53 protein-coding genes and 1 pseudogene (1 of these 54 only partly in view) are annotated in these 55,482 nt (G+C 73.8%); 29 read left to right on the plus strand and 25 right to left on the minus strand.

The features are described 5' to 3' along the window. Window positions 1–13: 13 nt before the first annotated feature. Window positions 14–367 carry an ATP-binding protein gene (locus E1289_RS04810; RefSeq protein WP_131975680.1) on the minus strand — a complete coding sequence of 118 codons (354 nt, stop codon included), beginning with the start codon at window positions 365–367 and terminating at the stop codon, window positions 14–16. A 166-nt stretch (window positions 368–533) separates the two neighbouring features. Between E1289_RS04810 and E1289_RS04815 the strand changes: the two genes are divergently transcribed. Both E1289_RS04815 and E1289_RS04820 read left to right on the plus strand, forming a co-directional pair. Further along, on the plus strand, window positions 534–1,400 hold the full coding sequence (locus E1289_RS04815; protein WP_131975682.1) for a helix-turn-helix transcriptional regulator: 867 nt from the start codon (window positions 534–536) through the stop codon (window positions 1,398–1,400). Then, the gene (locus E1289_RS04820; protein WP_207928790.1) at window positions 1,334–1,516 is read left to right on the plus strand and encodes a DUF397 domain-containing protein; all 183 of its coding nucleotides are present in this window, start codon (window positions 1,334–1,336) and stop codon (window positions 1,514–1,516) included. Before E1289_RS04815 ends, E1289_RS04820 begins: the two co-directional genes overlap by 67 nt. A 76-nt stretch (window positions 1,517–1,592) precedes the next feature. On the opposite strand, the gene acnA is transcribed toward E1289_RS04820, so the two are convergent. Beyond that, window positions 1,593–4,358, minus strand: a complete 2,766-nt coding sequence (gene acnA, locus E1289_RS04825; protein ID WP_131975684.1) for an aconitate hydratase AcnA — start codon at window positions 4,356–4,358, stop codon at window positions 1,593–1,595. 420 nt (window positions 4,359–4,778) lie between these two features. On the opposite strand from acnA, the gene E1289_RS04830 reads away from it, so the two are divergent. The 3 genes from E1289_RS04830 (at window position 4,779) to E1289_RS04840 (ending at window position 7,016) form a co-directional block, all read left to right on the plus strand. Further along, entirely contained in the window at window positions 4,779–5,564 is a 786-nt protein-coding gene (locus tag E1289_RS04830) for a lytic polysaccharide monooxygenase (protein WP_131975686.1), read from the plus strand. Next, complete coding sequence (locus E1289_RS04835; RefSeq protein ID WP_207928791.1) at window positions 5,561–6,178, plus strand: DUF305 domain-containing protein; 618 nt, start codon at window positions 5,561–5,563, stop codon at window positions 6,176–6,178. Before E1289_RS04830 ends, E1289_RS04835 begins: the two co-directional genes overlap by 4 nt. 160 nt (window positions 6,179–6,338) lie before the next feature. Next, entirely contained in the window at window positions 6,339–7,016 is a 678-nt protein-coding gene (locus E1289_RS04840; protein WP_131975688.1) for a response regulator transcription factor, read from the plus strand. Window positions 7,017–7,036: 20 nt separating this feature from the next. Here E1289_RS04840 and E1289_RS04845 read toward each other — a convergent pair whose 3' ends face one another. Then, window positions 7,037–7,567, minus strand: coding sequence for a hypothetical protein (locus E1289_RS04845; protein WP_131975690.1), 531 nt, complete (start codon window positions 7,565–7,567; stop codon window positions 7,037–7,039). 83 nt (window positions 7,568–7,650) lie between these two features. Between E1289_RS04845 and E1289_RS04850 the strand changes: the two genes are divergently transcribed. Beyond that, entirely contained in the window at window positions 7,651–9,015 is a 1,365-nt protein-coding gene (locus tag E1289_RS04850; protein ID WP_131975692.1) for a HAMP domain-containing sensor histidine kinase, read from the plus strand. A gap of 77 nt (window positions 9,016–9,092) precedes the next feature. On the opposite strand, the gene E1289_RS04855 is transcribed toward E1289_RS04850, so the two are convergent. Genes E1289_RS04855 through E1289_RS04865 form a run of 3 tightly spaced genes read right to left on the minus strand, consistent with a single transcriptional unit; the run spans window position 9,093 to window position 12,082 of the window. Then, window positions 9,093–10,079 (minus strand): DUF2804 domain-containing protein, encoded by a 987-nt coding sequence (locus E1289_RS04855; protein WP_131975694.1) that lies wholly within the window; start codon window positions 10,077–10,079, stop codon window positions 9,093–9,095. Between the two features lie 31 nt (window positions 10,080–10,110). Next, window positions 10,111–11,448: a carotenoid oxygenase family protein gene (locus E1289_RS04860; RefSeq protein ID WP_131975696.1), complete on the minus strand. Its 1,338-nt coding sequence runs from the start codon at window positions 11,446–11,448 to the stop codon at window positions 10,111–10,113. Window positions 11,449–11,455: 7 nt separating this feature from the next. Next, window positions 11,456–12,082 (minus strand): TetR/AcrR family transcriptional regulator, encoded by a 627-nt coding sequence (locus E1289_RS04865; RefSeq protein ID WP_131975698.1) that lies wholly within the window; start codon window positions 12,080–12,082, stop codon window positions 11,456–11,458. Between the two features lie 181 nt (window positions 12,083–12,263). On the opposite strand from E1289_RS04865, the gene hpnC reads away from it, so the two are divergent. From hpnC to hpnH, 6 genes are read left to right on the plus strand one after another with little or no spacing between them, the layout of a single operon-like run. After that, window positions 12,264–13,130, plus strand: a complete 867-nt coding sequence (gene hpnC / locus E1289_RS04870) for a squalene synthase HpnC (protein ID WP_131975700.1) — start codon at window positions 12,264–12,266, stop codon at window positions 13,128–13,130. Continuing rightward, a complete protein-coding gene (locus tag E1289_RS04875; RefSeq protein WP_131975702.1) occupies window positions 13,127–14,047 on the plus strand; it encodes a squalene/phytoene synthase family protein in 921 nt (306 codons plus the stop codon). The genes hpnC and E1289_RS04875 overlap by 4 nt, the downstream gene beginning before the upstream one ends. Beyond that, a complete protein-coding gene (gene hpnE / locus E1289_RS04880; RefSeq protein ID WP_243712614.1) occupies window positions 14,044–15,363 on the plus strand; it encodes a hydroxysqualene dehydroxylase HpnE in 1,320 nt (439 codons plus the stop codon). Before E1289_RS04875 ends, hpnE begins: the two co-directional genes overlap by 4 nt. 17 nt (window positions 15,364–15,380) lie before the next feature. Next, window positions 15,381–16,388: a polyprenyl synthetase family protein gene (locus tag E1289_RS04885; protein WP_207928792.1), complete on the plus strand. Its 1,008-nt coding sequence runs from the start codon at window positions 15,381–15,383 to the stop codon at window positions 16,386–16,388. Beyond that, window positions 16,388–18,262 carry a squalene--hopene cyclase gene (gene shc / locus E1289_RS04890; RefSeq protein WP_131975706.1) on the plus strand — a complete coding sequence of 625 codons (1,875 nt, stop codon included), beginning with the start codon at window positions 16,388–16,390 and terminating at the stop codon, window positions 18,260–18,262. Before E1289_RS04885 ends, shc begins: the two co-directional genes overlap by 1 nt. Window positions 18,263–18,265: 3 nt before the next feature. Then, complete coding sequence (gene hpnH, locus E1289_RS04895; protein WP_131975708.1) at window positions 18,266–19,270, plus strand: adenosyl-hopene transferase HpnH; 1,005 nt, start codon at window positions 18,266–18,268, stop codon at window positions 19,268–19,270. A gap of 19 nt (window positions 19,271–19,289) precedes the next feature. On the opposite strand, the gene E1289_RS04900 is transcribed toward hpnH, so the two are convergent. After that, window positions 19,290–21,272, minus strand: a complete 1,983-nt coding sequence (locus E1289_RS04900; protein WP_165970343.1) for a phosphatase PAP2 family protein — start codon at window positions 21,270–21,272, stop codon at window positions 19,290–19,292. Between the two features lie 193 nt (window positions 21,273–21,465). Here E1289_RS04900 and E1289_RS04905 point away from each other — a divergent pair, with 193 nt between their 5' ends. Together E1289_RS04905 and E1289_RS04910 are read left to right on the plus strand one after the other, a co-directional pair. Continuing rightward, window positions 21,466–22,161: a PadR family transcriptional regulator gene (locus tag E1289_RS04905; protein WP_131975712.1), complete on the plus strand. Its 696-nt coding sequence runs from the start codon at window positions 21,466–21,468 to the stop codon at window positions 22,159–22,161. Window positions 22,162–22,163: 2 nt separating this feature from the next. Beyond that, window positions 22,164–22,670: a DUF1707 domain-containing protein gene (locus E1289_RS04910; protein ID WP_131975714.1), complete on the plus strand. Its 507-nt coding sequence runs from the start codon at window positions 22,164–22,166 to the stop codon at window positions 22,668–22,670. Between the two features lie 50 nt (window positions 22,671–22,720). On the opposite strand, the gene E1289_RS04915 is transcribed toward E1289_RS04910, so the two are convergent. After that, window positions 22,721–23,647 carry a LysR family transcriptional regulator gene (locus E1289_RS04915; RefSeq protein WP_131975716.1) on the minus strand — a complete coding sequence of 309 codons (927 nt, stop codon included), beginning with the start codon at window positions 23,645–23,647 and terminating at the stop codon, window positions 22,721–22,723. A 72-nt stretch (window positions 23,648–23,719) separates the two neighbouring features. On the opposite strand from E1289_RS04915, the gene E1289_RS04920 reads away from it, so the two are divergent. Next, complete coding sequence (locus tag E1289_RS04920) at window positions 23,720–23,905, plus strand: hypothetical protein (RefSeq protein WP_131975718.1); 186 nt, start codon at window positions 23,720–23,722, stop codon at window positions 23,903–23,905. Here E1289_RS04920 and E1289_RS04925 read toward each other — a convergent pair. From E1289_RS04925 to edd, 4 genes are read right to left on the minus strand one after another with little or no spacing between them, the layout of a single operon-like run. Then, window positions 23,886–24,275, minus strand: coding sequence for a PPOX class F420-dependent oxidoreductase (locus E1289_RS04925; protein WP_131975720.1), 390 nt, complete (start codon window positions 24,273–24,275; stop codon window positions 23,886–23,888). The two genes, E1289_RS04920 and E1289_RS04925, sit on opposite strands and share 20 nt — an antisense overlap. Before the next feature lie 36 nt (window positions 24,276–24,311). Further along, complete coding sequence (gene eda, locus E1289_RS04930) at window positions 24,312–24,938, minus strand: bifunctional 4-hydroxy-2-oxoglutarate aldolase/2-dehydro-3-deoxy-phosphogluconate aldolase (protein WP_131975722.1); 627 nt, start codon at window positions 24,936–24,938, stop codon at window positions 24,312–24,314. Next, a complete protein-coding gene (locus E1289_RS04935; RefSeq protein WP_131975724.1) occupies window positions 24,935–26,023 on the minus strand; it encodes a glucokinase in 1,089 nt (362 codons plus the stop codon). Before E1289_RS04935 ends, eda begins: the two co-directional genes overlap by 4 nt. Next, window positions 26,020–27,831, minus strand: coding sequence for a phosphogluconate dehydratase (edd, locus tag E1289_RS04940; protein ID WP_131975726.1), 1,812 nt, complete (start codon window positions 27,829–27,831; stop codon window positions 26,020–26,022). Before edd ends, E1289_RS04935 begins: the two co-directional genes overlap by 4 nt. Window positions 27,832–27,977: 146 nt before the next feature. Between edd and E1289_RS04945 the strand changes: the two genes are divergently transcribed. The 6 genes from E1289_RS04945 to E1289_RS04965 all read left to right on the plus strand — a co-directional run bounded on the left by E1289_RS04945 (window position 27,978) and on the right by E1289_RS04965 (window position 38,310). Next, complete coding sequence (locus E1289_RS04945; RefSeq protein ID WP_131975728.1) at window positions 27,978–29,096, plus strand: ROK family transcriptional regulator; 1,119 nt, start codon at window positions 27,978–27,980, stop codon at window positions 29,094–29,096. 594 nt (window positions 29,097–29,690) lie between these two features. Further along, entirely contained in the window at window positions 29,691–32,510 is a 2,820-nt protein-coding gene (lanL, locus tag E1289_RS04950) for a class IV lanthionine synthetase LanL (RefSeq protein WP_131975730.1), read from the plus strand. Next, entirely contained in the window at window positions 32,507–34,426 is a 1,920-nt protein-coding gene (locus E1289_RS04955; protein ID WP_131975732.1) for an alpha/beta fold hydrolase, read from the plus strand. The genes lanL and E1289_RS04955 overlap by 4 nt, the downstream gene beginning before the upstream one ends. 6 nt (window positions 34,427–34,432) lie before the next feature. Continuing rightward, the gene (locus E1289_RS37990) at window positions 34,433–34,588 is read left to right on the plus strand and encodes a VenA family class IV lanthipeptide (protein WP_165970344.1); all 156 of its coding nucleotides are present in this window, start codon (window positions 34,433–34,435) and stop codon (window positions 34,586–34,588) included. Between the two features lie 147 nt (window positions 34,589–34,735). Next, the gene (locus E1289_RS04960; RefSeq protein WP_131975734.1) at window positions 34,736–36,583 is read left to right on the plus strand and encodes an ABC transporter ATP-binding protein; all 1,848 of its coding nucleotides are present in this window, start codon (window positions 34,736–34,738) and stop codon (window positions 36,581–36,583) included. Further along, window positions 36,580–38,310 carry an ABC transporter ATP-binding protein gene (locus tag E1289_RS04965; RefSeq protein WP_131975736.1) on the plus strand — a complete coding sequence of 577 codons (1,731 nt, stop codon included), beginning with the start codon at window positions 36,580–36,582 and terminating at the stop codon, window positions 38,308–38,310. The genes E1289_RS04960 and E1289_RS04965 overlap by 4 nt, the downstream gene beginning before the upstream one ends. Window positions 38,311–38,358: 48 nt before the next feature. On the opposite strand, the gene E1289_RS04970 is transcribed toward E1289_RS04965, so the two are convergent. Together E1289_RS04970 and E1289_RS04975 are read right to left on the minus strand one after the other, a co-directional pair. Then, window positions 38,359–39,279: a pyridoxamine 5'-phosphate oxidase family protein gene (locus E1289_RS04970; protein ID WP_131975738.1), complete on the minus strand. Its 921-nt coding sequence runs from the start codon at window positions 39,277–39,279 to the stop codon at window positions 38,359–38,361. A gap of 31 nt (window positions 39,280–39,310) precedes the next feature. Beyond that, the gene (locus E1289_RS04975) at window positions 39,311–39,772 is read right to left on the minus strand and encodes a VOC family protein (RefSeq protein ID WP_131975740.1); all 462 of its coding nucleotides are present in this window, start codon (window positions 39,770–39,772) and stop codon (window positions 39,311–39,313) included. 120 nt (window positions 39,773–39,892) lie between these two features. On the opposite strand from E1289_RS04975, the gene E1289_RS04980 reads away from it, so the two are divergent. After that, the gene (locus E1289_RS04980; protein WP_131975742.1) at window positions 39,893–40,465 is read left to right on the plus strand and encodes a CGNR zinc finger domain-containing protein; all 573 of its coding nucleotides are present in this window, start codon (window positions 39,893–39,895) and stop codon (window positions 40,463–40,465) included. 66 nt (window positions 40,466–40,531) lie between these two features. On the opposite strand, the gene E1289_RS04985 is transcribed toward E1289_RS04980, so the two are convergent. Further along, window positions 40,532–41,173, minus strand: coding sequence for a hypothetical protein (locus E1289_RS04985; protein WP_131975744.1), 642 nt, complete (start codon window positions 41,171–41,173; stop codon window positions 40,532–40,534). Between the two features lie 69 nt (window positions 41,174–41,242). Here E1289_RS04985 and E1289_RS04990 point away from each other — a divergent pair, with 69 nt between their 5' ends. Continuing rightward, entirely contained in the window at window positions 41,243–41,830 is a 588-nt protein-coding gene (locus E1289_RS04990) for a TetR family transcriptional regulator C-terminal domain-containing protein (protein ID WP_131975746.1), read from the plus strand. Between the two features lie 242 nt (window positions 41,831–42,072). Next, window positions 42,073–42,426 carry a peptidase inhibitor family I36 protein gene (locus tag E1289_RS04995; RefSeq protein ID WP_207928793.1) on the plus strand — a complete coding sequence of 118 codons (354 nt, stop codon included), beginning with the start codon at window positions 42,073–42,075 and terminating at the stop codon, window positions 42,424–42,426. Window positions 42,427–42,522: 96 nt separating this feature from the next. Here E1289_RS04995 and E1289_RS05000 read toward each other — a convergent pair whose 3' ends face one another. Both E1289_RS05000 and E1289_RS05005 read right to left on the minus strand, forming a co-directional pair. After that, a complete protein-coding gene (locus tag E1289_RS05000; RefSeq protein WP_131975750.1) occupies window positions 42,523–42,903 on the minus strand; it encodes a VOC family protein in 381 nt (126 codons plus the stop codon). A 31-nt stretch (window positions 42,904–42,934) separates the two neighbouring features. Further along, on the minus strand, window positions 42,935–43,927 hold the full coding sequence (locus tag E1289_RS05005) for an oxygenase MpaB family protein (RefSeq protein ID WP_131975752.1): 993 nt from the start codon (window positions 43,925–43,927) through the stop codon (window positions 42,935–42,937). Between the two features lie 92 nt (window positions 43,928–44,019). Here E1289_RS05005 and E1289_RS05010 point away from each other — a divergent pair, with 92 nt between their 5' ends. Next, window positions 44,020–44,637: a TetR family transcriptional regulator gene (locus E1289_RS05010; RefSeq protein ID WP_131975754.1), complete on the plus strand. Its 618-nt coding sequence runs from the start codon at window positions 44,020–44,022 to the stop codon at window positions 44,635–44,637. Here the strand turns inward: E1289_RS05010 and E1289_RS05015 are convergent. Both E1289_RS05015 and E1289_RS05020 read right to left on the minus strand, forming a co-directional pair. Beyond that, the gene (locus tag E1289_RS05015; RefSeq protein ID WP_131975756.1) at window positions 44,634–45,605 is read right to left on the minus strand and encodes an alpha/beta hydrolase; all 972 of its coding nucleotides are present in this window, start codon (window positions 45,603–45,605) and stop codon (window positions 44,634–44,636) included. The genes E1289_RS05010 and E1289_RS05015 overlap by 4 nt on opposite strands. A gap of 69 nt (window positions 45,606–45,674) precedes the next feature. Next, on the minus strand, window positions 45,675–46,238 hold the full coding sequence (locus E1289_RS05020; RefSeq protein ID WP_131975758.1) for a DUF1349 domain-containing protein: 564 nt from the start codon (window positions 46,236–46,238) through the stop codon (window positions 45,675–45,677). A gap of 152 nt (window positions 46,239–46,390) precedes the next feature. Here E1289_RS05020 and E1289_RS05025 point away from each other — a divergent pair, with 152 nt between their 5' ends. The 4 genes from E1289_RS05025 to E1289_RS05040 all read left to right on the plus strand — a co-directional run bounded on the left by E1289_RS05025 (window position 46,391) and on the right by E1289_RS05040 (window position 50,907). Next, the gene (locus E1289_RS05025; RefSeq protein ID WP_131975760.1) at window positions 46,391–47,287 is read left to right on the plus strand and encodes a phosphatase PAP2 family protein; all 897 of its coding nucleotides are present in this window, start codon (window positions 46,391–46,393) and stop codon (window positions 47,285–47,287) included. Window positions 47,288–47,618: 331 nt separating this feature from the next. Beyond that, window positions 47,619–48,947, plus strand: coding sequence for a bifunctional o-acetylhomoserine/o-acetylserine sulfhydrylase (locus E1289_RS05030; protein ID WP_131975762.1), 1,329 nt, complete (start codon window positions 47,619–47,621; stop codon window positions 48,945–48,947). Continuing rightward, complete coding sequence (locus E1289_RS05035; RefSeq protein ID WP_131975811.1) at window positions 48,944–50,098, plus strand: homoserine O-acetyltransferase; 1,155 nt, start codon at window positions 48,944–48,946, stop codon at window positions 50,096–50,098. The genes E1289_RS05030 and E1289_RS05035 overlap by 4 nt, the downstream gene beginning before the upstream one ends. A gap of 47 nt (window positions 50,099–50,145) precedes the next feature. Next, entirely contained in the window at window positions 50,146–50,907 is a 762-nt protein-coding gene (locus tag E1289_RS05040) for a creatininase family protein (protein WP_131975764.1), read from the plus strand. Window positions 50,908–50,910: 3 nt separating this feature from the next. Here the strand turns inward: E1289_RS05040 and E1289_RS05045 are convergent. The 6 genes and pseudogenes from E1289_RS05045 to E1289_RS05070 form a co-directional block, all read right to left on the minus strand. Then, window positions 50,911–51,771 (minus strand): annotated as a pseudogene (locus E1289_RS05045) (lysylphosphatidylglycerol synthase domain-containing protein); the annotation flags it as partial. Next, window positions 51,699–52,493 (minus strand): class I SAM-dependent methyltransferase, encoded by a 795-nt coding sequence (locus E1289_RS05050; protein ID WP_131975766.1) that lies wholly within the window; start codon window positions 52,491–52,493, stop codon window positions 51,699–51,701. The pseudogene E1289_RS05045 and the gene E1289_RS05050, both read right to left, overlap by 73 nt. Then, complete coding sequence (locus E1289_RS05055; protein ID WP_243712616.1) at window positions 52,490–53,578, minus strand: glycosyltransferase family 4 protein; 1,089 nt, start codon at window positions 53,576–53,578, stop codon at window positions 52,490–52,492. Before E1289_RS05055 ends, E1289_RS05050 begins: the two co-directional genes overlap by 4 nt. 20 nt (window positions 53,579–53,598) lie before the next feature. Next, window positions 53,599–53,997, minus strand: coding sequence for a 6-carboxytetrahydropterin synthase (locus tag E1289_RS05060; RefSeq protein ID WP_131975815.1), 399 nt, complete (start codon window positions 53,995–53,997; stop codon window positions 53,599–53,601). Between the two features lie 48 nt (window positions 53,998–54,045). Continuing rightward, window positions 54,046–55,017: a zinc-binding alcohol dehydrogenase gene (locus E1289_RS05065; protein WP_131975768.1), complete on the minus strand. Its 972-nt coding sequence runs from the start codon at window positions 55,015–55,017 to the stop codon at window positions 54,046–54,048. Continuing rightward, window positions 54,974–55,482 carry the 3' portion of a CDP-alcohol phosphatidyltransferase family protein gene (locus E1289_RS05070; protein ID WP_131975771.1) on the minus strand. 319 nt of this gene lie beyond the right edge of the window, so only the last 509 of its 828 coding nucleotides appear in the window; its start codon lies beyond the right edge, outside the window; it ends in the stop codon at window positions 54,974–54,976. The genes E1289_RS05065 and E1289_RS05070 overlap by 44 nt, the downstream gene beginning before the upstream one ends.

A 55,482-nucleotide genomic window follows, 5' to 3' on the forward strand; every position in this document is an offset into this window, starting at 1 on the left:
GTTTGCTGGCATGCTACTGTCCCCCTTTTCCTTTCGGATCCGGGTAAGCCATTAGGCCCAGAGAAAACCTCCAATCCTCTCCCGGCTGAGCCGGGAATACGACCAAGCGCCTCGTGGCGCACTCCCACACCTCCACCACGGGGCGGCCGTCGCACTCGTCGCGGAACACCCGCACGACGATCGGCCCCTCCCCGTGTCGCCACGCATTGGTGACGAGCTCGCAGACGACGAGGCGACCGACGTAGTCGTCCTCGATCCCCCACTCGGCGAACCGCTCGGCGAGGAACCGCCGCGCAAGCCGAGGAGCCTGCTCGGTGGCGTCGAGGACGAGCGGCGGCGGAACCTCCGGGGCAAGAGCTGTTGACATCGGTACGACCTTCGAAGCGTTGACTGATGGGCACACACATTCAGCCACCGGTGCTGTACGGTGCGTAACAAATCAGGCGAGTCCCGGCCACAAGTCATGCGGTTGAGCCCAGTCACGGTTGTGTCCGGTTGAGTCGCCAAGGTGTGCCCACCCCGGGGAGAGACACATGTCCACGCGCCGCAGAAGGAGCACCACCAGCCCGACCTTGGTCGCGTTCGGGAGACGCTTCCGACGCTTCCGGGACGCGAAGGGTTGGACTCAGGAGAGCCTCGCCTCACGGGCGCACTGCGGGGCGGGGGTGAAGCCGCAGTACATCGGGGCCATCGAGAACGGCCGCGCCAGGTGCACGGAAACGTTCGCAGCCGAGATGGACGTGCTGCTGGAGGCTGACGGCGAGTTGCTCGCCCTGTGGCATGACCTGGCGATGGATTCGACGTTCCCCGCATGGTTCGACTGGGTGGCCGTCGAAAGCGACGCGATCATCCTCACGTCTTACAGCCTGTCCGTGGTGCACGGACTTCTTCAGGTGCCCGCCTACGCCGAAGCGATCCTCCACGGGGACAAGGACGCGGTGACCGCCCGCTTGTCCCGCCAAGCGATCTTCACTCGTTCCGACCCACCTCCACCGGACGTCTCATTCCTACTGGACGCGCAGACGCTTGAGCGCCCCGTCGGAAGTCCGGACGTCATGGTCGAGCAGCTCGAATACCTCGCCGCGAAGATCGAGGACGGGATGCAGATCCAGATCGTTTCCTCGGATGGGACGCATCTGGGGAACACGCACCCATTCACGATCGCCACGCTGGAGGACATGCAGCAGGTGGCGTACGTCGAGACGCTGGCGCGCGGGTTCACGATGGCAGAGCCAGCCGACCTAGTAGCCTTCGGCAAGGCGCTGCGGCAGGCGCAAGGGCTTGCTCTATCCGTGGCGCAGTCGTTGGACGAGATCCGCAGGAAGGCAACGACGTGGAAGCAAGCAAGACCGTCTGGCGAAAGGCCACCCACTCGACCTCGACCGGAGGCGAATGTGTAGAGCTGGCGGCACTTCCGGAAGGAGTGGGTATCCGGGACTCCAAGAACCCGGACGGCCCGAAGCTGCTTCTGGGACGCGACGAGTTCGCCACCCTGGTACACGTCCTCAAGCACTGACTCTCCGCAAAGAGAGTGCCCCGCCCCCTCATGGGAGCGGGGCACTTCTGCGAAGCGGCCCGTTTGGGCGGTGCGGTTACTTGCTGATCAGGTTGCGGAGGACGTACTGGAGGATGCCGCCGTTGCGGTAGTAGTCCGCCTCGCCCGGGGTGTCGATGCGGACGACGGCGGTGAACTCCTTGTCGTCCGCCTTGACCGTGACCTCCTCGGGGACGCCGCCCTCGTTCATCGCGGTGACGCCGGTGATGTCGAAGGTCTCGGTGCCCTTGAGGCCGAGGGACTCGGCGGACTCGCCGTCCTTGAACTGGAGCGGCAGCACGCCGAGGCCGATGAGGTTCGAGCGGTGGATGCGCTCGTAGGACTCGGCGATGACGGCGCGGACGCCGAGCAGCGCGGTGCCCTTCGCCGCCCAGTCGCGGGACGACCCGGAGCCGTACTCCTTGCCGGCGATGACCACGAGCGGGGTGCCCTGCGCCGCATAGTTCTGCGCGGCGTCGTAGATGAACGACTGCGGCGCGTCCTCCTGGGTGAAGTCTCGGGTGTAGCCGCCCTCGACGTCGTCCAGGAGCTGGTTGCGGAGCCGGATGTTGGCGAACGTCCCGCGGATCATGACCTCGTGGTTGCCGCGGCGCGAGCCGTAGGAGTTGAAGTCCTTCACCGCGACGCCGTTGTCCTGGAGGTACTGCGCGGCGGGCGTGCCGACCTTGATGGCGCCGGCCGGGGAGATGTGGTCGGTGGTGACCGAGTCGCCCAGCTTCGCCAGGACGCGGGCGCCGTGGATGTCGGTGACCGGCTCCGGCTCGGCGGCCATGCCGTCGAAGTACGGTGCCTTGCGCACGTAGGTGGACGACGGGTCCCACTCGAACAGGTCGCCGGTCGGGATGTCGAGGCCGGTCCAGCGCTCGTCGCCCTTGAAGACGTCGGCGTAGCTCTCGGTGAACATCTCCTGCCCGATGGACGACTCGACGATGGAGGCGACCTCCTCGGGCTCGGGCCAGATGTCGCGCAGGTAGACGGGGCCGTCGGTGCCTTCGGCGATCGGGTCGTTGAGGATGTCGATGTCCATCGTCCCGGCGAGCGCGTAGGCGATGACCAGCGGCGGCGACGCCAGGTAGTTCATCTTCACGTCGGGGCTGATGCGGCCCTCGAAGTTGCGGTTGCCGGACAGCACCGCGGTGACGGCGAGGTCGTTGTCGTTGACGGCCTTGGAGATCTCCGGCTGCAGCGGCCCGGTGTTGCCGATGCAGGTGGTGCAGCCGTACCCGACGAGGTTGAAGCCGATCTTGTCGAGGTAGGGGGTGAGGCCGGCGCGCTCGTAGTAGTCGGTGACGACCTGGGAGCCGGGCGCGAGCGAGGTCTTCACCCACGGCTTGCGGGTCAGGCCCTTCTCGACGGCGTTCCGCGCCAGCAGCGCCGCGCCGATCATGACGTACGGGTTGGACGTGTTGGTGCAGGACGTGATGGCGGCGACGGCGACGTGGCCGTGGTCGAGTTCGAAGCTCGTCCCGTCGTCGAGGGTGACCGGGACGCGGTTGTGCGGCCGGCTGGAGCCGTTGGCTTCGACCTTGCGCGGCTGGTCGTCCTTGGTGGCGTGGCCGATCGCCGGCGAGTCGGAGGCGGGGAAGCTCTCGTTCGACGCCTCGTCCGCCGCGCCCATGACGCTGGAGACGAAGTTCTGCACGTCCCGCCGCCAGGTCTGCTTGGCGTCGGACACGGCGATGCGGTCCTGCGGGCGCTTCGGGCCCGCCAGCGACGGGACGACCGTGGACAGGTCGAGCTCCAGGTACTCGGAGAACTCGGGCTCGACGGACGGGTCGAGCCACATGCCCTGCGCCTTGGCGTACGCCTCGACGAGGGTGATCTGCTCCTCGCTGCGTCCGGTCAGCCGCAGGTACTTCAGCGTCTCGTCGTCGATCGGGAAGATCGCGCAGGTGGAGCCGAACTCGGGGCTCATGTTGCCGATCGTGGCGCGGTTGGCCAGCGGCAGCGCGGCGACGCCCTCGCCGTAGAACTCGACGAACTTGCCGACGACGCCGTGCCGCCGCAGCATCTCGGTGATGGTGAGCACCAGGTCGGTCGCCGTGGTGCCGGCGGGCAGCTGACCGGTCAGCTTGAAGCCGACCACGCGCGGGATGAGCATCGAGATCGGCTGGCCGAGCATCGCGGCCTCCGCCTCGATGCCGCCGACGCCCCACCCGAGGACGCCGATGCCGTTCTCCATCGTGGTGTGCGAGTCGGTGCCGACGCACGTGTCGGGGTACGCGACGCCGTCGCGGTCGAACACCACGCGGGCGAGGTGCTCGATGTTGACCTGGTGGACGATGCCGGTGCCGGGCGGGACGACCTTGAACTCGTCGAACGCCGTCTGCCCCCAGCGCAGGAACTGGTAGCGCTCCCTGTTGCGCTCGTACTCCCGCTCCACGTTGCGGTCGAACGCCTGCGCGGTGCCGAAGTAGTCGACGATGACGGAGTGGTCGATGACCATCTCGGCGGGCGCGAGCGGGTTGATGCTGCTCGCGTCGCCGCCCAGGTCACGGACGGCCTCGCGCATCGTGGCCAGGTCCACCACGCACGGCACGCCGGTGAAGTCCTGCATGATCACGCGGGCCGGGGTGAACTGGATCTCCTTGCTCGGCTCGGCCTGGGAGTCCCACTCCGCGAGCGCGCGGATGTGGTCGGCCGTGACGTTCGCGCCGTCCTCGGTGCGCAGGAGGTTCTCCAGGAGCACCTTCAGGCTGTACGGAAGACGGGCGGAGCCCTCGACCGCGTCCAGCCGATGGATGTCGTACGACTTGTCGCCTACCTGCAGCTTGTCAAGGCTGCCGAAGCTGTTCGAGGACACGGACTCCTCCTCCGTCACCACCGCGCGACCGGTCCGAAACACGAACGCGCGGCGTTTGGTCTTGGTCTTCGTACGCCCGCCCTCGGCCGGTGCCCCGGGCGCGGCCCGAGCACGGCAGGCGGGTGCTCACCTACTTGATCCTGCCTTAGTCGGTGACCTGACCGGGAATCAGGTGCGCCTAACTTCGGCGGCTTTTTTCTTGATGTCAAGATACATCCAATTTATCTCGACATCAAGCTACTTGCACCTCCCCCGGTGTCCGGCCCGGTGCCCGCCCGGGCGGACGCTCCCAGGATTGACGAGTGCTTCCCTGGTCGTTAAGGCGGTCTTAGGAGAGCCGTCGCTAACGTCCTGACGCAATCACGGTCCCCCGAAAAGGCGGCGACCCACCCCCCGAAGACGATGGGAAGGAATGCCTGTATGCGCAGGACGATCGCCTATCCGCTCGCCGTCCTCACGGCGGCCGCCGGGACGACGCTGTTCACCGCGGCTCCCGCGGCGGCGCACGGCTACGTCTCCGCGCCGCCCAGCCGGCAGGCGCTGTGCGCCGCGGGCGCCGTGCCCGACTGCGGTCCCATCCAGTTCGAGCCGCAGAGCGTCGAAGGGCCGAAGGGGCAGCGCAACTGCCATGGCGGCCTCTCCCAGTTCGCGGTGCTCTCCGACGAGAGCCGCGACTGGCCCGCGAAGTCCGTCGGGAGCACGGTGACCTTCAGCTGGACGCTGACCGCGCGGCACCGCACCAGCACCTGGGAGTACTTCGTCGGCGGCACCCGCGTGGCCGTCTTCGACGACCGCAACCAGATCCCGGACTCGGTCGTGACGCACCGGGTCGACCTCGGCGACTTCCCGGGACGGCAGAAGGTCCTGGCCGTCTGGAACATCGGCGACACACCGATGGCGTTCTACAACTGCATCGACCTGAACATCGGCGGCGGCGGTTCCGGGTCGCAGCCGCCGCCGTCGCCCTCGCAGAGCCCGGCGCCCGCGCCCTCCACCGCGCCGACGCCCGCGCCCTCCGCTCCCGCGCCGTCCCAGCCGCAACCCACCGGCGCGCCCGCGGACGGTGCGGCATGGCGGCCCGGCGTGACCTACAAGGTCGGCGACGTGGTCACCTACGAGGGCACCCGGTACCGCTGCCGCCAGGGTCACACGACGATCCGCAGCTGGGAGCCGGTGTTCACCCCCGCCCTGTGGCTCGCGCTGTGAGCCGCCGCCCCCTGCACCGCCCCCTGCACCGCGCCGTGCTGCCCGCGGTGCTCGCCCTGCCCCTGATGCTGACGGCGTGCGGCGGCGGTCCTGAACGGCACGCCTCGACCGAGCCGGCGAGCGCGGCCTCGGACGCGCCGGCCTCGTCCGGCTACAACGACCACGACGTGATGTTCCTGCAGATGATGATCGCCCATCACAGGCAGGGCGTGGAGATGGCCAAGGTGGCCGCCGACCGCGCGAAGCGCGCCGAGGTGCGCAACCTCGCGGCGGCCGTAGCGGCGACGCAGACCGAGGAGGTCAAGACGATGACCTCCTGGCTCCGCACGTGGTCCAAGCCGGCGACGACCGACCACGCCCCGGGCTCGCACGCCGAGCACGGCGGCCTGCCGGCCACCGGCCCGAAGGAGATCAGCACCCTGAAGCGGACCACCGGGGCCGCCTTCGAGCCCGCCTTCCTCAACCTGTTCGTCGCGCACCAGCACAACGCGGTGAAGATGGCGGAGGAGGAGGCGAGCAAGGGCGGCGACGAAGACGCCAAGGCGTTCGCCGAGCGCGTCAAGGAGTCCCGGACCGACCAGATCCGGCAGATGCTCGGCATGCTCAACAGCTGAGGCCGGACGGGCTCCCCGCGAAGCGCCGGCCCCCGGGCGGAGCGAGGCCGCGGCGGCCTCGCTCCGCCCGGCGGCACCCGTGCCGGCGGGCCTCTCGACACCATGACCGAACATTTCGAACGGACCTTTCGGTCCATACTTAATAGGCTATTGTCCGACCGTGGCTACCGTGTTGCTGGTTGAAGACGACGACTACGTCCGGCAGGCGTTTCTGCGGGAACTGCGGGATCTCGGCCACGCGGTGCGCAGCGCGGCACGGGCCCTGGACGCGCTGCGCGACGCGGCGGCGCACGCACCCGATGTCGTTGTCCTTGACCTGGGACTTCCCGACCTGGACGGCGGTGAGGCGCTGAAGATGCTGCGCGCCGTCTCGGACGTGCCGGTGATCGTGGCGACCGCGCGGGACGGCGAGCCGGAGATCATCCGCCTGCTGCAGTCGGGCGCCGACGATTATCTGGTCAAGCCCTTTTCCGCGGGCCATCTGCACGCGCGGATCGAGGCGGTTCTCCGGCGGACGCGAACGGAACCCCGGCAGCGGGCATTGCGGGTCGGGGAACTGAATATCGACCTGGACCGGCGGCAGGCGAAACTCGGCGACACCGTTCTGCAACTGGCGCGCCTGGAATTCGACCTGCTGGCATTCCTGGCCCGCAACGCCGGGCGCGTCGTGACCCGGCGGGAACTGCTGACCGAGGTGTGGCAGCAGCCCTACGGCGACGACCAGACCATCGACGTGCACCTGTCCTGGCTTCGCCGGAAGATGGGCGAACGTTCCGCGTCGCCGCGCTACCTGCACACCGTCCGGGGCGTGGGCGTGATGCTCACGGCGCCGGAGTGACCCGCGGTCCCGCGGGGTCCTCAGTACTCGTAGACCTGCACGCGCACCGCGCCGTCGTGCCAGGTCGCGAAGACCGCCGAGCCGTGGACGTCGTCGGTCAGGTCGACGCGCAGCCATTTCTCCTGCCGCCACACCTTGGCCTGGAAACCGTCGTCGGGCGTGGCCGACACCAGCCGCGCGGACTCGTCGGACAGGGCCAGCACCACGCGTCCGGACTTGACCGTGTAGGTCCGCACCCGCTCGTCCGGCCGGCGGGACGTCTCCGGGTATGGCGACCGCCCGCCGCCCGGCGCGGCGGTGGGCGACCCGCCCGGCCTGGAGGGCGACGCGGAGGCGGAGGCGGAGGGGGACGGTTCGCCGGACGTCGCGGACGGTGCGGCGGAGGGGCCCGAGACCGGCGGCCGCCCGTGCCGGACGGGGACCTCGGCGGCCAGGTCGGGGGTGGCCTCGGCCGTCCCGCGCAGCGCGCCGCTCACCCCGGCCCAGCTGATCGCCATGCCGGTGAGCGTGGTGGCCGTCCACACCGCGATGAAACCGACTCGTCCTCGCATGGGCCTCATACGCCCCATAAGAGCATAATTTTTGGTCCTTACACGGCCGCTTCGCCGTAGTACCTGCCGGGAGGGCGTGCGGGATGAGAACTTCGCTGGCGCGCGTCGCCGTCGCGGTGACGGCGATGGTGGCGCTGTCGTTCGTCGTACCGCTGGGGCTGCTGAACGGCCAGATGGCGCACGACCGGGCGATGACCGCCGCCGAGCGGCAGGCGGCCTCCCTCGTGCCGGTGCTGTCGGTGACCGGCGACCCGGCCGCGCTGACCGACGCGGTCGGCTCGGTGCCCGCCGGGACGGCGGGGCGGCTGGCGCTGCACCTGCCCACCGGGCAGGCCCTCGGGTCGCCGCACGCCCCGCCCGGCGACCTCGCCGACGCGCGGCGGCTCGGCCGCACGTCCACCGTCGGGGCCGCGGGCGGCAAGGTGCTGCTGCGGCCGGTGCTGCTGGAGGCCGGCACCTTCGCCGTCATCGAGGTGTACGTGCCGCAGGAGGAGCTGAGCCGGGGCGTCGCCAGGTCCTGGCTGATCCTCGCGCTCGTGGCGCTCGCGCTGGTACTGGTGTCGGTGGCGATGGCCGACCGGCTGGCCAAGCGGGTGGTGCGGGCCACCGACCGGCTCGTGCGGGCGGTGACCCACGTCGCCGCGGGGGACCTGGCGGCGCGCGTCGACCCGCACGGGCCGCCGGAGCTGCGCGCGGCCGGCGAGGCGTTCAACCACATGGCCGACCGGCTCGCCCGGCTGCTGGCCGCCGAGCGGGAGGCCGGCGCCGACCTGTCGCACCGGCTGCGGACCCCGCTGACGGCCCTGCGGGTCGACCTCGACGGGCTGGCGGCCAACCCGGGCGACCCGGCCCGCATGGCGCAGAGCCGCGACGCGCTGGAGCGGCTGGAGACGGCCGTCGACGAGATCATCGCCGCCGCCCGGCGGCCCGCCGGGCGGTCCGGCACGGCGGCCGGCGGGACGGGCGCGGCGGCGAGCTGCGACGCGTCCGAGGTGGTCCGCCGCCGGCTCGCGTTCTGGTCGGCGCTGGCCGAGGACCAGGACCGCGGCTGGGACCTGGTCGGCGCCGACGCGCCCGCGCCCGTCCCGGCCCCGGAGGCCGAGCTGGCCGCCGCCCTGGACGCGCTGATGGGCAACATCTTCCGGCACACCCCGCACGGCACGGCCTTCCGCCTCACCGTCCACCGCGGCCGGACCTCCACCGGCCTGCTGTTCGGCGACGCCGGCCCCGGCATCGCCGACGGCGCCGCGGCGCTGCGCCGCGGCACCAGCGGTGCCGGGTCCACCGGGCTGGGGCTGGACATCGCGCGGCGGCTGGCGGAGTCCACCGGCGGCTCGCTGCGCGTCGGCACCTCGCCGCTGGGCGGCGCCCAGATCGAGGTGTGGCTGCGCACCGCCCCCAAACCGGCGTCCCGCCGCTCGGCCCGCCGCGCCGCCCGGTCGCGGTGAGTACCCGCTCACCTACGACCGCGAGGTCTGCAGGCTCCCGGAGTAGCTCGTGCGGTCGGGCAACGCGCGGGTCCGCCTCACCAGCGCTGGCGGGCCTCCTCCGCCCACCCGGTGAGGCCGTCGAAGTCGATCCAGGTCCCGCCGTCGGTGCGGGCGCGCCCGCTGAAGTGGCCGAAGCACTGGTGCGTCTCGCTGCCGACGATGCCCAGTTCCGTGCGCGCGGCCTTCTCGTGGAAGGGCCGGAACTCGGCCTCGACGCGGGCACCGGTGATCGTCCAGGGGCGCAGCCAGTCGTCCCGGTCGTAGCTCCAGTCGAGCTCCTCGCCGATCTTGTGGAGGCGCCCGTCGACGAAGATCGCGTTCTCCGTCATGCCGGTGCCGTCCGTCCACTTACCGCCGAGCTGGAGCGCCAGGCCCGGCCCGCTCGCCGCCGCCCAGTTCCACGTCATCCGGTACGGCCACTTGCCGCGCCCGTGGTCGAGCACCGCGAACGCGCCCTCCGCGATCTCGTGCTCGCCGGACGGCAGCCGCAGCCGCCCGGTCACCGGCCGCCCGACGTCCTTCACCGTGTACTGGAACCGCCGCGGCCCCCACGGGATCACCACGCCGAGCGATTCGCGGCCCTCCTCCAGCGGGATCTCGACGTCGAGGTCGAAGCCCGCTCCGGGCGCGAGGGCGCGCACCCGGGAGCCGCCCGGGTGCCGCCGGACGCCGACCGCCACTCCCCCGCCCCGCACCGACGCCTCGCCCTCGCCGCTCCGGTCGGGGAACACGGCGCCGCGTGCGAACGGCACCACCGCGTCCCTGCCGGTCTCCTCGCCGGTCTCGCGGTCCAGGGCGTAGACGCCGTGCACCCCGGCGTAGTCGATCGACGAGGCGACGATGCCGATGACGTGCCGCGGGGTGACGATGCCCCAGTACTCCCAGCGCTTGGCCCGTCCCCAGCCGCGCAGGTTCGCGCGGTGGAGGGGGCGCCGCGTCCAGCCGACCGCGTCCGGGTCGAGCCGCCCGTCCGGCAGGCACAGCTCGACGGGTTCGGTGATCTCGCGCTCATGGGTTGGCATGGCCCGAGACTAACGACCTCCCCACCGGGGCTCAGCGGAGGTCCGGGGCCCAGGAGCCGTGGAAGCCGAGGGGGACGCGGACCGGGAGGTGGACGGTCGCGACGGGCGCACCGGTGAAGTCCTGCGAGGCGATGATGACGAGGTCGGTGGCCCCGCGGGCCGGGTCGAACACCAGCGTCATCAGGTAGCCGTCGTCCTCGGCGGAGTCCGGCGCGGACGGGACGAACACCGCCTCGCCGACGCCCGACCCCGCCGGGAACAGCCGCGTCTCGCACGTCCCGCTCCGGTAGTCGTGCTTCATCAGGCCCTCGCCGGCCCTGTTCCGGACGACGGCCTCGGCGGTGACGGTGTAGCCGTACCGGTGGCGGTGCGTGCCGAGCCGCTCGTCCACGCGCGGGAACTCCTGCGGGCGGTCGTCGACGGTCTCCTGCGCGACCTTCCCGGCGGCGGGGTCGATCGTCCAGCGGTCCAGGGCCGGCGGCGGGTTGCCCTCCAGCCGCCCGCCGTGCATGAAGCTGGGGAACCGGACCAGGTCCACGACCACGCGGTCGCCTTCGTCGTAGGCGTTCAGGGTGTGGAAGACCCAGCACGGCGGGATGTCGATCCAGCGGACGTCGTCCGCCCCGCCGTCGCGCGGCAGCACGCCCACGCGCGCCGGGTGCGCGTCGTTCCACGCGTACGGGAGGCGCGCTCCCGCCTCGGCCATCTCCATCGAGAACGTGATGGGCAGGTCGTAGATGACGACGTACTTCTGCGTCAGCGCGAAATCGTGGACCATCGGGCCGCCCGACACCGGGATCTCCACCGAGCGGACGATCTCGCCGGTCGCCCCCCGGACGGTGTACTCCAGGTGCTCCCAGCCGAAGTAGTAGCCGATGGCGTGCAGCTCGCCGGTCTCCGGGTCCTCCTTGGGGTGGGCGGTGTAGCCGCCCTTGAGGGTGCCGCCGAAGTCGCACGGGCCGAGGGTGTTCAGCTCGTGGTCGAGCCTGTAGGGCCTGGCGCCCGCCTCAACGAGGGCGAGGGTGTCCCCGGCGTGCTCGATGACGTGCGTGTTGGGGGCCATGTCGAAGCCCTCGACGACAGGCCCGGCGGGCCACGGCTCCCCGAGCCGCTCGGCGACCTTCCTGGAGCGTACCCAGCGGTTGCGGTACCACTCGGCGCGGCCGTCGCGGAGCCGGACGCCGTGGACCATGCCGTCGCCGAGGAACCAGTGGTAGGACGACTCGTCCTCGGGCCCGAGCGGGTTCGGGCCGATCCGCAGGTAGCGGCCGCGCAGCCCGGACGGGATCCGCCCGGTGACGGGCAGGTCGTGCGCGGTCACCTCCTCGGTGACGGGCGCGAGGAGTCCCTGCAGGTAGGAGTTGGCCATGGTGACCTCACTTCCGGGGGGTGACGAAGAAGCCGGACGACGCGCCGAGCATGAGGGTGCCGATGATGGCGTCGGCGTCGGGCAGGTGGCCGTCGAGTTCCAGGCTGACGAAGCCGTGGACCGCGGCCCAGAACGAGACGGCGACGTGCCGCGGGTCGGCGTCGATGAGCAGCCCGGCGGCGGCGCAGGCGACCACGGCGTCCTCAAGGATCCGGTAGGCGGACAGCGCCGTGTCGAGGGCCTTGCGCCCGGGTTCGAACCCGGGGACCGGCTCGCCGAACATCAGCCCGTAGTAGTTGCGTTCGGCGAGCGCGTTGGCCCGGTAGGCGAGCCCCAGCTCGCGAAGGTGGGCGCGGGGGTCGGGGTCGCGCGGGACGGCGGCGAGGCGCCGCCGGAAACGTTCGAAGCCCTCGATGTAGAGCGCCTCGGTGAGCCCCGCCTTGCCGCCGAACATCCGGTACAGGACGGTGGTGGAGCAGCCGACCTCGGCGGCGATCCGGCGCAGCGCGAGCGCCTGGGGGCCCTCGGTGGCCAGCAGGCAGCTCGCGGCGTCCAGCAGCGTGGTGCGGATCGCCTCGTCGCCCTGCCGCTGGGCCCGTTCGAACGCGCTCGGAGCCGGGGGGTCCGCCACCATCGACCGTCCTCACAGTAACGGCGTTATTTGAACATAACAGTGTTATCGCAGGTGGGTGGGGACGGTCAACCTTCGGAGCGCCGCAGGCCCGGAAACGGCCCGGTGCCCGCCACGCGGCGTTTCACCAAGTCCATACCTTGGCCAGAGTTTCTCTGGTGGCGGTCCGGTCGATCTCTTGAAGGTGATCATTGAATCGCCCTGGAGCGCCGACGAGCACGACCGCGCCCTGGACCGGCTCGCCGCGCGGGAGAACTTCCCCGTCGCGGCACGGCTGCTGCCCGCCCGGCACCGCGCCGGGCTGCGCGCCGTCTACGGTTTCGCGCGGCTCGTCGACGACATCGGCGACGAGGCCCCGCCGGAGCAGCGCGCCAAGCTCCTCGGACTCGTGGACGACGACCTGGACCGCGTGTTCGCCGGACGGACGCCGAACCTGCCGCAGTTACGGAGGCTGGCCGGGACGGTGCACGCCCGCCGGCTCCCGGAGGAGCCGTTCCGCGACCTGGTCCGGGCCAACCGGCAGGACCAGGTCGTCCACAGGTACGAGACGTTCGCGGACGTGACCGGTTACTGCGCCCTGTCGGCCGCGCCCGTGGGACGCATCGTGCTGCACCTGTTCCGCGCGCACCGGCCGGCGCTCGCCGCGGCGTCCGACGACGTCTGCACCGCGCTGCAGCTCATCGAGCACTGCCAGGACGCCGGGGAGGACTACCGGAACGGCCGGATCTACCTGCCGGGCGAGGACCTGCGGCGATTCGGCTGCGCGGAGGACGACCTGGCCCGCCCGGTGACGCCGACGCGGCTGCGCGGCGTGCTGGCACTGGAGGCCGGCCGCGCCGCAGAGCTGCTGGACCGGGGGGCCGCGCCGCTGATGGCGGGCCTGACGGGGTGGCCGCGGTTCGCCGTGGCGGGCTATGTGGCCGGGGGCCGCGCGGCGCTGGCCGCCCTGGCGCGCGCCCGCTACGACGTGCTCGCGCGGCCACCGCGCCCGCGCCGCGCCGGGCTCGTGGCCCGATGGGCGCGCGCTGCTGGAAAGGGGGAAGCGAGATGACGGCGGTTTCGGAGGCCGGTGCGCGTTCCGAACAGATCCTGGAGGCGTACCGGCACTGCGAGCGGGTGGTGCGTGCGGAGGCCCGGAACTTCTCCTACGGGATCCGGCTGATGCCCGCCCCGAAGCGGCGGGCGATGAGCGCGATCTACGCGTTCGCCCGCGGCGTCGACGACGTCGGGGACGGGCCGGAGCCGGCGTGCGTGCGGCTCGACCTCCTCGACCGGTCGCGGCGGCGGCTGACGACCGTCCAGGAGGTGCTGCGGCGGCGCGCCGACGTCACCGCGCTGGAGGGGCACCCGGTGCTGACCGCGCTGGCGGACGCGGCGAACCGCTACCCGATCCCGCTGGACGCGTTCGGCGAGCTGATCGACGGGTGCGAGGACGACGTGCGGGGCGCCGACTACGAGACGTTCGACGACCTGCTGCGCTACTGCCAGCGGGTCGCCGGGACGGTCGGCCGGCTGTCCCTCGGGGTGTTCGGCTCGGACGGGCGGCAGCGCGCGGAGGGCCTCGCCGACTCGCTCGGCGTCGCCCTCCAGCTCACCAACATCCTGCGCGACATGCGCGAGGACCGGATGGCCGGGCGGATCTACATCCCGGCCGAGGACCTGAAGCGGTTCCGCTGCACCCTGGAGCTGGACGAGGGCGGGATGTTCGTCGACCCGCCGTGGCGGCTGGACGAGCTGGTCGGCTTCCAGGCGGAGCGTGCGCGCGCCTGGTACGCCGAGGGGCTGCGGCTGCTGCCGCTGCTGGACCGGCGCAGCGCCGCCTGCACGGCGGCGATGGCCGGCATCTACCGGCGGCTCCTGGAGAGCATCGCGGCGCGCCCCGCGCTCGCGCTGCACACCCGGATGTCGCTGCCGACGTGGCAGAAGGCGGTCGTGGCCGCGCGTGCGCTGTCGGGGGTGGAGCGGTGAGCGTCGTGATCGTGGGCGGCGGCCTCGCGGGCATCAGCGCCGCGATCGCGCTGCGGGAGTCGGGCGTGCCGGTCACGCTCGTGGAGTCCCGTCCCTGGCTGGGCGGGGCCACGCACTCGTTCTCCCGGGGCGAGCTGTGCGTCGACAACGGGCAGCACGTCTTCCTGCGGTGCTGCTCCGCGTACCAGGGCCTGCTGCGCAGGCTGCGCGCCGACCACCTGGTGGAGACGCAGGACCGGTTCGACGTGCCCGTCCTGGTGCCCGGCATGGGGCAGGCGCGGCTGCGGCGGTCGCGGCTGCCCAGCCCGCTGCACATGCTCCCCGCACTGGCCCGGTACTCGCCGCTGTCGCCCGCCGACAGGCTCCGGGCCGTCCGCGCGTCGGCGGCGCTGCGCCGCCTCGACCCCGCGGACCCGGCCCTCGACGCCGTGTCGGCGGGCGCGTGGCTGGCCGACCGCGGGCAGCGGCCGTGGGCCCGGCAGGCGCTCTGGGGGCTGTTCCTCACCTCCGCGCTGAACGCCGAGGTCGACGAGGCGGCGCTCGGGCTGTCGGCCATGGTGTGCCGCCACGCGCTGTTCGGGCCCGCCGACGCCGCCGACATCGGGCTGCCGCTCGTGCCGCTGGAGGAGCTGCACGGCGGCCCGGCGCTGCGGCGGATCGCGGAGATGGGCGGGACCGTCCGCCTCAAGGCGAAGGTCGAGGCGGTCACCACCGACCCGAAGGTCGTCGTGGACGGCGTCCCGATGGCCGCCGACGCGGTGGTCATGGCGGTGCCGCACGACGCGGCGGCGCGGCTGCTGCCCGCGCAGGCGCTGCCGGACCCGCTGCCCTGGCCCGAGCTGGACGCGAGCCCGATCGTGAACGTGCACGTCATCTACGACCGCCAGGTCATGGACGAGCCGTTCGCCGCCGCCGTCGGCTCGTCCGCGCAGTGGGTGTTCGACCGGACGGCGGTGAGCGGGCTGCGCGGCGGCCAGTACCTCGCGATCTCGCTGTCGGCCGCCGACCGCTGGGTCGACATGCCGACCGCCGAACTGCGCGCCCGGTTCGTGCCCGAGCTGCGGCGGCTGCTGCCCGCCGCGCGGGACGCCCGCGTCCGGGACTTCTTCGTCACGCGCGAGCGGCGGGCGACGTTCCGGCAGCGTCCGGGCACCGCGAGCGCCCGCCCCGGCGCGGCGACGCGGGCGCCCGGGCTGTTCCTGGCCGGCGCGTGGACCGACACGGGCTGGCCCGACACCATGGAGGGAGCAGTGCGGAGCGGACTCACCGCCGCCCGCCTGGTCCGCCACCACCTGGAGGGGGTGCGGGACCGGTGACGGCTGTTCCCGGATCGATGACCGATGTCCGTGAGCTCGTCGACGGCGCGCTGCGCGCCGCGGTCGGCCGGCTCGACCCGCGCACCTACCGGGTCGCCGCCTACCATCTCGGCTGGACGGACAAGGAGGGCCGTCCGCGCAAGGCGCCCGCCGGCAAGGCGCTCCGCCCGGCGCTGGCGCTGCTGTCGGCCCGCGCCGCCGTGGCGCCGCAGGAGAGCGCCCTCCCGGGGGCGGTCGCGGTCGAGCTGACCCACGCGTTCTCCCTCCTGCACGACGACATCATGGACGGCGACCGGACGCGCAGGCACCGGCCGGCGGCGTGGACGGTGTTCGGTGAGGCGTCCGCGATCCTGGCGGGAGACGCGCTCCTCGCGCTCGCCGGCGAGGTCGTGCTGGAGGCGCCCGGCCAGGGCTCCGCGCAGGCGGCGCGCTCTCTGTCGGCCGCCACGCGGCGCCTCATCGCGGGCCAGGCCCTCGACATGGACCTGGAGACCCACCACAAGCGGGCCGGCCTGGACGAGTGCATGGCGATGGCGGCCGACAAGACCGGCGCGCTGCTGGCGTGCTCCTGCGCGATCGGGGCCGTCCTGGACGGGGCGTCCGAGCCCCTCTGCGCCGCGCTGGAGGCGTTCGGCGCCGACCTCGGGATCGCCTTCCAGCTCGCCGACGACCTGCTCGGCATCTGGGGTGACCCGGCCGCCACCGGCAAGCCCGCGCTGTCGGACCTGCGGTCCCGCAAGATGTCGCTGCCCGTCGTGGCGGCGCTGAACTCGGGCACGCCCGAGGCCGCGCGGCTCGCGGAGCTGTACGCGCGGCCCGGCACGCCCGGGGACGACCTGTCCGAGGACGAGCTGGCCGAGGCCGCCGCCCTGGTCGAGGCGGCCGGTGGGCGCGCCTGGGCCGAGATGGAGGCCGAGAGCCGCATCCAGCGCGCCGCCGAGCACCTGGTCACGGCCCGCATCCCCGAACCCGTGCGCGCCGACTACCTGCACATCGCCGACTTCGTCACCCGCAGGGACCACTGATGACCGCGGTGGAGACGGGGACGCGGACCCGGACGGCCGCCGAGGCGCTGGCGGCGGCGCGCGAGCACCTGCTGCTCCTGCAGTCGCCGGAGGGCTGGTGGAAGGGCGAGCTGCAGACCAACGTGACGATGGACGCCGAGGACCTGCTGCTGCGCGAGTTCCTCGGCATCCGCACCGGCGCCGACACCGACGAGACCGCCCGCTGGATCCGGTCGCAGCAGGCCCCGGACGGCACCTGGGCCACCTTCCACGACGGCCCGCCCGACCTGTCCACCACGGTCGAGGCGTACGTGGCGCTGCGGCTCGCCGGGGACCCGCCCGACGCGGGCCACATGGTCCGCGCCGCCGCGCACATCCGCGGCGCGGGCGGCATCCCGGCGACCCGCGTGTTCACCCGCTTCTGGCTGGCGATGTTCGGCCGGTGGCCGTGGGACGAGCTGCCGGTGCTGCCGCCGGAGATGATGTACCTGCCGCGCTGGTTCCCGCTGAACGTCTACGACTGGGCGTGCTGGGCGCGGCAGACGATCGTGCCGCTGGCGGTCGTGGGGGCGCTGCGTCCCGTCCGGCCGCTGCCGTTCGGGCTGGCGGAGCTGACCCCGGAGGACGGCGTCCCCCGGAGCCGGACGCGCGGCCTGCCGGGGTGGGACACGGCGTTCGAGACGCTCGACAGGGCCCTGCACGTGTACGAGCGGCGGCCCGTGCAGGGGCTGCGGCGGGCCGCGCTGCGCCGCGCCGGTGAGTGGATCATCGCGCGGCAGGAGCGGGACGGGTCGTGGGGCGGCATCCAGCCGCCCATGGTGTACTCGCTGATCGCGCTCCACCTCCTCGGTTACGGCCTCGACCACCCGGTCGTGCGGCGCGGCCTCGACGGCCTCGAACGGTTCACGATCCGGGACGGGAAGGGCCGCCGGGTGGAGGCGTGCCAGTCGCCCGTCTGGGACACCGTCCTCGCCATGAACGCGCTGGCCGACGCGGGCCTGCCGGAGGGGCACCCGGCCCTGGAGCGGGCCGCGGAATGGGTGCTCGGCGAGGAGGTCAGGGGCCCCGGCGACTGGTCGGTGCGGCGCCCCGGGCTGCCGCCGGGCGGGTGGGCGTTCGAGTTCGACAACGACTGCTACCCCGACGTCGACGACACCGCCGAGGCCGTCATCGCGCTGCACCGCGTCCGGCATCCACCGGCCGAGCCCGCGATCGAGCGGGGCGTCCGCTGGATGGCCGGGATGGCGTCCCGGGACGGCGGTTTCGGCGCGTTCGACGCCGACAACACCCGCGGCCTGTGCCGCAGGCTCCCGTTCTGCGACTTCGGCGAGGTCATCGACCCGCCGTCCGCCGACGTCACCGCCCACGTCGTGGAGGCCATGGCGCACCGCGGCATGGCCGACTCGCTGACGGTCAAGCGGGCCGTGGTGTGGCTGCTCAAGGCGCAGGAACCGGACGGGTCCTGGTTCGGCCGGTGGGGCGCCAACCACGTGTACGGGACGGGCGCCGTCGTCCCCGCGCTGATCGCCGCGGGGGTCCGGCCGGGCAGGCCCGAGATCCGCGGCGCGGTGCACTGGCTGGAGCGCCACCAGCGCGACGACGGCGGCTGGGGCGAGGACCTGCGCTCCTACCGCGACCCGGCGTGGATCGGGCGGGGCGTCTCGACGCCGTCGCAGACCGCGTGGGCGCTGCTGGCGCTGCTCGCCGCCGGGGAGCGCGGCGCGGCCGTCGAACGCGGCGTCGGCTGGCTGGTCGAGCACCAGCGGGCCGACGGGACGTGGGACGAGGACCACTTCACCGGCACCGGTTTCCCCGGCGACTTCTACATCAACTACCACCTGTACCGGCTGGTGTTCCCACTCTCGGCACTGGGCCGGTACCTGAAGGGTGCATGAGACATGGCGATGCCACTGCGCCAGAGCCTGCGGGTCGGCGGGTACGTGCTGCGCAACAGGCTGGCGGGACGCAGGCGCTTCCCGCTCCTCCTGGAGCTGGAGCCGCTGTACGCGTGCAACCTGGCGTGCGCCGGGTGCGGGAAGATCCAGCATCCGGCCGACGTGCTGAAGCGGCGGATGCCCGTCGAGCAGGCGGTCGCGGCGGTCCGCGAGTGCGGCGCGCCGATGGTGTCGATCGCGGGCGGCGAGCCGCTGATGCACCCGCAGATCGGGGAGCTGACCGCCGAGCTGATCAGGATGCGGCGGTACGTGTTCCTGTGCACGAACGCGGCACTGATCCCGAAGAAGATCGACCGGTTCGAGCCGTCCCGCTACTTCGCGTGGGCCGTCCACATCGACGGGCTGCGCGAGCGGCACGACGCGTCCGTCTGCAAGGAAGGCGTGTTCGACCAGGCCGTCGAGGCGATCAGGATGTGCAAGGAGCGCGGGTTCCGGGTCACGACGAACACGACCGTGTTCAACACCGACACCCCGCAGACCGTCATCGACGTCCTCGACTACCTGAACGACGACCTGGCCGTCGACCAGATGATGATCTCGCCCGCGTACGCCTACGAGAAGGCGCCCGACCAGGACCACTTCCTCGGCGTCCAGGAGACCCGGAGCCTGTTCCGCAAGGCGTTCGCGGACGGCCGGCGCGAGCGCTGGCGGTTCAACCACTCGCCGCTGTTCCTGGACTTCCTCGAAGGCAAGGCCGACTTCCCGTGCACGGCGTGGGCGATCCCGTCGTACTCGCTGAAGGGCTGGCAGCGGCCCTGCTACCTGATGGACGACGGCTACGTCGACACCTACCGGGAGCTCGCCGACACGACCGACTGGGATGCCTACGGGCGGGGACGCGACGACCGCTGCGCGAACTGCATGGCGCACTGCGGCTACGAGCCCACCGCCGTGTTCGCGACGATGGGCTCGCTGAAGGAGTCGCTGCGCGCCGTGCGCAGCGTGTGAAGCCGGCGGGCCGCGGCCGTCAGCGCGGCCCGTCCCGCAGTTCCTCGAACACGTCGCCGACCGCCGCCATCAGCGCGTCGGCGTCGTCGGCCAGCCCGGGATCGAGGGAGAGGCCGAAGCACAGCTCGCCGTCGATGCCCAGCCCGGCGATCGCGAACGCCGTGCCGGGCGCGATCGGGACGATCGGGTACACGGCGGTGAGGGGCGCCCCGGCCAGCCGGAGCGGCCGGCTGGTGGCGGGCAGGCTCGACACGGTCCCCTGGAGGAAGCGGCCGCTGTAGGACATGCGGGCGAAGCGCCGGTGCAGCGGCGCCGGCATGAGGCGTCCCGCCTGCCACATCACGAACCAGGCGGCCTGCCCCCGGGTCCCGGAGCGCAGCACCCGGGCGCGCTTGGAGATCACGGCGAGCCGGTCGGTCTCGGTCATCTTCCCGACGGGCAGGTCCACCATGACGGCGGTGGTGTGGTTGCCGACCATCGCGCTGCCCGGCGGCCGCATCATCAGCGGCACCGCGACGCGGACGGCGGCGGGACGCCCGTCATCCTCGCCCATCACCCGGTTCAGGGCGCCCGCGAACGCGCACAGGACGACGTCGGTGACGCGGGCGCCGTGGCGGCGGCCCGTGTCCCGGACCTCCGCCAGCGGGAGGCGCATGGTGGCGAACCGGCGCTCCGGCGTGCCGGACGACGGCAGCCGCTCCGGGCGCGTGACGGCGGTGGCGAGCTGCCCGAGCCCGACCACGGTCGCGAGCGCCTTGCGCAGCGGCCGGCGCGGCGGCGCGGGCACGGGCTCGGGCGGCGGCTCCATCAGATGGACCGCCTGCGCGACGATGCCGACGCCGTCGGCGACCACGTGGTGCATCAGGTACACCACGGCGGTGCGGCCCGGCGCGGCGCCCTTCAGCACGACCATGCGCCACGGCGGCCGGTCCAGCGGCAGCCGCTCGGACTGCAGCTCGGCGACGGCCGCGCGCACGCCGGCCATGCCGTCGACGCGCCGCTCGGTGACGTGCCACTCCCAGTCGACCGGGTCGTGGTCCCGCCAGCGGGGCCGGCGCCAGCGGCCGCGTCCGGCCAGCCGCTGCCGGAACCGGGGCAGCCCGTCGAGCCGCGCGCGGATCTCCCGGACGAGGTCCGCGCGGCCGATCTCCCGGGCGGAGGTGTCCAGCATGATCAGTCCGCCGGCCTGCTGCGGGGCGGCGGGCGTCTCCACGGCCATGAAGAACGCGTCCGGGCCCTCGACCTTCGGGGCCGGCGGGCGGGAGGCGCGCTCGGCGATGTAGACCGGGACGGCGACGAACGGGATCGCGGCGACGGCGTCCAGCAGGAAGTGGTTCGCGGTGGCCATGATGACGTAGAGGGTCACCACGATGTGCACGATGTTGACCACCTGCACCCAGCGCCTGGCCTTCACGCGGGCGAGTTCCACACCGACCCACATCGTCCAGGCCATGTGCAGGGACGGCACCGCCGCGAGCTGGTCGGCGTGCTCCACCAGCGGCGACCCCCACGACCCCCAGGTGCCGCCGAGGTAGACGGTGTCGATGAAGCCGAGGTCGGGCATGAGGCGCGGCGGCATGACGGGGTACAGCACGAAGCAGGTGAGGCCGGCCAGGTTCAGCAGGACGAACGAGTTGCGGGCCGTCCGGTAGTGCTCGGGGTGGCGTGCGAACAGCCAGACCAGCAGGGCGAGCGCGCTGGCGATGTAGGTGATGGCGTACTCGTAGTTCGCCAGCACCCGCAGGATGCCCTGGTCGGCGAGCCACCTGTTCAGGGAGAGCTCGATGTCGAGGTGCAGGGCGCGTTCGAGGTTGTAGATCTGCTCGCCGTGCTCCCGGGCCCGGCCGATCCTGGCCTCCTCGGGGAGGCCGGCCACGACCAGGTACACCCCGAACAGCAGCAGTCCGAGCAGCAGCTCACGCCGGGCGCTCAGCCGCGCCCGGACCGCCGTACCGGTGGCGAGCACCGTGTCCCGCACGGTGACCGCTTCCCCAGTGCCCATCGTCCTCCCCATAACGGCTGTTACCCAGGTTTCCTGCGATCAGACGGCGGCGCCCGGAACCGGGGACCGCATCCGGTTCGTCGCGCCGGGGACGAAATGTTCGTGGGAACAATCTAGCTCACTCGGACGTCTTCGATATATCGTTGTCGTATCGCGAGAGCTCATAGAGAGATCTCAGAAGGTGGTGCAGAACATGGGACACAGGCATGGGCACGGCGGCCCCCGGGGACGCGGCGACTTCGCGAACCTCGGCTGGCTGTTCGGCGGCGGACCCGGTCCCGGCCCGTGGGGCCCGCCCGGCCCCGGCCCCGGGGGGCGGCCCCCGTGGGCGCGCGGGCGCGGCGGCCCGTGGGGGCGGGGCCCGAAGGCGCGCAAGGGGAACGTCCGCGCGGCGATCCTCGTCCTGCTGGCCGAGGAGCCGCGCAACGGCTACCAGATCATCCAGGAGATCCACGAGCGCAGCGGCGGCGCCTGGAAGCCGAGCCCCGGCGCGGTCTACCCGGCGCTGCAGCAGCTCGCCGACGAGGGCCTCATCGCGGGCGAGGAGGCCGCCGGGCGGCGGTCCTTCCACCTCACCGGCGAGGGCCGCGCCCACGTCGAGGAGAACGCCGCCCGGCTGGCCGAGCCGTGGGCGGAGATGACGCCCGAGTACGGCGAGGGAGTCCCCGAGCTGTTCCGGCAGGCCGCGCAGATGGGCGCCGCGGTGATGCAGATCGTCCACTCCGGTTCCGGGGAGCAGGTCGTGCAGGCCAGGGAGGTCCTGTCGAACGCGCGGCGCGACCTCTACCGAATCCTGGCCGACGACATCGACGGCACGCACGACGCGGCCGACGACACCGACGACGACACCGACGACGCGGGCCCGACGGCCGCGGACCGCGGGGAGTGAACATGGCACGCCAGGACGAGATGCGCATCGGTGACGCCGAACGGGACGCGGTCATGGGCGCGCTCCACGACCACTTCGCGGCGGGCCGGCTCGACCGCGGGGAACTGGACGAGCGCATGGACGCCGTGCTGTCCGCCAAGACACGCGGCGACCTGCGGCCCCTCGTCCGCGACCTGCCCGCGCCGACCGGCCTGCCCGAGACGGAGGCGCGGACGCCGTCGCCCATGGAGGGCGCGGCGGTCATGTTCGGGGGCTCCCGGCACCCGGCGTGGCAGGGCCACCACCGGCACACGGCACGGCGCCATCACCGGCACATGGCACGGGGTCACCACCGGCACGGGCCGCCGTCCCCGGCGTTCCCGCTGCTGCTCGCGGTGTTCCTCGTGCTGGCGTTCACGGTCGGGCCGGGCGCGGGAATCCTCGCCGTCCTGCAGATCGCGCTGGCCATCTGGATCGTCCGCGCGGCGCTGCTGGCCTTCGGTGTCCGCCGTTCCCGCCGCTCGACGTAGTCCCGCGTCGCGGGCGAGGAGCCCGGCCCGGGGCCCGCATGAACGGACGGTCAGGCGGCGGGCATGCGGGCGCAGCGGGCGGGAACGGCGTCCTGGAGGGCGCGCAGGCCGCGGGCGATCAGCGGGTTGTCGCGGCTGCCGCGCCGCACGCAGGTCAGCACGCGCCGCCTCGGCACGCCGTCGCCGACCAGCGGCACCCGGACCACCAGGGCGGACGGCCCGCCCGCCAGCCTCGGGACGAGCGACACCCCGAGGCCGTTGCCGACCAGCGACCAGATCACCGACCAGGAGGCGGCATGGTGGGCGAACCGGGGCGTGAACCCGGCGGCGGCGCAGTAGGCCATGAGCTGCTGGTGGTGGCCGCAGAGTTCGGGCCGGACGCTGATCCACGTCTCGCCCGCCGCGTCCTCCAGCCGGACTCCGACGCGGCGCGCGAGCGGATGCCCCGCCGGGACGATCAGGTCGAGGGCCTCCTCCAGCAGCGGCTCCCGGTCGAAACGCGGGTCGCCGGGCGGCGGGGCCTCCGGGGTCGGCTCGATGACGGCGATGTCGGTCTCGCCGGCGGCGAGGAGGCCCACCGCCTCTCCGGTGTCGCATTCGCGGATCTCGATCGCGAGGTCCGGGGCGTCCCGCCGGAGGGCGCCCGCCGCCGGGGCGATCAGCCCGCCGACCGCCGTGGTGAACCCGGCCATGCGCAGCGGCCCGACGACGCCCGCGCGGTGCGACTCCAGGTCGGCGAGGGCCTCCTCCCACTTGGCGAGGAGGCCGTCGGCGTGCTCGATCAGCAGGTGCGCGGCCGGGGTCAGCTTCACCTTGCGGCCCTGCGGCTCCAGCAGCGGGACCTTCAGCTCCCGCGCCAGCTCGCGCACGTGGTGGGACACCGCCGACGGCGTCAGGTGCATCGCCTCCGCCGCGGACGTGACCGTCCCGTACTGGTGGACGAGCCGGAGCATGTGCAGGCGCCGCAGATCAATCATGTAACCATATTGCACGATCCAGTGCGGAAACCTGAAATAGACGGCAACGTTCGGGGTCTGCAGACTGGAGTCATGACACAGCGGAACACCACTCTCTCCCGGCACGTGACCAGTGACGGCATCGTCGTCTGGACCCGGTGCGCCTGCGGCCGCCTCCGCATGGACCTCGTCCCGATCGCGGGCGGCGCGCCCCTCAGCGCGGGCCCCTGCCCGCGCTGCCACACCGGCCCGGACCCGCTCACTCCCGATCAAGGGTGAGTTCGTAGTGGAGGGTCCGGTACCGCTTCATCCGGTGGAACAGCGGCACCGCGAATCCCTGGAGGACGGGGTGCTTGCGGGCGAGCAGCCTGCGGACCGGCTTCGACTCCTCCTCGGTGAGCAGCCGGACGCGGCCGCGCGACGCGGCCCCGGTGACCTTCCCCCGGAAGGTGCTCGGCGCGATCTCCACCTCCGGGTTGCGCGCCAGGCGCTTCACCTTGAACGCCTTGTCATAGGTGCGGAAGTAGGCGAGGCCGCCCTGGACGACGACGTTGACGGGCGTGCCCACCGGCGTCCCGTCCTTGCGGTAGGAGGTCAGCAGGACGGTGCGCTGCTTCTTCAGGGCCGCGAGTGTCGATGTGGTGGTCATACCCAGGAGACGGAAAGGCCGCCTCCGGATGTGACATCAGCCGGTGCGCAGGGCCGCCGCTTCGGAGGCGAGCCTGCGGACGCGGTCCCAGTCGCCGGCGCGGACGACGCTCGCCGGGGTCAGCCAGGAACCGCCGACGCACCCGACGTTGCCGAGCGCCAGGTAGTCGGCGGCGTTGCGCGGGCTGATCCCGCCGGTCGGGCAGAACCGGACCTGCGGCAGCGGCCCGGCGAGCGCCCTGAGCGCGGCGGCGCCGCCCGCGGTCTCGGCGGGGAAGAACTTCATCGCGGTGATCCCGTCCTCCAGCAGCGCCATGGCCTCGGACGCGGTGGCGACGCCCGGCAGGAACGGCAGGCCGGTCGCGCCCATCGCCGCCTGCAGCCGGGGCGTGCGGCCGGGGCTGACCAGGAAGCGCGCCCCGGCGGCGGCGGACCGCTCGGCGTCCTCGGGACGGACGACGGTTCCCGCGCCGACGACCGCGTCCGGGACCTCGGCGGCGATGCGCTCGATCGCCGCCGGCGCGGCGGGCGTGCGGAGCGTCACCTCGATCACGGGCAACCCGCCCGCGACGAGCGCGCGGGCCATCGGGACGGCCGCGGCCGCGTCGTCCAGGACGACGACGGGGATCACGGGCGCGAGGTCGAACAGGTCTTCGGCGATCATGCGGGCTCCAGGGAGTCCGGATCGGGCAGGCCCTGCGCGATCCGCATGGTGGCGCCGGCCAGGGCCGGGCCGGGGTGGACGATGAGCGCGGTGGGGATGCCGCGCAGGTAGTCCTCGACCGGGGGCTTCGCCTCGAAGCGGGCGCGGAACGCGCTGCCGCGCAGCACGTCCGCGATGCGCGGCAGGATGCCGCCGCCGAGGTAGACGCCGCCGCGGGCGCCGAGCGTCAGGGCGACGTTCCCGGCCAGCGAACCGAGCAGCGCGCAGAACATGTGCAGCGCCTCGCGGCAGAGCGGGTCGTCGCGGCGCTCGCAGATCCGCTGCGCGGTGAGCGGCCCGGCCGGTGCGCCGTCGAGCGCCGCGAGGTACCGGTGGACGCGGGTCAGGCCGTCCCCGGACAGCAGCAGCTCGGCGGTCGCGGAGCCGCGCTCGGCGCGCAGCAGCCGCGCGACCTCGACCTCCCGGTCGGTCGCGGCGGGGATGTCGACCTGGCCGCCCTCGCCGGGCAGCGGCACCCACCCGGACGGCGTGGGCACGAGCCCCGCCACCCCCAGGCCCGTACCGGGGCCGACCACCGCGAGCGTCCCGCTGGCGGACGGCCGGTCAGTGCTCCCTGTGGGGGGACGACCCCCCACACCCCCCGGTTCGCTTCGCTCAGGTGTCCGGCCGATCGGGATCAGGTCGTCGTCGCGCAGGCGCGGAAGCGCCAGGGCGAGGGCCTCGAAGTCGTTGATGACCTCCAGGCGGGGCAGGCCGAGGTGGGCGCGGACCTCCTCCGGAGTGCCCTTCGGCCAGCCCGCGTTGGTCAGGCGGAATGTTCCGCCCGTGACCGGCCCCGCCACCGCGAGGCAGGCCGCGGAGGGCCGGACGTCCGGGGCGTACCGGCCGAGGTAGGCTGCCGCGGCCTCGGCGAGCCCGGCGTGGTCGCGGGTGGGCAGGGAACGGACGCGGTAGGGGTCGCCGTCCGGGCCGTCCACCAGTGCGAACCGCGCGTTCGTGCCGCCGACGTCCGCGACCAGCCACGGCCCGCCGCCTGCACCCCGTGGGGGGACAACCCCCCACACCCCCCGGTTCGCTTCGCTCATGGGAAGATCCCCGCGCCCCGCTCGGCCGGGCCGACCGCGTCCCGGAACACCTGGAACAGCTCCCGTCCGGTGCCCCGCACCTGTCCGGCGTCTCCGGCCGCGGGCTCGCGGGCGGCGAACTCCCCGTCCGGGACGAGGACCTCCAGCACGCCCCCGTCCGCGTCGAGCCGGACGACGTCGCCGTCGCGGACCCGGGCGAGCGGCCCGCCCGCGGCCGCCTCCGGCGACACGTGGATCGCGGCGGGCACCGCCCCCGAGGCGCCCGACATGCGTCCGTCGGTGACCAGCGCGACGCGGTGCCCCCGGTCCTGCAGGACCGACAGCGGCGGGGTGAGCCGGTGCAGCTCCGGCATGCCGTTGGCGCGCGGCCCCTGGTTGCGGACGACCGCCACCACGTCCCGGTCGAGCTCCCCCGCGGCGAACGCGTCCTGCAGGCCCTCCTGCGAGTCGAACACGCGGGCGGGGGCCTCGATCGTCCGGTGCTCGGGGCGGACCGCGGACACCTTGATCACCGCCCGCCCGAGGTTGCCGCGCACGGTGTGCAGGCCGCCCTGCGCGTCGAACGGCACGGCCACCGGCCGCAGGACGTCGGTGTCGCCCGACTCGGTGACGGTCTCCCGCCACTCGGCCCGGCCGTCCGCGAACTCCGGTACGCGCCGGTAGTCGGCGAGGGTGTCGCCGCCGACCGTCCGCGCGTCCGCGTGCAGGAGCCCGGCGTCGATCAGCTCACCGATGAGGAACGCGGTGCCGCCGGCCGCGTGGAAGTGGTTCACGTCGGCGGACCCGTTCGGGTAGAGGCGGGTGAGCAGCGGCGTCACCTTGGACAGCTCGTCGAAGTCGTCCCAGGTCAGCTCGATGCCGGCCGCCGCGGCCATCGCGACGAGGTGGAGCGTGTGGTTCGTCGAGCCGCCCGTGGCGAGCAGCGCAACGACGCCGTTGACGAACGCGCGCTCGTCCAGGAGTTCGCCGATGGGCGTGTAGTGGTCGCCCAGGCCGGTCAGTTGCAGGACGCGCCGCCCGGCCGCCTCGGTGAGGGCGTCCCTCAGCTTGCTGCCCGGCGGGACGAAGCTCGCGCCCGGCAGGTGCAGGCCCATGACCTCCATCAGGAGCTGGTTGGAGTTGGCCGTCCCGTAGAACGTGCACGTGCCGGGCGAATGGTAGGACGCGGCCTCGGCGGCGAGCAGTTCGTCGCGCCCGGCCTCCCCGGCCGCGAACCGCTTGCGGACCCTGGCCTTCTCCCCGTTCGGCAGCCCGGACGCCATCGGCCCGGCCGGCACCAGGATCACCGGCAGGTGCCCGAACGACAGCGCCCCGATCACCAGCCCCGGGACGATCTTGTCGCAGACACCGAGCAGCAGCGCGCCGTCGAACATGTCGTGGGACAGCGCCACCGCCGTCGCCATCGCCACCACGTCCCGGCTGAACAGCGACAGCTCCATGCCGGCGCGCCCCTGCGTGATGCCGTCGCACATCGCGGGCACTCCCCCGGCGAACTGCGCCGTCCCCCCGCCCGACCGGATCGCGGCCTTGAGCAGGTCGGGGTAGTCCTGGAGCGGCTGGTGCGCGGACAGCATGTCGTTGTACGCCGACACGATGGCGATGTTGGGCGTGACGTCGCCCCTGAGCCACAGCTTGTCCTGGACGCCGCAGGCGGCGAAGCCATGGGCGAGGTTCGCGCAGCCCATGCCGCCGCGCACCGGGCCTTCCGTCCGCGCGCCCCGGATCCGCTCCAGGTACGCGGTTCGCGCTCCGGCGCTCCGCCCGGCGACACGCCGGGTCACTTCCGCCAGCACGGGATGGACAGCCATCAGACGCTCCAGGACAGGGGGGACTTCGCGATCAAGCTACCGAGACATAGGTAAGCAATACAACCCCACTTAAGAAGTTCTACTTACATAAGTTGGCGTCTTGCATCAAATAGACGAACTGAACGCGGTCATGCTTGACTGACCGGATGTCGCGCCCCGCCACCCGCCCGTCCACGAGCGGCGACATGCTGCGCCTGATCCGCGAGGACGGTGTCGCCACCCGCGCCGAGCTGGGCCGCGCCACGGGGCTGTCCCGCCCGGCCGTGGCCTCGCGGGTCGCCGACCTCGTCGCCCGCGGCCTCGTCGTCGAACGCGCGGACGGCCCCTCCACCGGGGGCCGCCCCCCGGCCCGCCTGGAGTTCAACGCCGCCGGCGGCACCGTCCTCGTCGCCAACCTCGGCCAGTCCCGCGGCCAGGTCGCCGTCTGCGACCTCGCGGGCGCGGTCATCGCCCGCGCCGAGGGCCCCCCGGCCGAGGTGTCCCCCGGCAAGACGCTCCCCCGGCTCCTCGACCAGTGGACGTCGCTCCTCGCGGACTCCGGGATCGACGCCGCCACCGTCCGCGGCGTCGGCCTCGGCGTCCCCGACGCCGTGGAACACGCCGCGGGACGCTGGGACGCCGTGGAGATCGGCCCCCCGGTCTCCGGCCGCTTCGGCGTGCCCGCCTATCTCGACAACGAGGTCAACGCCGCCGCCCTCGGCGAGCACCAGGCCCACCCCGGCGTGGACGACCTCCTGTTCGTCAAGGTCTCCACCGGCATCGGCGCCGGCCTCATCGCGGGCGGCCGGATCCAGCGCGGAGCCCTGGGCGCCGCCGGCGAGATCGGGCACGTCCCCGTCCCGTCCTCCGTGGCCGCCCCCTGCCGCTGCGGCAACGTCAACTGCGTCGAGGCCGTCGCGGGCGGCACCGCCCTCCTGGCCCGCTCGCCGGCGCACGACCTCGCGGGCCTCGCCGCCCTCGCCCGTTCCGGCGACCCCGGCACCGTCGCGCTCCTCCGCGACGCCGGCCGCCGCATCGGCGAGGTCGTCGCCACCGCCGTCAACCTGCTCAACCCGGCCGTCGTCGTCCTCGGCGGCGACCTCGTCGGCGCCGACGAGCCGCTGATCGCCGGCCTCCGCGAGGTCGTCTACCAGCGCGCCACCGCCCTCGCGACCCGCAGCCTGCGCATCGAACCCAGCCGCCTCGGCGAGGCCGCGGGCCTCACCGGCTGCGCCGCCATGGTCCTCGACCGCATCCTCGCCCCCGAGGCCATCGACGCGGCGTAGCCCGGAAGGGCGGCGTGGAAAGACCGGGCGTCGAGCCCTGAGCGCGCTCGACGCGTTCAGCGAGGCGGGAACGGCCGCGGCCCATCCGGCGGATGCACGGGCCGAGGCCCTCGGTACCGGACGAAACCGAGCAGGGGACCAAGTCACGAATGGCATGCCGGTTTCCGCCGGACGCCGCGTGAACGGCTCCCGCGTAGCACAGCCGGGCGGCGGCCCGCCAGGGGGCGCCATGGCGGCCATCGGCCATGACTCGACCCGAAACCGATTCGACTCCGAATTGGCAAAGTCGCCGCCGATCCGTGCGTTGGATGAGACGGACAAATCCCCAGATTGAGGACTCTCACCGGCCCTCGCTCGTCACTCCCGGCACACGGGTCACACGGACTTGCCCATCCGAGTAACACTTTTCTACCGCCTTGGCGCAAGTCTCGACGAGAATTCACTCTGGCAATCACGGAGGATTCATGGCTAACGTGTCCCTCGTTCGCCGAACGCACTCGATCGGTCAGCGAACACCATTGGTCGAAAGCGAGAAAGATCGCGCCGGGTAAGCACAATCCCGGCCGGCGAGCGGAAAGGGAGCGACGGAGCATCATGGCGGACTTCAATTTCAGCGTCTTCTCCGGGGCCCCGGCCGCGGAGAGCGGCGACACCCGCCTGACCGACGTTCTCGACCGGGCGATGACCGCGGCGCGGGACGGCGGGCGGGATGGTGCGCGCTGGACGGTGCGCCGCGGCGCCATGTGGTGTCACGTGGTCCCCGAAGGGGTCGAATACCCAGCACAGGGCTGGAAGCTGCACGTCTCCGCCACCCCCGCGTCGGCGGCGGAGGTGCTCGCCCGCTCGCTCGGGGTGCTCCTCGCCGCCGGCTCCGCGTTCAAGTTCGCCGCCACCCACGACCAGGTGGCCGCACTCAACGCCCGCAACACCTCCCGCGGCCATTCGGGAAAGTTCATCACCGTCTACCCGGTGAGCGATGAGGAGGCCGTCCGCCTGGCGCTTGAACTGCACCGGGCGACGGCCGGACTGCCCGGTCCGCGCATTCTCTCCGACCGCCCGTACGCACCGGGCAGCCTCGTCCATTACCGTTACGGCGCCTTCACCGAAGAGCGGCGGATAACCAACGACGGATTCTACGCATGGATGATTCTCGACCCGGACGGCAACCCGGTTGAAGACCAGCGTGTCGGAAGATACACGCCACCCTCCTGGGTCAGCTGCCCCTTTCCGGATAATCGGGCGGCCGACTCCGGCCAGACCGGGAAGGGAACCGGAAACGGCGTCGGCGGCGATCGGAACGAGATTCTGATCGGTACGCGTTTCACCGTCCGGGAGGCGATCCGCCACACCAACAAAGGCGGCGTCTACCGTGCCGTCGACACCGTGACGGGTGACCCGGTCGTCCTCAAGGAGGCCCGCCCGCACGTGGCCGCCGACGAGGACGGGAAAGACGCCCGCGACCTCCTCCGGGCCGAGGCCCGCGCGCTCGAGGCGATCGAGCACCTGGGGCTGGCGCCGCGGCCGGTCCGGCTGTTCACCCAGAGCGGCCACCTGTTCCTGGCGGAGGAGCTGATCCCGGGCACCACGCTCGGGAAGTGGACGGCGGACCTGATCGGCGACCGCGGGTGGGGCCCGCATCTGGCCCCCGCGCTGGAGATGGCCGTCCGGCTCACCGACCTGATGAGCCAGGCGCACGGCGCCGGGCTCGTCGTGCGCGACTTCACCCCGAACAACATCATGGTCCGCCCGGACGGCGCGCCCCTCCTGATCGACCTGGAGTTGGCCGTCGCCCCGGGCTCCCCGGACGCCGTCCCGCTGCGCGCCGGCACCCCCGGCTACGCGGCGCCCGAGCAGATGGACGGCGCGGCCCCCGACCCCGCGGCGGACCGGTTCGCGCTCGGCGCGACGCTCTGCCACGTGCTCACCGGCGGGCCGCCCTACCTCCTGGACGAGCGCCCCGTGGCACGGCCGCTGACCGAACGGCTCACCGAGCTGCTGACCGCGCGCACCCAGGGCCTGGACCTGCCCGCCCCGCTGATCCCGCTGCTGCTCGGGCTGATGGCCGACGACCCCGGGAGCCGCTGGAGCCCCGACCGGGCGCGTACGGCGCTCACGGCGGTGTCGTCCGGCGGCGGGGACGCCCCGCGGCCGGACCCGGCCGCGGGCCCGCGGCTCCGCTCCGGGTGGCTGCGCGAGCAGAACCGGGACGCCACCGCCGGCATCACCGGGCATCTCCTCGCCGCCATGGACCCCGAGGCCGGGGGCACGCTGTGGCCCGCGTCCTGCGTCCACGGGGCGCCCGACCCCTGCAGCCTCCAGCACGGCGCCGCGGGCCCGCTGGGCGCGCTGACCCGCTGCTACGACCTCACCGGCGACCGCCGTCTCCCGGAGGCGATCGCCCGCGCGGGCCGGTGGATCCTCGCCCGGCTGGACGACGGGACGGCCCGCCCGGCCGGGCTCTACTTCGGCACGGCGGGCGCGGCGTGGGCGGTGCTGGACGCGGGCCTCGCGACGGACGACGACGAGCTCGTCGCCGGCGCCCTCGCGGTGGCCGACCGGCTCCCGGCCGCGGTCGACGCCCCCGACATCACCCACGGGACGTCGGGCATCGGGCTCACCGCCCTGCACCTGTGGATCCTCACCGGGCACGCTCGCTACGCCGAGCGGGCGGCGGCCGCCGCCGACGCGCTGGCCGCCTCGGTGGTGGAGGACCGGTCCGGCCGGCTCTCCTGGAGCACCCCGGCCGCGCACGAATCGAAGCTCGCCGGGCGGCGGTACTACGGGTTCGCGCACGGCATCGCCGGCGTCGGCCACTTCCTGACCGCGTGCGCGCGGGCGACCGGCCGCGCCGACCACCTCGCGCTGGCCGCCGCCGTCGGGGAGAACCTGCTGGAGGAGGCGACCGTCACCGGACGGTCCGCCATGTGGGGGGCCGGTCCCGGCGACGCGCCCACGGCACCGTACTGGTGCCACGGCGCCGCCGGGATCGGGGGCTTCCTCGTGCGGCTGGGCGACGCCACCGGCGACGCGCGCTTCGTCCGGGGCGCCGAGCAGGCCGCGCAGGCGGTGCTGGACCACCGCTGGCGCGCCCCCCTCGGGCAGTGCCACGGGCTCGCCGGCAACGGGGAGTTCCTGCTCGACATGGCCGCGTTCACCGGCGACGGACGGTACCGGGACGCCGCCTGGCGGCTCGCCCGGATCATCGTCGCCAACCGGGCGCACCGCGACGGCCGGTCGGTGTTCCCCGACGAGTTCGGGCAGGTCTCGGTGACGTGGGGCGACGGGATGAGCGGAATCCTGGGCTTCCTGCAGCGGACGTCGCACCGCACGCCGCGGCTGTGGACGGCGGACGTCCCCGCCGGCCTGACCGGAAGCGCGGCGGCCGCGGGCACCGGCGCGGAGCGGGTGTCATGAGCGCCCCCGTACGCGAACCCGCCGCGCGGGCCGTGCCGCCGGTGCCGAGCCGGTTCGGGTTCGCCTTCTCCGAGGAGGGCGGCTGGGCGGCCTGCCTGCGCGCCGTCGAGGACGCGGTGACGCTGGAGCGATGGGAGCTCACGCGGCCCGTCCCGTCCCGGAGCACGCTCACCGGCGAGGACGCGGAGCGCGCCGGCGGCCTCGACCGGCGGTGCGGCGTGCTGCCGCTGGACGACGGCCGCGTCCTGATCCTGCGGCCCGCGACCGGCGCGGACGGGGAGCCGGCCGGGCACGGGACCGTGCTCGCGGCGGAGCCGTCCGGCCCGGGGCTGCGCATCACCCGCTCGTGGCCGGTCCCGGCGATGGTGGCCGGCTTCCTGCTGGCCGCCCCGGCACCGGAGGGCGCCGTGGTGCTCGTCACCGTGGAGGACGAGCAGCACTCCCGGATCTGGTGGCTGCGCCGGGCCGCGCCGGCCCTCGAACCGGTCGCCCGGATCCCGGGGGTGCTGTCGGGCGGCGTCTGGCTCGACGGCGGACGCACCCTCGCCCTCGACCACACCGCCGCCGGGCACCGCACCGCCGGCATCCGCGTCGACCTGCGCGACGGCACATGGCGCCGCCTCTGGTCGGTCTCCGACACCACCACCGACCGGATCGCCGCCTACAGCCGCCGGTCCGGCGTCCTGGCCGTCACCACGACCTCGCCGGGCGCCCAGCCGCCCGGCACCGCGCAGACCGGGCTGCGGTTCCCCGGCGGCGGTCCCGTGCGGTTCCCCGACGCCCTCAACCGCTCCGGGCGCCCACGGGCACCGCTGGCCTTCGACGCCGCCGGGGAGAACCTGCTCGTCCGGGAGACGCGGGGCGTCGTGGAAGGTCTCGCGGTCTACGCGCCCGGATGGGAGCGCGTCACCCCGGTCCCCGGACCGCCGGGGATGCTGTGGCCGCCCGCCTGCTGGGCGGAGGACGGCCGGATCCACCTGCGCTTCGCCGCCCCGGACCGGCCGCCCACCCTGGCCACGGTCCCGCACCCGCCCGCCGCCGGATGGTGGCTGGCCCCGGACGGCCCCGGCACGGGCGGTGCCGACGCCGGCGACCCCGGCGCGGGCGGCGGCTGGGCGGGCGCCGAACCGGTCGAGCTGGCCGGCCCGGCGGGGCCGATCGAGGCGATCGTCTACGGCGGCCCCGGCTGGCGCCGGGCCCCCCGCCTGGTGCTCGCCCTGCACGGCGGCCCCCTGGCGGCCTGGCGGCTGGAGTTCGAGCCCCTCTTCCAGCACCTGGCCGCCGCCGGCATCGCCGTGGCCGCGCCGAACCACCGGGGCAGCACGGGCTACGGCGAGCGGCACCTGCGGCCCGTCGTCGGCGACTGGGGCGGCCCCGACCTCGACGACGTCGTCCACCTGGCCCGGGAGATCGGACGCGACCGCGACACCGCCGCCCTGCCGCGCCCGATCGTGCTCGGCGGCAGCTACGGCGCCTTCCTGGCGCTGCTGGCGGCGTGCCACGCCCCGGACCTGTGGTCGGGATGCGTCGCGCTGGCGCCGTTCACCTCGGCCGCGAGCCTGCACCGCAGCGCGCCCGGCACCGTCCGGGACCGCGTGTCGCGGCTGAGCCGGTGCGACGCGCCCGGCGGGCCGGAGACCGGACGCGACGTCCTGCGCGCCTGCGCGGACCTCACCGCACCGCTGCTGCTCGTCCACGGCGCCCGGGACGAGGTCATCCCGGTGGCGCAGTCCAGGGCACTGCGCGCCCGCCTTCTCGAACTCGGCAGGACCGAAGGAGTCGACTTCGACTACCTGGAGGCCGACGACGACCACAACGGCGTCGTCCAGGCATGGCCCCCGGTCCTGCGTGAAGCGGTGGTCCGTTTCTGCCTCACGGCGGAGCGGGCCTACGTATCGGACCAGGAAAGGAGGTGAATACACATGAACACGTTCGACGGTGACGTCGTGGCCGCTCTGCAGGAGCTGCCCGAGACCGACCCCATCGAGATCGAGGGGATCGCGCTCGGCGGGACGTGCGCGTGCGTCGGCCTGCTCACGCTGCTGAACACGGTGTGCGTCGGCATCTCGTGTGCCTGACACCCGCCCATCCCATGCGGAATCCGGGATCCCTGAACGACCCCGGCCCGCAGAACCCCGGTCACGGGCCGGCCAAGAGCCGGTCCGTGACCGGACCCATCCACGAGTTTAGATGACGTAACCCGACTATGGACGGAGCCGACGAGGGTGGTCCGGACACCGACGGAACCGGGCGCGTCCGGTGGGCTCGACGGAGCCGGAGACGCGGCCGGAGACGGACCCGGCGGGGCCGCGGGCGGGCCCGCCCCCCTGCCCGGCGGGCCGGCGGCGTCCGCCGCCCTGCGCGCCGCGGGCAGACGGCGGCTGCGCGAGGCCGTGCGCCGGTTCCGGCTGAGAATGGGCGTGCTGGCGGTGCTCACGACCGTCCGCGTCACCGCGACCCTCGCCACGCCGGTGATGCTCGCCGGGGCCGTCGACGCCGCCCGCACGCAGGAGGATCTCGGCACGGCCACGGCGCGGCTGGCGCTCGTCCTCGCCCTGGCGGCCCTCGCCGACGCCGGGGAGGACGTGCTCGGCGCCTACTGCGGCAGCGACATCACCGCATGGCTGCGGCACCGGCTGCTCGGCCGGGTGCTGGCGCTGGGGACGCAGGGGCGGCGCCGCTTCCCCACCGGGGACGTGCTGTCCCGGCTCACCGAGAGCGCCTCGGGCCCCGCGGCCTTCCCCGTCCTGCTGCTGACGGCGGCGGCCGCGCTGGTGACCACGGCGGGCGCGCTGATCGCACTCGCCCTGATCGACTGGTGGCTCGCCGTCGCGTTCGCGGCCGGGGTCCCGCCGATGATCGTGGCGCTGCGCGTCTTCGTCGTCCAGGCGACCGAGCCGTTCGCGCGCTACCAGCGGTGCCAGGCGGCGATCGCGACCCGCCTGCTCGACGCCCGGCAGGGGATCCGCACGATCCGGGCGAGCGGCACGGCCGCGGCCGAGGTCGGGCGCATCCTCGGCCCGCTGCCGGACCTGCGCCGGGCCGGTCACGAGACCTGGGAGGCGCAGGGGCGGGTGAGCCGGCGTCTCGCCCTGCTCGCCCCCCTCACGCAGGTGCTGGTGGTCGGCACCGCCGGCATCCGGCTGGCGACCGGGGACATCACCACCGGCCAGCTCGTGGCGAGCGTGGCCTACGCCGCCATGGCCACCGCCTCGGCGTCCCTCTTCGACACCTTCGTCGCGCTGCTCAACTGCCAGGTCGGGGCCGGGCGGGTCGACGAGGTCCTGACGGCCGCGCCGGCGGTCCGGCCGCCCGCCCGGCCGGTGCCGCTGCCGGACGGCCCCGGCCGGCTCCGGCTGAAGGGCGTCACCGTGCGGATCGGCGACCGCGCCGTCCTGGACGGGCTCGACCTCGACGTGCCGCCCGGCGCCACCGTCGCGGTCGTCGGCACCTCGGGCACGGGAAAGAGCGTGCTGGTGTCGACGGCCGGGCGGCTCCTCGATCCCGACGAGGGAGTCGTCGAACTCGACGGCGTCCCCGTCACCGCGGTCCCGCCGCCGCAGGTACGGCGCGCCGTCGCCTACGCCTTCGAACGTCCCGCGCTGCTCGGCGCCACCGTGCACGACACCATCGCCTACGCGCGTCCCGAGTCGACCCGCACCGAGGTGCGCGACGCCGCCCGGACCGCCGCCGCCGACGACTTCATCCGGGCGCTGCCGGACGGATACGACACCCCGCTCGCCGACGCGCCGCTCTCCGGCGGCGAACTCCAGCGCCTCGGCCTGGCCCGCGCCGCCCTCACCCGGGCCCGGGTCGTCGTCCTGGACGACGCCACCAGCAGCCTGGACACCGCCACGGAGCTGAAGGTGACCCGGGCGCTCCAGCGGGTCCTGGCCGGCCGCACCAGCCTGGTGGTGGCCCGCCGCCCGGCCACGGCCGCCCGCGCCGACCTCGTCGCCTGGCTGGACGCCGGCCGGGTGCGGGCCCTCGCCCCCCACGCGGAACTGTGGCCCGACCCCGCCTACCGGGCGGTGTTCGCCGCGTCCACGGCCGAAGCGGCGGCGGGCGCGTGACCGCCCCGCCCGCCGCCCTGCTGCTGCACCGCCACCTTCGCGGGCAGTGGCCGGCCGTGCGCCGCCTCGCCGCCTGGTCCGCCCTCGAATCGCTCCCGGCGTTCGCGTCCGGTCTCCTCCTGGCGCGGGCCGTCGACCAGGGTTTCCTCGCCGGGCGTCCGCTCACCGGTCTCGGCTGGCTCGGCGCCCTCGCCGTCCTGTACGTCGCCGGGGCGGTGGGTACCGGCCGGATCTACCCGTGGCTCGCCGCCACCGTCGAGCCGCTGCGCGACTCCCTGGTGGAGGAGGTCGTCACCGCCTCCCTGCACCGGATGACCGACCGGGCACCGGACACCGGGGGCGCGAGCGTGTCCCAGGTCACCGAGCAGGCCGAGGCCGTCCGGGTGCTGCTCGGCACCGCGCTGCGCAACGTCCGCCAGCTGCTGTCGGCCGGTGTCGCGGCGCTGCTCGGCCTGGCCCTGCTCTCCCCGCCGCTGGCACTGGTCATCTGCCTGTCGGTGGGGCTCGCCCTCGCGGTGTTCGCGGCGTTCGTCGGCCTGCAGATCCGCCGCTACCGGGCCGTCGTCCGGGAGGCGGAGCGGATCGGCGAGAGCGCCGCCGTGATCGTCGGCGGTGTCCGGGACGTCGTCGCCTGCGCGGCGGAGGACCGCGCGGCCCGCACCGTCGGGGAGGTGATCGACGCCCAGGCCGCGGCGCTGCGCGCGTACGCCCGCACCCGCCTGGTCCGCCTGCCGGTGCTCGCCCTGGGGGTGCACGTGCCGCTGATCGCCCTGCTGCTCCTGTCCCCCTACCTGACCGAGCACCACGGGCTCACGCCGGGGCAGGCCGCGGGGGCGGCCGGCTACCTCGTCACCGGGCTCCAGCCCGGCATCACCGTCCTCGTCGACGCGGGCGGCACCCTGCTGCTCAGCCTCGCGGTGATCCTCGGCCGGCTCGCCGAGACCTGCGCCGGCCCCGCCGGTTCCGCCGGTTCCGCCGCCGTCCCGGCCGCGCCGCCCGCCGTCGCCGCGTCCTTCGACATCGAGGCCGACGGCGTCACCTTCGCCTACTCGCCGCACGCCGACCCCGTCCTGCGGGACCTGTCCCTGCGCGTCCCGGAGGGCACGCACCTGGCGGTGGTCGGCCCCAGCGGCGCCGGGAAGTCGACGCTCGCCAACCTCCTCACCGGCCTCCTCCCGCCGCAGCGGGGCGGCGTGACGCTCGGCGGCGTCCCCCTTTCCCGCCTCGACCAGGCGCGGCTGCGGTCGGCGGTCACGCTCATCCCGCAGGAGAGCTACGTGTTCGCCGCGACGCTGCGCGAGAACCTGGCGTACCTGTGCCCGCGGGCCGGCACCGCGCAGCTCGACGACACCGTCCGCGCCGTCGGGCTCACCGCGACCGTCGAGCGCCTCGGCGGATACGACGCCGGCATCCCACCCGGCGGCGGCGACCTCTCCCACGGTGAACGCCAGCTCATCACCCTGGCCCGCGCGCACCTGTCCCCCGCCCCGATCATCGTCCTGGACGAGGCCACCAGCCACCTGGACCCCGCCGCCGAGGCCCGCGCCGAACACGCCCTGGCCGCCCGCGGCAGAACCCTCATCGTCATCGCGCACCGCATCACGTCCGCCGAACGCGCCGGAAAGGTCCTCCTCCTGGACGGCCCCACCCCCCTCCTCGGTACCCACGAGACCCTCCAGGCCAGCAGCCCCCTCTACGCGGACCTGGTGGGCCATTGGCACACCTGACCACCCGCCCTGTCGAAGAGCCGCGCAACCGCTCGTCGACAGCGGAGGTCACCGGGCTTCCCCGGGTGGACGTACCGGGGGGTTGAAACGGGACGGGACGGGGTCGCTCCACCGCAGCGGCAGCGCCCCGGTGATCTCGACGACGTCGGTGGCGGTGAACTCGACCAGCCGCTCGGCGCCCGGCACGGCGGCGGCGTGGACGGGGTCCCAGTCGGTGCGCGCGGTGCCGGTGAGGTACAGGGCGTCCCCGGTGCGCCAGTCGGGGAACAGCAGCCCGGCCCGGGGCTGGACTTCCAGGTTGCCCAGTGTGTTGAACATGGCGTTGCCGACGTAGTCGGGCCAGCGCAGCACGGTCGGCGACACCACCTCCACGAATCCCGGGCCGCCGCCGCGGTGGGAGGCGTCGGCGTCGCCGTCGAGGTCGGAGGTCGCGATGAAGAACGTGTCGGCCCCGGTGATCCACCGCCGCTGGTCGCCGGTCAGCGCGCGGGACCGTTTCGGCGGCGCCGGAGCGGCCGGTTCCCACTGCGGTGCGCGCTTCTGGATGTACTTGGGGCAGTTGGAGTACACCTGGTCGAGCGTGACGCTCAGGCCGCGCCCGGTGGGGACGGCGTGTCCGTTCATCCGCATCCGGCGGTGCCGGGACGGTTCGATGGCGAGCATGCCGACCCGCGCCGGCGCGGTGAGCCGGTCGTGCAGGGGGTCACCGGGCGCCGGGCGGGCGTCGACGGCGATGGTGCGGGCGTCCTCGGCGCGCAGGAAGCCGGGCGGCCCGGTGAGCAGCGTGGCCCACATCCGTCCCCGCCCGTCGGCGGCGCCGAGGACGACCATCGGCTGCTGGAGCAGGAACTTGCGCGCCACCTCGGGGATCTCCGCGCGGATGGCGCGGGCCGAGAACTCGCCCTGGTCCCCCAGACCGGCGCGCCGCTGGGCGGTTCGTTCACCTTCGTGGTAACTGTCGACCGCCACAGCGGCCTCCTTTCGATGGGGCCGGCGAAGGTCAGAAGAAACCGCAGGTCGGGGCCGCGCCGCTCGGCGCGGGTGCGGTGTCGGCACCCGTGGGCGCGTAGATCTCCAGGCGGATGCCGTCGGGGTCGGTGAAGAAGATCCCGCCGGACGAGACGCCCTCGCCGTGCGGGACGACGCCGTCGTGGACGAGCTCGGCGCCCAGCTCGCGCAGCACCCGTTCGGCGGCCTTCACCTCGTCGATCGACTCGACCTGGAACGACAGGTGGTGCAGCCCCGCCGACCGGGTCGGGAAGACGGTGTCGCTCTGCTGCCACAGCGTCAGCACCAGTTGCCCGTCCCGTCCGAGGAAGGCCCAGCGGCGGCCGTCCTCCCTGCCTTCGGCCTGCACGTCGAACCCGAAGACGCGCAGGTAGAAGGGCAGCGACCGGTCCAGATCGGTCACGTTCAGCCCCACGTGCCCCGTCCGCAGGGCCTTGATGGCGACGGTCTCCATGACACACCTCACAAACCCGGGCCGTTTCGCCCGGCTCACGACTAACTGACTATCGAAAGATAGAGGGTTAGAGAGTGATCGTCAACTGGCTAAGTCGCGATAGCCGGATAGAGTGGTGGCGTGCAGCCGGAGCATCGATCCCAGCGGCGGGGCGCCGCGGATCCCCGCCCGCTGACCGGGGAGCCGCTGTGCCTGGACCTGGTCAACACACGGTGGGTCGACGATGGCGTCCTGCTGGACCTGCTCGACTCCACCGACGGCCTGGCCGTCTGGCTGCGTTCGGCCGGGCTGGACGATCGCGCGACGGCCGACCGGGCGACACTGGACGCCGTGCTGGAGACACGCGGAATCCTGCTGGCGCTCCTGGAGCAGGACCCGTCCCCGGAAACGCAGGACGGGCTCAACCGGGTCCTCGAACGCGGCGCGCTGCACTACCGGCTCGGGCCCGGCGGCCCGGAGAGCCATCCGCGGACCGACGACCCGGCATGGCTGCCGTCCTGGCTGGCCGCCGCCGACTACCTACGGCTCATGGCCGCCAGCCCGGACCGCGTCAAACCCTGTGCACACCCCAATTGCGTGCTGTACTTCCACGACACGACCAAGAACGGCACCCGCCGCTGGTGCTCCATGGCCATCTGCGGAAACCGCGCCAAGGCCGCCCGCCACTACGAACGCGCGAAGACCGGACGCTGAGCCGCCCGTGAGGCGGTGTCCCTGGAGCGAGGCCGCCGCGCGCCGAGCACCCCGGGCTCGACGCGATCAGGCGGCGCGGCGGCGGCGCACGCCCCACACAAGCAGAGCCGTCCCGGCGACCAGGGTGACGATCGCGGCGGGCGGCAGGAACCCGAACCGCAAGCTGATCGAGGCGTGCGCGTCCACGCCGGGCCGGCCGTCCAGGCGCATCACCACGACGGACCACGCGCCACCGGTCTTGTCCCACCTGAGGGTCCGCGTACCGGTGCCCGAGGAACTCGCCACCCAGAAGGACTGCCGGGACGGCGCCGCGACCTCGGACGTCCCCGGCAGCCGCCGGAAGACCGGCACGAACGGGCTGAGGTCGGCCGACACGAACTCCTCGTGCGACACCCCGCGCAGATAGCTCTCGACCCGCGCCTTCGGCCCCACCCCCACGAACAGCGGCACGCGGGGATCGGCCGGCCGGACCACGATCTCGACCTCGGCGAGTTCCCCGACATCGGGCATTGGGTCTCCGGCACGGGCCGTCTCCGCCCCCACCTCGATCTCGTCGGTCTTGAGTGCCGCGGTGGACGTGGTGAAGCGCCGCTCACCGGTTCCGAAGGCGCCGCCGGAGGCGGCCTGCACGGCCCCCGCCACGGCGAGCCCGGAACCGGCGAGCAGGAGCGGCACCGCGATGAGGACGCCGAGCAGGCCACGATTCATGGTGGACCCCCTTTTTAGTACGACCGTGCTACAAAGCTCAACGTAACACAGTCGTGCTATAAAAGCCCCATGCCGAAGGTGGTGGATCCGGCCAGGCGCCGGCAGGAAGTGGTCGCGGCCGTGTGGCGGGTCATCCGGCGGGACGGGCTGGACCGGGCCTCGGTGCGCAACGTCGCACGCGAGGCGGGCCTGTCGACGGGGTCGCTGCGGCACTACTTCGCCACCCAGCCCGAACTGCTGGCGTTCACCCTCCGCACGATCATCGAACGGATCGAGGAACGGATAGCCGCGAGCCCGCCGACGGACGGCGACCCCCGCGAGCGCGCCGTCCGCGTCCTGCACGAACTCCTCCCCATGGACGCCGAACGCGCCGCCGAGAACCAGGTCTGGCTGGCCTTCACCGCCCGCGCACTCGTCAGCCCGGAACTGCGCGCCCTGTGCGAAGAGGCCCACGACGCCCTTCGCTCGGGCTGCCGCATCCTGGTCGAGTCCCTGGCCCCGGACGCCGACACCGAACTGGAGACCGACCGGCTGCACGCACTGGTGGACGGCCTGGCCGTCCACGCCGCCCTGCATCCCGGGATCACCACCCCCGCCCGAATGCGCGCCGCCCTGGCCGCCCACCTCGACGACCTCCGCACACGAGACCTCCGCTGACCGATCCGGCAGTGGTCATCGGGGAATGGCCGGAGTCGCCGCCGACCCGAATCCTGATCAGGGATGAAGCCGATCTGAATCAGATCTGAAGGCGGCGGCTGCTTTACTGCCGACCAGGCCCCGCAAGGTGGCGGCTCCACCGGTTTTTCTTAATTGAGGGACCGTTTCCGGATCGCCGCCTCACGCCAGTCGAAAAGTACGTCCCGGAGGGGAAATCCATGTCAAGGCGTACCATCATGACCATGGCCGCATCGGCGCTCTTCGGTGCGGGGATGCTGGTCACCGCGCCCGCGGCCGCGGCCGAACCGAATCCGCCCGGGTGCGAAAAGGGCTACTTCTGCCTGTACTCCTCACACGACCAGACCGGCGGGCTGGTGCTGAAGAGAGCGGGCAACTGGACGGGCAGTGTCAGGGCCGGCTCAGTGTTCAACAACGGCGTTCCCTTCCCGGGCGCCGACCACATCCAGGTCTACTGGTCCTTGGGGGACTACAGCAACACGGCCTGCCTTCACTACAATCCCGGCCCCGGCGCATACAAGCGCGACTTCCTGCCGGGCACGGTCGTGACCAAGGTTGTCTGGCGCGGCGAATGCTAAGGTGCCGCGCTCGAAATGGCGCACCAGCGGCATAGGGTCGCCCGCGTCCTCGATCCGCCGGGCGCCGTGAGGCGAGGTCCGCCGACGCCGGGCGGGTCAGGGCCAGGTCTGGGCTTTGGCGGCGAAGGTCTCGGGGGCGCTGTGGACCGGGACCACGCAGAACAGGTGGCCGCCCGGGGCGCGGAGGGTGTGGGCCTCCTTCCAGGTGGAGACCGGTTCCGCGCCGAGGGCCGTCAGGCGGGCGACCTCTGCTTCCAGGTCGTCGGTCTCGATGTCGAGGTGGTAGCGCGGGGGGCCGTCGACCGACTGGACGACGGTGAGCAGGCCGGGGACGGCGCGGTTCAGGACGGTGAACTGTTCCTCGCCCGGGGCGGGAAACGTCGTGGCCCCCAGGGCGGCGGACCAGAAGTCCGCCGCCTCGGCGGCCTCCTCGGCGGGCGTGTCGATCACGATTCCGACCAGCCGGCTGCGATGCATGGCGGCAGCGTAGCCGGGTTCCGGGCGTGGGTCAGGCGGTGGCTTCGATCTCCTCGCGGGTGAGGACCGGGTCCGGGGCCGTGGGGGCGGTGGAGATGAACGGGTTCGGCTTCTTGCCGGCGGCGCGGGTCTGGGCCTGCCGGTATTCGGGGAGCGGGCCGGTGGCCTCGTGGAGGGCGTTGAGGGTGAACCACAGGGACGTGCGGCGGAGGCGGAGGGTGACCGGGTTGGGCGGCTGGTAGAGGGCCAGCTTCTGGGCCCAGTGCGGCAGCATGTCGCGGGCCGCCCAGTCCATGAACTCGCTGCCGGGCTCCCAGGGCTTGGCCTTGCTGTCGCGCAGGTTGGGGCCGGTCTGGAACGCCTTGATGGGGGTGACCGCGAGTTTGGGCAGGTAGGACTCCAGGCATTCGGCGGTCTCGGCCTTCGTGGTGGGAAGGTCGGTGCCGCCTAGGGCCTCGCCCACGCGGACGAACTCGCGGTAGTAGCGGTCGATGTCGTGCAAGGGGCGGCGGTGGTAGCGCTCGTGGGCGGTGGCCAGGCCCCACACGACGGTGGCGTAGTTCCAGCGCAGCCATTCGGGGTCGTCGGCGTCGTAGGCGAGTCCGTCGGGGCGGGTGCCCTTGACCGTGTGGTGCATGGCGCGGACGGTGCGCGCCAGCTTCTCCGCGGTCTGCGTCGAGCCGTAGGCGGTGCCGATGAAGAACGAGATGGAGTGCGCGAGGCGCACCGCGGCGCCTTCCGGGTCGACGTTGCCGGTGGGAACGCCGTCGACGCGCTCGGCGATGCGGGTGTGGTCATAGCCCATCCAGCTGATGCTGGGGTCGAGGCCCTCGATGTAGGCGGCGCCGACCAGGCCGAGGACCAGGGTGGGCAGGTGCGAGTGGACGTACCAGACCGCGCTGCCGGGCCCGAACCAGCCGGGGTCGCCCGCGGGGCCGGCGAAGTCGAGGCCCTTGAAGAACCTGGAGCGGATCTCGGTGTCGAAGGACTGCTCGAACCGTCTGGCGATCGGGTTGGTCTTCATCCGGGGGCTCCTACTTTCTGGCTACGACTGTAGCCAGAATAAGCGATTGGTTACGTGTGTGTCCAGACTTGCCGCTTGCTATCGTGAGCGCCATGGCGAGCGTGTCCTCCCGGTGGGCCGGGGTCCCCGTGGCCCGGCGGAAGGACGAGCGGCGCGAGATGCTCGTCCGGGCGGCGTTCGCGCTGTTCGGAGAGCAGGGCGAGGCCGGGCTCACGGTGCGCGCGGTGTGCCGCGAGGCAGAGCTGCACACCCGGTACTTCTACGAGAACTTCACCGGGACCGACGAGCTGCTCGCCGCCGTCTACGACCAGCAGGCGGCCGCGCTCGGGGACGTCCTCACCCGCGCCCTGGACGAGGCGGGCCCCGATCCGGAGGCGCGGACGCGCGCGGGCATCAGCAACGTCCTCCGGTTCATCAGCGAGGACCCGCGGCGCAGCCGCGTGCTGTTCGCCGAGGCGCGCGGCAACGAGGTCCTGGCCGTGCGGCGGAGGGCCGCGCAGACCGGGCTGCTGGACGGTCTCATCGCGATGGGCCCCGGGCCGGAACTGCCGGTCGTCATCGCCGCGACCATGTTCACCGGCGCGATGACCGAGCTGGCGCAGCAGTGGGCGGACGGACGGCTGGGGCACGATCTCGACGCCGTCGTCGACCAGGCCGTCGCACTGTCACTGGCCCTGCACGCGACGACCGCGAAGCACCTTCCGGGCTAGGCGGCCGCCTGACGGGCGGAGGCGCCGGTGGCCCGGCGGGCGAAGGCGCCGATCTCCTTGATCGCGGCGAGGCCCTCCCGGGAGACGTCGGCGAAGATCTGGAAGACGTGCATCTGCCCCTCCCAGATCTGGAGCGTGCAGGGCACGTCCGCGGCGCCGAGCCGTTCGGCCATCAGCTCGGCGTCGGCGCGGATCACCTCGATCGAGCCGGCCTGGATGAGGGTGGGCGGCAGGCCACCGAGGTCGGCGTGCACGGGGCTCAGCCAGGGGTCGGTGTGAACGGCGTCCGGAAAGCAGGTGCGGACCATGTCCCACATGCGCGGCGCCGGGATGAACGGGTCGAGCGCCGCGTTGGCGTGCGCGATCTTGACGTCGATGTCCAGGTCCGCGAAGGGCGACAGGGCGACGATGCCGGCGGGGCGGGGCAGCCCGTCGCGCAGCGCGTACAGCGGTGCCATGAAGGCGAGGTAGCCGCCCGCCGAGTCGCCGCCGACCACGATGTCGTCCGCGTCGTACCCCTTGCCCAGCAGCCAACGGTAGGCGTCCACGCAGTCGCCGATGGACGTGCGGATGGGGACGCGGGGCTGCATGCGGTAGGCGACCGAGAGCACCGGCATGCCCGCCGCCTGGGAGATCCGGGCGAGCATCCGGCGGTGGGTGCGCAGGCCGCAGGCGACGAACCCGCCGCCGTGGAAGTAGAGGACGACCTTGCCCGACCCGGCGGGCACGCCGCGGCCGCGGACCCATTCGGCGGCGCAGCCGAGCCCCTTCACCTTCGTGACGCGGGTGCCGCGCGGGGGCACCATGAGCGCCGCGCCGAGGTCGAGCAGCGGGGCGAGGCGCAGCGTGAACGGCGTCCACGGCAGCCGGGCGACGAGCGGGCGCAGGAACCACCGGGACAGCCGCGCCGCCGCCCGTGCCGGCCACCCGCATCCCGCGCGCTCCTCCACCACCGGTGCGATCGGCATCCGCCGCCCCTCTCGCCAGTCGAATTCCGCGGCGAGAGAGTACTACCGAGTAAGTGTTCAGGTACAGAGTCAGGCGTGCAGAACCTCGTCCGGGGGGCCGACCGACACGCGGGTGAAGCGGACGGTGAGGCCGTCGCGTTCGGGGGCGCAGCAGTAGGGACCGGCCGCCGCCTGGACGCCCGCCGGGAACGGCGCCAGCCGGATCAGGTGCCACGGGTCGTCGCCGGCGCGGGCCCGGATCGTCACGGCGTCGCCGCTGCGGCTGGCCCGGAGCGTCACCTCGCGGCCCGCCCAGGGGACGGGCGCGGACGACCAGTCCGAGACGCCGTTGGTGACGACGGCGCCGAGCTGGAGTTCCCCGTCGCAGTACTCGGCGCCCGTCTTGATCCAGGTGGCCTCGTCCAGGCGGAGCAGGATGCCGGCCTGGTCGAACTGGTGGTCGTAGTCGGCGATGAAGGACACCTCGACGGCGGCCTCGGGGCCGAGTGGCGACAGCAGCGCGTGGCCGCTGTCGCGGTCGTAGCCGTAGGCGGTCGTCCGCCAGAAGTCGCTGCCCTTGGCGGCGGTGACGAGGAGGTCGGCTCCGTCGCGGTCGGCGGCGGGGGGCGGGTTGAGCCAGTCACCTGTGATCATGGCTCGGAATCTACGGGAGGGGTGGGGCTGGCTCCACCCTCTTTCCGGGGCTTTCCCTCCGCCGACCGGGTGGGTGGGACCAGTGCCCGGAAAGTGTCGGACCCGAAAGATGGGATGGGACGGGAACGACGGGGTAACCGGGAGGACCACCAATGGCGAGCGGCGGGTTGAGCATGTCCCTCCACCGGGGCGTGCGGGGCGGGTTGCGGCCGCTGGCCACCGAGATGGGGCTGCTGGCGGTCCTCTTCACGTTCTACAGGTGGGGGCGGACGCTGTTCGACCACGGCCCCGCCGAGGCGATGGCGAACGCGTCGCGGCTGTGGGGGTTCCAGGGCGCCTGGCTGCCGAGCGAGGTGGAATTGCAGCAGTGGGCGCTGGGGTGGGAGCACACCGCCTTCCTGGCGAATGTGTATTACGTGGGCATGCACTTTCCCGGGACGGCCCTGCTGTTGGTCTGGCTTTATGTGCGGCACCGGTCGTCCTATACCAGGGTGCGGAACGAGCTGGTGGTGCTGACCGGGGCGGGGCTGGTCGTGCACGTGCTGTTCCCGCTGGCGCCGCCGCGGCTGGCCGGCATCGGCGCCACGGACACGATGCTGACCGTCGGCCCGTCCGCGTATCCGGCCACGACGGACGGGATCGCCAACCAGTACGCGGCGATGCCGTCGCTGCACGTCGGGTGGGCGCTCCTCGTCGCCGTCGCGGTGCTGCGGGTGTCGCGGAGCCGGTGGCGGTGGGTCGTCGCGGCGCACGCGCCGGTCACGGTGTTCGTGGTGGTCGTGACGGCCAACCACTACTGGACGGACGGCCTCGTCGCCGCCGTCCTGCTGGCGGGTGCGCTGACGGCGGTCGCGGCCGTCGAGCGGGTGCGGCGGGGCGCGGCGCCGCGAGCGGCCCGGCAGGCACGGGCGACCCGGCCGGCGCGGGCGGCGCGGCCGGTCCCCGCCGCCGGGGACGGGCCCGCCGGCCACGTCCGCGGAGCCGGCGGGCGCCGCGAAGACCGCCTCGACGCGGACGCTCCCGCCCGCGACGATCTCGTGGCCGCCTGACGGACCGTCCGAAACGTGACCACCTGTGATGCACATTACCCACAAACAGGGCTGTGACCAGGATAAACTGCCCCAATGACTTTGCTTGTGGCCCGCCGGCACGTTGACTACGGGCGCGTCACCAGCAGCAGCTGTTGCCGCGCGACCTCCTGACGCCGCCCGCCGCGGGCGCCGTCCAGCGACCCGGCCGGCATCCGCGCCGCGCACGGCGACGTCCTTCCCGCCCGCGCCCCGCGCCCCGCGCCCCGCGGCCGGAGCCATGCGCATTCCGCACGAGTACGCCGTCCCGCGCGACCTCCCCACCACCGCCCCGCACAGCCCGAGGAGACCCATGAGCCAGCACGACGAGAACGCCCCGTCCGCCGAGTCCGGCTGGTCGTTCGAGACCAGGCAGGTGCACGCCGGCACCCGGCCCGACCCGGCCACCGGGGCGCGGGCCGTGCCGATCTACCAGACGACCTCCTTCGTCTTCCGCGACACCGAGCACGCCTCGAACCTGTTCTCGCTCGCCGAGGCCGGCAACATCTACACCCGCATCATGAACCCGACCCAGGACGCGTTCGAGCAGCGCGTCGCCGCGCTGGAGGGCGGGGTCGGCGCGCTCGCGGTCTCCTCGGGGCAGGCCGCGGAGTCGATGGCGATCTGGAACCTGGCGCGCGCCGGCGACCACATCGTCTCCGCCGCCACGATCTACGGCGGGACGCACAACCTGTTCCGGCACACGCTGCCGAAGTTCGGCATCGAGGTCTCCCTCGTGGAGGACCCCGACGACCTCGACGCCTGGCGGGCCGCGATCCGGCCGAACACCAAGGCGCTCTTCGCCGAGAGCATCGGCAACCCGCGCGGCAACGTCCTCGACATCCGCGCCGTCGCCGACGTCGCGCACGAGGCGGGCGTCCCGCTGATCATCGACAACACGGTCGCCACCCCGTACCTGGTGCGCCCGCTGGAGCACGGCGCCGACATCGTGGTGCACTCGGCGACCAAGTTCCTCGGCGGGCACGGCACCACCATCGCGGGCATCGTGGTCGACGGCGGCACGTTCGACTTCGGGGCGCACCCCGAGCGGTTCCCCGACTTCAACGAGCCCGACCCGAGCTACAACGGCCTGCGCTACTGGCCGGCGCTCGGCCCGGGCGCCTACGGCATCAAGATGCGGGTCCAGCTGCTGCGCGACCTCGGCCCCGCCCTCTCCCCGCACTCGGCGTTCCTGCTGCTGCAGGGCGTGGAGACGCTCAGCCTCCGGATGGAGCGGCACTCGTCCAACGCGAGGGAGCTGGCCGAGTGGCTGGAGCGGCACGACGAGGTGTCGGCCGTCCACTACCCGGGGCTGCCGTCCAGCCCGTGGCACGAGGCGGCCCGGCGCTACCTGCCGCGCGGCACGGGCGCCATGGTGAGCTTCGAGCTGCCCGGCGGCATCGAGGCGGGCCGGCGTTTCGTGGAGGGCGTCCGGCTGTTCAGCCACCTCGCCAACATCGGCGACGTGCGCAGCCTGATCATCCACCCGGCGTCCACCACGCACAGCCAGCTGACGCCCGCGGAGCACGCCGCGGCCGGCGTCACCCCCGGGCTGGTGCGGCTCTCGGTCGGCATCGAGAACGTCAGCGACCTGAAGGCCGACCTGGAGGCCGGGTTCCGCGCGGCGAAGGGCGCGCTCTGACCGCCGACCCCGAGACCGCGCCGATCCCCCTCCCGCCGGTCTCCGGGGCCTGGCGGGAGGGGGATCCGCCCGGCCGGCGGCGATGGGTGACGCTCGACCGGCCGCTTCCGCTGGAGGTCGGCGGCGTCCTGCCCGGGGTGCGGCTCGCGTACGAGACGTGGGGGCGGCTCGCCCCCGACGCCTCCAACGCCGTGCTGGTGCTGCACGCCCTCACCGGGGACAGCCATGTCGCCGGTCCCGCCGGGCCGGGGCATCCCACGCCCGGCTGGTGGGACGGGCTGGTCGGGCCGGGCCGCCCCCTGGACACCGACCGCTGGTTCGTCGTCGTCCCCAACGTGCTCGGCGGCTGTCAGGGCAGTACCGGGCCGTCCTCCCCCCGGCCGGACGGAAGACCCTGGGGAGGGTCGTTCCCCCACCTGACGCAGCGCGACATGGTGGCCGCCGAGGCGCTGCTCGCCGACGCGCTCGGAATCGAGCGCTGGGCGCTGGTGACCGGCGGGTCGATGGGCGGGATGCGGGCGCTGGAGTGGGCGGTGTCGTATCCGGAGCGGGTCGGGGCGCTGCTGCTGCTCGCCACCACCGCCGCGGCGAGCGCCGAGCAGATCGCCATGGCCGCGGTGCAGTTGCACGCGATCCGCGCCGACCCGGGCTGGCGCGGCGGCGACTACCACGGCGCCGCGCCGGGGCACGGGCCGCACGCCGGGCTGGGCACCGCGCGCCGGCTCGCCCACATCACCTACCGCAGCGAGCCGGAGCTGCAGGCCCGGTTCGGCCGCCGCGCGCAGGACGGCGAGGACCCGCTGCGTTCCGGCCGCTACCAGGTGGAGTCCTACCTCGACCACCACGCCGGCAAGCTGGTGCGGCGCTTCGACGCGGGCAGCTACGTGGTGCTCAGCGAGGCGATGAACGGCCACGACACCGGCCGCGGCCGGGGCGGCACGGCCGCGGCGCTGCGCCGGGTGACGGCCCGGACGCTGGTGGCCGGCATCGACTCCGACCGGCTCTACCCGCCGGCGCAGCAGGCCGAGCTGGCCGCCGGGATCCCGGCCGCCGACCGCCTGCGGGTCATCGAGTCGCCCAGCGGCCACGACGGCTTCCTCACCGAGACCGCCCAGGTCGGCGCCCTCGTCCGCGAGCTGCTCGACGGCTGAGGCCCGCGGCGCCCCCGGTACGGTCCGGGTACGGCAGAGTTGTGGTCATGTTGCCGACGCACACGAGTTCCGAGGTTCCGGACGTCCCGGTGGCGGTGCTGCCGATCGGGAGCCACGAGCAGCACGGCCCCTTCCTGCCGCTCGCGACCGACACGGTGATCGCCTGCACGGTCGCGCGGGAGATCGCCGCGGCGCACCCGGTCCGGCTGCTCCCGCCCGTGACGATCTCCTGCTCGCACGAGCACGCGGCCTGGCCGGGGACGGTGAGCATCTCGGCGGCGACCCTGCACGCGGTGGTCCGCGACGTGGCCGGGTCGCTGCGCCGGTCGGGGGTGCCGAAGCTGGTCCTGGTGAACGGGCACGGGGGCAACTACGTGCTGGGCAACGTCGTCCAGGAGGCGCACGGCGACATGGCGCTGTTCCCCGGCCTGGACGAGTGGGCCGAGGCGCGCGCGGCGGCGGGCGTCGAGACCTCCGACGCCGACGACATGCACGCCGGTGAGCTGGAGACCTCGATCCTGCTGCACGCCCACCCGGAACTCGTCCGGGACGGGTACGGGACCGCCGACCACCTGGCCGGTGACCGGCGGCATCTGCTGACGGCGGGGATGGCCGCCTACACCGCGTCGGGCGTCATCGGGCGGCCGTCACTGGCCGACGCCGGCAAGGGCCGGGACGCCCTGCGGAGCCTGGTCGCGGCGTTCGGGCACTGCCTCGCGGCGCTTCAGCAGCAGGGCGGCGGCGCCGGGCAGGCACGCGACGAACGTGAGCACCCCGTAGCCGACGGAGACGGTCAGGCCCTGCGCTGACCCGAGCCCGGCGGCGCCGAACGCGACGGCGAGGACGGCCTCGCGCGGCCCCCAGCCGCCGACGTTCACCGGCAGCACCATCACGAGGAGCGCCAGCAGGAGCAGCGGCACCAGGGTGGCGAGCGGGGCCGTGGAGCCGGTGAGGCGGGCGGCGACGACGAACAGCGTCAGGTGCCCGGCGAGGGCCGTCACGGACAGGATCACGATGGCGGGCCAGATGTCCAGCACGGCGCGCGTGTCGGCGACCATCGTCGCCACGGCCCCCCGCCGCCCGGTGCGGTTGCGCCGGCGGGCCACGACGAGCAGCAGGCTCAGCACGACCGCGATCACGACCAGGGACGGCGTCAGGGCAGGGGCGATCGCCGACAGCACGGCGGGCTGGGTGAACAGGACGGCGAGGCCCACGAGCACCGGGACGACCTGTCCCGCCACCCGTTCGAGGAACACCGCCCGCACCCCGCGGCCGACGTCACCGGACCGATGGCCGTGGCTCACCGCGCGGTGGACGTCCCCCAGCACACCGGCGGGCAGTACCGCGTTGAGGAACTGGGCCTTGTAGTAGTCCCGCACGGCCCCCGCCATGGTCAGGGGCAGGCCCAGGCGCTGTGCGACCAGGCGCCACCTGGCCGCGCTGAGCACGGTCGTCAGCAGCCCGATGGCGAGCGCGATGGCGATGGCCCCCGCGTCGATGGCCTTGAGCGCGTCGACGAACGCGTCCGTGCTGTGCCACCACAGGAGCGCGGCGAGGATGCCCAGCCCGGTGAGCAGGCGCAGCCAGGGCCAGAGCTTCGTCACGGTGTACCCCCGGGTAGGGCGAGCAGGTCGACGTGGTGGACCTCGGCGGTGAGCCCGCCCGCCGCGCACTCGGCGAGCCGCCGGCGCAGGTAGGCGTCCGCGGGCGGCCCCAGCTCGGGGCGCTGCTCGACGGCGGCGCCGACCCAGCCGCGCAGCCATTCGGCGGTCAGCGCGGCCTGCCCGGGACCGAGCCGCCACGGGCTCGGGCGCGTCCGCACGGACGCACCACGCCGCCCGAACGCCTCGGTGGCGGCGGTGACGGCGTCCGGTCCGAGGCGGCCGCCGCGGCGCTGGTGGGCGTCGAACGCGGCGGCGATCTCGTCGTCGAGCGGGTCGGGCGGGTTCAGCCGGACCCGCCCGACGACCGACAGGGTCAGCAGCGCCGGGCAGCCGACGGCGGCGGCGATGGACTCGACCTCGGCGGCGGTCAGCACGTCCAGCAGCGCCGACGCGGTGACGAGCGACGCGCCGACGAGATCGGACGCGCGCAGCGACCCGAGGTCGCCCTTGCGGGTCTCGATCGTCGCGGGCAGCCCGTCGGCGGTGACGTAGGCGTTGTCCCGGGCCAGGTCGAGCAGTGCGGGATCGTGGTCCTGCAGGATCCAGTGCTGCGGGCCGCGCAGCCGCCCCGAGAGCCAGCGCCCCAGGGAGCCCGTGCCGCAGCCGAGGTCCCAGATGACCAGCGGCTCGCCCGGCGGGAGCGCGTCGCGGAGCGGGTCCAGCAGTTCGGAGGCGCGGGCGACGGCGTCCGCGCCCTCCCGCAGCGTCAGCCAGGAGGGGTCGAAGCTCACCGTGCCTCCCTGCGCAGGCGGGTCAGGACGACGGCCATGCGGCGGGCGGTGTCGTCCCAGCCGGGGAGCATGCCGCGGCGCAGCCGGGCCGCGGCGCGCAGGCGGCCCCGCAGCTCCGGCGTCACCAGCCACCGGCGCAGCGACGCGGCCAGCGCGCCCGGGTCGTCCGGCGGTACGAGGAGGCCCGGGACGGCGCCCGTGGGGTCCCAGCCGAGCGTGTCGGGCACGCCGTCGACCGCCGTCGCGATGACCGGGACGCCCCTCGCGAGGGCCTCGCTCACGACCATCCCGTACGTCTCGGCGCGGGACGCGAGGATGACGAGGTCGGCCCCGGCGTAGGCGTCGTCGAGCCGCTTGCCGGTCAGCGGCCCCTCCAGGTGGACCCGGTCGCCGAGGCCGTGCCGGGCGATGAGCCGGTGCAGGCGCGTCACGTACTCGGGGTCGCGGCGCAGCGGGCCCACGATCTCGCACTGCCACGGCAGGTGCGCGAGGGTGGCGAGCGCCTCCACCAGGACGTCGTGGCCCTTGCGCGGCGTCACCGAGGCCACCGACAGCAGGCGGGTCGTCCCGTCGGTGCCGGCCGCGAGGGACGCAGGGTCGGTCCCGGGCGTCACGGCGTGGACGCGGGACGCCTCCAGGCCGTGGTGGGCGGTGAGGTGCTCCTTCGCCCACGGGCTGGTCGCCACCACGGCCCCGGCCGCCTCCAGCACCTCGCGCTCGCCCGCGTTGAGGTCGGCCTGGCCGGGTTCGTCCGCCAGCGGGAGGTGGACGAGGACCGCCAGCCGCAGCCGGCTCGCCTCCGGCACGACGATGTCGGGGACGCCGCACGCGACGAGGCCGTCCATCAGGACGACGCCGCCGTCGGGCAGGCCGCCGAGCGACCGGGCGAGGCCGTCCCGCGCGGCCTCGTCGGGACGCGGCCACGCCCCGGGCAGCGCCAGCTCCCGGACCGTGCGCCCCGACGCCGCCAGCGCGTCGCTCAGCCGCCGGTCGTAGCGGTTGCCCCCGCTCGGCACGTCGGGGTCGTCGATGTCGCCCGGGACGACGAAGCAGATCTCGTGCGGCCCGCCCGCGGAACCGCTCACGGGGCCGCTCACAGGGCCGCTCACAGGGCACGCTCGTAACTGGCCCAGGCGACGTGCGACTCTTTCAGCGTCACCGTGATGCCGGACAGGCCGCGCGCGTTCTCGCCGAGGGCGCCCGCGTGGACCCGGTCGGCGAGCCGGTCGGCGATGACCTTGGCGAGGAACTCCGTCGACGTGTTGACCCCGGCGAAGTCCGGCTCCTCGTCCAGGTTGCGATAGTTCAGCCCGCCCAGGACCTCGCCCAGCTCGCGGGTGGCGAGCCCGATGTCGACGACGATGCCGTCCGGGTCCAGGCCGGGGCGGCGGAACGTCGCGTCCACCACGTACGTCGCGCCGTGCAGCCGCTGCGCCGGCCCGAAGACCTCGCCGCGGAAACTGTGGGCGATCATGACGTGGTCGCGGACGGTGATACCGAACAAGGTCGTCCTCCAGATGGTCGGGATGCAAAGGACTGGAAACGCAAGGGCTCAGTAAGTGATTCGGTGGCAGAGGGCGGGAAGTTCACCGCTCGCCAGCCGCGGCATGACCCGCGGCAGATCACCGAAGGGACTCTCGCCGGTGACCAGCGTGTCGAACGCGGGGTTCGCGAGCAGCCGCAGCGCCAGCGACACCCGCTCGGCGAAGGTCCGCCGGGACCGCCGCACCGGCGGCACGGCGCCGACCTGGCTGCCGCGGATCGTCAGCCGCCGCGAGTGGAAGAACTCCCCCAGCGGGACGCTGACCCGCCGGTCCCCGTACCAGCTCAGCTCCACGACCTCCCCCTCCGGCGCGAGCAGCTCCAGCGACCTGGCCAGGCCGGCCTCGGTGGCGCTCGCGTGGACGACCAGGTCGCAGCCGCCCGCCGCCTCCTCGGGGGACGCGAACCCGACGCCCAGCGCCCGCGCGACGCCGGCGCGGGAGGGCTCGGTGTCGACGAGCTGGACGTCGCAGCCCGGGAACCCGGCGAGGACCCCGGCGACCGAGCAGCCGATCATCCCGGCGCCGACCACGGCGACGCGGTCGCCGACCAGCGGCGCCGCGTCCCACAGCGCGTTCACGGCGGTCTCCACGGTCCCGGCCAGGATGGCGCGCCCCGGCGGCACCTCGGCGGGGACGGGGGTGACCGCATCGGCCGGGACGACGTACCGGGTCTGGTGCGGGTAGAGGCAGAACACCGTGCGGCCGAGCAGTTCCGGCGGGCCGTGCTCGACCACGCCGACGTTCAGGTAGCCGTACTTGACCGGGCCGGGGAACGCCCCGTCCTGGAACGGCGCCCGCATGATCGCGTGCTGGTTCGGCGGGACGGCGCCGCGGAAGACGATCGACTCCGTCCCCCGGCTCACCCCGGAGCACACCGTCCGGACCAGCACCTCGCCGGCCCCCGGCTCCGGCAGGACGACATCGCGGATCTCCCCCTTACCGGGAGACCGGATCCAGAAGGCGCGGGCGTCGCGCTCCATCCGTGTTCCTCCCCCGACTCCCCCGGCCCGCCGGCCGCTTCGCGTGCCGCCGTGTGTACAGCCACCCGACGTCCCGCCCGAACGACCACGCCAGCAGCGCGAGCGACACCGCCACCAGCGCGGCCGCGTAGGGGACGACGCCCGAGGCGGCCACGGTCAGCGCGACCCCCTGCACCACCGCGACGGCCTTGCGCGCGATGCTGGGCCGCAGCTCGGCGCGCAGCCACGGCGCCGCCCACGCCGCGGCGCCGAACACGTACCGCATCGCCCCGATCGCCAGCACCCACGCCCCGGCGGACCAGGCCACGTGCACGCTCAGCACCAGGACGAGGAAAGCGTCGACCTCCATGTCGAACCGGGCGCCGAGCCGCGACGCCGTCCCGGTGCGCCGGGCGACCTGCCCGTCGACACCGTCCAGGACGAGCGCCACCGATGCGGCCGCGACCAGCGTCCACGTGTGGCCGT

This window comes from Actinomadura sp. 6K520 (genome assembly GCF_004349245.1).
Taxonomy (GTDB): Bacteria; Actinomycetota; Actinomycetes; order Streptosporangiales; family Streptosporangiaceae; genus Spirillospora.

Excerpts from the sequence above, each read along its gene's own strand:
- E1289_RS05020 (WP_131975758.1), bottom strand. The coding sequence starts at position 46,238 with ATGATCACAGGTGACTGGCTCAACCCGCCCCCCGCCGCCGACCGCGAC.
- E1289_RS04920 (WP_131975718.1), top strand. The coding sequence starts at position 23,720 with ATGACACAGCGGAACACCACTCTCTCCCGGCACGTGACCAGTGACGGC.
- E1289_RS04995 (WP_207928793.1), top strand. The coding sequence starts at position 42,073 with ATGGCCGCATCGGCGCTCTTCGGTGCGGGGATGCTGGTCACCGCGCCC.
- E1289_RS04990 (WP_131975746.1), top strand. The coding sequence starts at position 41,243 with ATGCCGAAGGTGGTGGATCCGGCCAGGCGCCGGCAGGAAGTGGTCGCG.
- E1289_RS05025 (WP_131975760.1), top strand. The coding sequence starts at position 46,391 with ATGGCGAGCGGCGGGTTGAGCATGTCCCTCCACCGGGGCGTGCGGGGC.
- E1289_RS04955 (WP_131975732.1), top strand. The coding sequence starts at position 32,507 with ATGAGCGCCCCCGTACGCGAACCCGCCGCGCGGGCCGTGCCGCCGGTG.
- E1289_RS04875 (WP_131975702.1), top strand. The coding sequence starts at position 13,127 with ATGACGGCGGTTTCGGAGGCCGGTGCGCGTTCCGAACAGATCCTGGAG.
- E1289_RS04915 (WP_131975716.1), bottom strand. The coding sequence starts at position 23,647 with ATGATTGATCTGCGGCGCCTGCACATGCTCCGGCTCGTCCACCAGTAC.
- E1289_RS04850 (WP_131975692.1), top strand. The coding sequence starts at position 7,651 with ATGAGAACTTCGCTGGCGCGCGTCGCCGTCGCGGTGACGGCGATGGTG.
- E1289_RS05000 (WP_131975750.1), bottom strand. The coding sequence starts at position 42,903 with ATGCATCGCAGCCGGCTGGTCGGAATCGTGATCGACACGCCCGCCGAG.
- E1289_RS05015 (WP_131975756.1), bottom strand. The coding sequence starts at position 45,605 with ATGCCGATCGCACCGGTGGTGGAGGAGCGCGCGGGATGCGGGTGGCCG.
- E1289_RS04885 (WP_207928792.1), top strand. The coding sequence starts at position 15,381 with ATGACCGATGTCCGTGAGCTCGTCGACGGCGCGCTGCGCGCCGCGGTC.
- E1289_RS05005 (WP_131975752.1), bottom strand. The coding sequence starts at position 43,927 with ATGAAGACCAACCCGATCGCCAGACGGTTCGAGCAGTCCTTCGACACC.
- E1289_RS04975 (WP_131975740.1), bottom strand. The coding sequence starts at position 39,772 with ATGGAGACCGTCGCCATCAAGGCCCTGCGGACGGGGCACGTGGGGCTG.
- E1289_RS04865 (WP_131975698.1), bottom strand. The coding sequence starts at position 12,082 with ATGGTGGCGGACCCCCCGGCTCCGAGCGCGTTCGAACGGGCCCAGCGG.
- E1289_RS04935 (WP_131975724.1), bottom strand. The coding sequence starts at position 26,023 with ATGAGCGAAGCGAACCGGGGGGTGTGGGGGGTTGTCCCCCCACGGGGT.
- E1289_RS04810 (WP_131975680.1), bottom strand. The coding sequence starts at position 367 with ATGTCAACAGCTCTTGCCCCGGAGGTTCCGCCGCCGCTCGTCCTCGAC.
- E1289_RS05065 (WP_131975768.1), bottom strand. The coding sequence starts at position 55,017 with ATGGAGCGCGACGCCCGCGCCTTCTGGATCCGGTCTCCCGGTAAGGGG.
- E1289_RS04860 (WP_131975696.1), bottom strand. The coding sequence starts at position 11,448 with ATGGCCAACTCCTACCTGCAGGGACTCCTCGCGCCCGTCACCGAGGAG.
- E1289_RS05010 (WP_131975754.1), top strand. The coding sequence starts at position 44,020 with ATGGCGAGCGTGTCCTCCCGGTGGGCCGGGGTCCCCGTGGCCCGGCGG.
- E1289_RS05040 (WP_131975764.1), top strand. The coding sequence starts at position 50,146 with ATGTTGCCGACGCACACGAGTTCCGAGGTTCCGGACGTCCCGGTGGCG.
- E1289_RS04900 (WP_165970343.1), bottom strand. The coding sequence starts at position 21,272 with ATGGGCACTGGGGAAGCGGTCACCGTGCGGGACACGGTGCTCGCCACC.
- E1289_RS04830 (WP_131975686.1), top strand. The coding sequence starts at position 4,779 with ATGCGCAGGACGATCGCCTATCCGCTCGCCGTCCTCACGGCGGCCGCC.
- E1289_RS37990 (WP_165970344.1), top strand. The coding sequence starts at position 34,433 with ATGAACACGTTCGACGGTGACGTCGTGGCCGCTCTGCAGGAGCTGCCC.
- E1289_RS04855 (WP_131975694.1), bottom strand. The coding sequence starts at position 10,079 with ATGCCAACCCATGAGCGCGAGATCACCGAACCCGTCGAGCTGTGCCTG.
- E1289_RS04985 (WP_131975744.1), bottom strand. The coding sequence starts at position 41,173 with ATGAATCGTGGCCTGCTCGGCGTCCTCATCGCGGTGCCGCTCCTGCTC.
- E1289_RS04925 (WP_131975720.1), bottom strand. The coding sequence starts at position 24,275 with ATGACCACCACATCGACACTCGCGGCCCTGAAGAAGCAGCGCACCGTC.
- E1289_RS04910 (WP_131975714.1), top strand. The coding sequence starts at position 22,164 with ATGGCACGCCAGGACGAGATGCGCATCGGTGACGCCGAACGGGACGCG.
- hpnH (WP_131975708.1), top strand. The coding sequence starts at position 18,266 with ATGGCGATGCCACTGCGCCAGAGCCTGCGGGTCGGCGGGTACGTGCTG.
- E1289_RS04845 (WP_131975690.1), bottom strand. The coding sequence starts at position 7,567 with ATGCGAGGACGAGTCGGTTTCATCGCGGTGTGGACGGCCACCACGCTC.
- shc (WP_131975706.1), top strand. The coding sequence starts at position 16,388 with ATGACCGCGGTGGAGACGGGGACGCGGACCCGGACGGCCGCCGAGGCG.
- E1289_RS04815 (WP_131975682.1), top strand. The coding sequence starts at position 534 with ATGTCCACGCGCCGCAGAAGGAGCACCACCAGCCCGACCTTGGTCGCG.
- E1289_RS04945 (WP_131975728.1), top strand. The coding sequence starts at position 27,978 with ATGTCGCGCCCCGCCACCCGCCCGTCCACGAGCGGCGACATGCTGCGC.
- eda (WP_131975722.1), bottom strand. The coding sequence starts at position 24,938 with ATGATCGCCGAAGACCTGTTCGACCTCGCGCCCGTGATCCCCGTCGTC.
- edd (WP_131975726.1), bottom strand. The coding sequence starts at position 27,831 with ATGGCTGTCCATCCCGTGCTGGCGGAAGTGACCCGGCGTGTCGCCGGG.
- E1289_RS04905 (WP_131975712.1), top strand. The coding sequence starts at position 21,466 with ATGGGACACAGGCATGGGCACGGCGGCCCCCGGGGACGCGGCGACTTC.
- lanL (WP_131975730.1), top strand. The coding sequence starts at position 29,691 with ATGGCGGACTTCAATTTCAGCGTCTTCTCCGGGGCCCCGGCCGCGGAG.
- E1289_RS05030 (WP_131975762.1), top strand. The coding sequence starts at position 47,619 with ATGAGCCAGCACGACGAGAACGCCCCGTCCGCCGAGTCCGGCTGGTCG.